This is a genomic window from Rhizobium leguminosarum (assembly GCF_004123835.1).
GTDB classification, from domain to species: domain Bacteria; phylum Pseudomonadota; class Alphaproteobacteria; order Rhizobiales; family Rhizobiaceae; genus Rhizobium; species Rhizobium leguminosarum_M.
The window spans coordinates 1-57,671 of sequence record NZ_MZMU01000018.1 but is presented as its reverse complement, the minus strand read 5'-3'; the positions used below and the strand labels follow the sequence as shown (position 1 = coordinate 57,671).

At 60.6% G+C, this 57,671-nt stretch carries 45 protein-coding genes and 1 pseudogene (1 of these 46 running past the window's edge); 24 read left to right on the top strand and 22 right to left on the bottom strand.

What is annotated here, in order from left to right; genetic code table 11:
- From tssI to B5P46_RS24980, 10 genes are all read left to right on the top strand, one after another.
- Positions 1-1,878, top strand: partial view of a type VI secretion system tip protein TssI/VgrG gene (tssI, locus tag B5P46_RS25025; RefSeq protein WP_129421084.1) — the 3' portion only. It extends 255 nt beyond the left edge of the window; only the last 1,878 of its 2,133 coding nucleotides appear in the window; the start codon falls outside the window, past its left edge; its stop codon occupies positions 1,876-1,878.
- 9 nt (positions 1,879-1,887) lie between these two features.
- The gene (locus B5P46_RS25020; protein ID WP_129421083.1) at positions 1,888-2,235 is read left to right on the top strand and encodes a hypothetical protein; all 348 of its coding nucleotides are present in this window, start codon (positions 1,888-1,890) and stop codon (positions 2,233-2,235) included.
- Between the two features lie 2 nt (positions 2,236-2,237).
- Positions 2,238-3,605: a hypothetical protein gene (locus B5P46_RS25015; protein WP_129421082.1), complete on the top strand. Its 1,368-nt coding sequence runs from the start codon at positions 2,238-2,240 to the stop codon at positions 3,603-3,605.
- A gap of 38 nt (positions 3,606-3,643) precedes the next feature.
- Positions 3,644-4,555: a hypothetical protein gene (locus B5P46_RS25010; RefSeq protein WP_129421081.1), complete on the top strand. Its 912-nt coding sequence runs from the start codon at positions 3,644-3,646 to the stop codon at positions 4,553-4,555.
- Positions 4,556-4,685: 130 nt separating this feature from the next.
- Entirely contained in the window at positions 4,686-4,937 is a 252-nt protein-coding gene (locus B5P46_RS25005; protein WP_129421080.1) for a hypothetical protein, read from the top strand.
- 11 nt (positions 4,938-4,948) lie between these two features.
- Complete coding sequence (locus tag B5P46_RS25000) at positions 4,949-5,965, top strand: DUF2169 family type VI secretion system accessory protein (protein WP_129421079.1); 1,017 nt, start codon at positions 4,949-4,951, stop codon at positions 5,963-5,965.
- A complete protein-coding gene (locus tag B5P46_RS24995) occupies positions 5,962-7,011 on the top strand; it encodes a hypothetical protein (RefSeq protein ID WP_129421078.1) in 1,050 nt (349 codons plus the stop codon). Before B5P46_RS25000 ends, B5P46_RS24995 begins: the two co-directional genes overlap by 4 nt.
- Complete coding sequence (locus B5P46_RS24990; protein ID WP_129421077.1) at positions 7,008-7,979, top strand: PAAR-like domain-containing protein; 972 nt, start codon at positions 7,008-7,010, stop codon at positions 7,977-7,979. The genes B5P46_RS24995 and B5P46_RS24990 overlap by 4 nt, the downstream gene beginning before the upstream one ends.
- Positions 7,980-7,989: 10 nt before the next feature.
- Positions 7,990-8,979 carry a type VI immunity family protein gene (locus B5P46_RS34715; RefSeq protein WP_206735399.1) on the top strand — a complete coding sequence of 330 codons (990 nt, stop codon included), beginning with the start codon at positions 7,990-7,992 and terminating at the stop codon, positions 8,977-8,979.
- Entirely contained in the window at positions 8,972-10,009 is a 1,038-nt protein-coding gene (locus tag B5P46_RS24980) for a type VI immunity family protein (RefSeq protein ID WP_129421076.1), read from the top strand. The genes B5P46_RS34715 and B5P46_RS24980 overlap by 8 nt, the downstream gene beginning before the upstream one ends.
- Positions 10,010-10,311: 302 nt before the next feature.
- Here B5P46_RS24980 and B5P46_RS35120 read toward each other — a convergent pair whose 3' ends face one another.
- A complete protein-coding gene (locus tag B5P46_RS35120; protein WP_245456262.1) occupies positions 10,312-10,935 on the bottom strand; it encodes a hypothetical protein in 624 nt (207 codons plus the stop codon).
- Between the two features lie 170 nt (positions 10,936-11,105).
- On the opposite strand from B5P46_RS35120, the gene B5P46_RS35115 reads away from it, so the two are divergent.
- On the top strand, positions 11,106-11,612 hold the full coding sequence (locus B5P46_RS35115) for a hypothetical protein (RefSeq protein WP_245456260.1): 507 nt from the start codon (positions 11,106-11,108) through the stop codon (positions 11,610-11,612).
- Positions 11,613-11,743: 131 nt separating this feature from the next.
- Here the strand turns inward: B5P46_RS35115 and B5P46_RS24970 are convergent, their stop codons facing one another.
- The 8 genes from B5P46_RS24970 to B5P46_RS24935 form a co-directional block, all read right to left on the bottom strand.
- Complete coding sequence (locus B5P46_RS24970; RefSeq protein ID WP_129421075.1) at positions 11,744-13,189, bottom strand: aldehyde dehydrogenase; 1,446 nt, start codon at positions 13,187-13,189, stop codon at positions 11,744-11,746.
- Between the two features lie 23 nt (positions 13,190-13,212).
- Entirely contained in the window at positions 13,213-13,998 is a 786-nt protein-coding gene (locus B5P46_RS24965) for a coniferyl-alcohol dehydrogenase (RefSeq protein WP_129421074.1), read from the bottom strand.
- A gap of 40 nt (positions 13,999-14,038) precedes the next feature.
- Entirely contained in the window at positions 14,039-15,088 is a 1,050-nt protein-coding gene (locus tag B5P46_RS24960) for a branched-chain amino acid ABC transporter permease (protein WP_129421073.1), read from the bottom strand.
- Positions 15,085-15,993, bottom strand: coding sequence for a branched-chain amino acid ABC transporter permease (locus B5P46_RS24955; protein WP_129421072.1), 909 nt, complete (start codon positions 15,991-15,993; stop codon positions 15,085-15,087). The genes B5P46_RS24960 and B5P46_RS24955 overlap by 4 nt, the downstream gene beginning before the upstream one ends.
- Positions 15,990-16,718 carry an ABC transporter ATP-binding protein gene (locus tag B5P46_RS24950; RefSeq protein ID WP_129421071.1) on the bottom strand — a complete coding sequence of 243 codons (729 nt, stop codon included), beginning with the start codon at positions 16,716-16,718 and terminating at the stop codon, positions 15,990-15,992. Before B5P46_RS24950 ends, B5P46_RS24955 begins: the two co-directional genes overlap by 4 nt.
- Positions 16,715-17,470 carry an ABC transporter ATP-binding protein gene (locus B5P46_RS24945; RefSeq protein ID WP_206735398.1) on the bottom strand — a complete coding sequence of 252 codons (756 nt, stop codon included), beginning with the start codon at positions 17,468-17,470 and terminating at the stop codon, positions 16,715-16,717. The genes B5P46_RS24950 and B5P46_RS24945 overlap by 4 nt, the downstream gene beginning before the upstream one ends.
- A 4-nt stretch (positions 17,471-17,474) precedes the next feature.
- Positions 17,475-18,794: an ABC transporter substrate-binding protein gene (locus tag B5P46_RS24940; protein WP_129421069.1), complete on the bottom strand. Its 1,320-nt coding sequence runs from the start codon at positions 18,792-18,794 to the stop codon at positions 17,475-17,477.
- Positions 18,795-18,863: 69 nt separating this feature from the next.
- Positions 18,864-20,327: an aldehyde dehydrogenase gene (locus tag B5P46_RS24935; RefSeq protein ID WP_129421068.1), complete on the bottom strand. Its 1,464-nt coding sequence runs from the start codon at positions 20,325-20,327 to the stop codon at positions 18,864-18,866.
- 237 nt (positions 20,328-20,564) lie between these two features.
- Here B5P46_RS24935 and B5P46_RS24930 point away from each other — a divergent pair, with 237 nt between their 5' ends.
- Positions 20,565-21,464, top strand: coding sequence for a helix-turn-helix transcriptional regulator (locus B5P46_RS24930; protein WP_129421067.1), 900 nt, complete (start codon positions 20,565-20,567; stop codon positions 21,462-21,464).
- A 410-nt stretch (positions 21,465-21,874) separates the two neighbouring features.
- On the opposite strand, the gene B5P46_RS24925 is transcribed toward B5P46_RS24930, so the two are convergent.
- Positions 21,875-24,451 (bottom strand): DEAD/DEAH box helicase family protein, encoded by a 2,577-nt coding sequence (locus B5P46_RS24925; protein WP_129421066.1) that lies wholly within the window; start codon positions 24,449-24,451, stop codon positions 21,875-21,877.
- Positions 24,448-26,589, bottom strand: coding sequence for a site-specific DNA-methyltransferase (locus B5P46_RS24920; protein WP_129421065.1), 2,142 nt, complete (start codon positions 26,587-26,589; stop codon positions 24,448-24,450). The genes B5P46_RS24925 and B5P46_RS24920 overlap by 4 nt, the downstream gene beginning before the upstream one ends.
- Positions 26,590-26,872: 283 nt before the next feature.
- Here B5P46_RS24920 and B5P46_RS24915 point away from each other — a divergent pair, with 283 nt between their 5' ends.
- The gene (locus B5P46_RS24915) at positions 26,873-28,291 is read left to right on the top strand and encodes a PIN-like domain-containing protein (protein WP_129421064.1); all 1,419 of its coding nucleotides are present in this window, start codon (positions 26,873-26,875) and stop codon (positions 28,289-28,291) included.
- 378 nt (positions 28,292-28,669) lie between these two features.
- On the opposite strand, the gene B5P46_RS24910 is transcribed toward B5P46_RS24915, so the two are convergent.
- The 4 genes from B5P46_RS24910 to B5P46_RS24895 form a co-directional block, all read right to left on the bottom strand.
- The gene (locus B5P46_RS24910) at positions 28,670-30,076 is read right to left on the bottom strand and encodes an adenylate/guanylate cyclase domain-containing protein (RefSeq protein ID WP_129421063.1); all 1,407 of its coding nucleotides are present in this window, start codon (positions 30,074-30,076) and stop codon (positions 28,670-28,672) included.
- Between the two features lie 348 nt (positions 30,077-30,424).
- Positions 30,425-31,534 (bottom strand): sulfite oxidase, encoded by a 1,110-nt coding sequence (locus B5P46_RS24905; protein WP_129421062.1) that lies wholly within the window; start codon positions 31,532-31,534, stop codon positions 30,425-30,427.
- Positions 31,535-32,120: 586 nt separating this feature from the next.
- Positions 32,121-35,144: an AAA family ATPase gene (locus B5P46_RS24900; protein ID WP_281023591.1), complete on the bottom strand. Its 3,024-nt coding sequence runs from the start codon at positions 35,142-35,144 to the stop codon at positions 32,121-32,123.
- Positions 35,128-35,364, bottom strand: a complete 237-nt coding sequence (locus B5P46_RS24895) for a hypothetical protein (RefSeq protein ID WP_129421060.1) — start codon at positions 35,362-35,364, stop codon at positions 35,128-35,130. The genes B5P46_RS24900 and B5P46_RS24895 overlap by 17 nt, the downstream gene beginning before the upstream one ends.
- Positions 35,365-35,951: 587 nt before the next feature.
- Here B5P46_RS24895 and B5P46_RS24890 point away from each other — a divergent pair.
- Positions 35,952-36,420, top strand: a pseudogene (locus tag B5P46_RS24890) (NUDIX hydrolase).
- Positions 36,421-36,520: 100 nt separating this feature from the next.
- On the opposite strand, the gene B5P46_RS24885 reads toward B5P46_RS24890, so the two are convergent.
- Complete coding sequence (locus B5P46_RS24885) at positions 36,521-37,006, bottom strand: MarR family winged helix-turn-helix transcriptional regulator (RefSeq protein ID WP_129421059.1); 486 nt, start codon at positions 37,004-37,006, stop codon at positions 36,521-36,523.
- Positions 37,007-37,204: 198 nt separating this feature from the next.
- Between B5P46_RS24885 and B5P46_RS24880 the strand changes: the two genes are divergently transcribed.
- The 7 genes from B5P46_RS24880 (at position 37,205) to B5P46_RS24850 (ending at position 47,270) form a co-directional block, all read left to right on the top strand.
- Positions 37,205-38,791 carry an AMP-binding protein gene (locus B5P46_RS24880; protein WP_129421058.1) on the top strand — a complete coding sequence of 529 codons (1,587 nt, stop codon included), beginning with the start codon at positions 37,205-37,207 and terminating at the stop codon, positions 38,789-38,791.
- Positions 38,792-38,832: 41 nt separating this feature from the next.
- Entirely contained in the window at positions 38,833-39,657 is an 825-nt protein-coding gene (locus B5P46_RS24875; RefSeq protein WP_129421057.1) for a p-hydroxycinnamoyl CoA hydratase/lyase, read from the top strand.
- A gap of 38 nt (positions 39,658-39,695) precedes the next feature.
- On the top strand, positions 39,696-40,802 hold the full coding sequence (locus B5P46_RS24870; protein WP_129421056.1) for an NAD(P)-dependent alcohol dehydrogenase: 1,107 nt from the start codon (positions 39,696-39,698) through the stop codon (positions 40,800-40,802).
- Between the two features lie 21 nt (positions 40,803-40,823).
- Positions 40,824-42,263: a coniferyl aldehyde dehydrogenase gene (locus B5P46_RS24865; protein WP_129421055.1), complete on the top strand. Its 1,440-nt coding sequence runs from the start codon at positions 40,824-40,826 to the stop codon at positions 42,261-42,263.
- Between the two features lie 425 nt (positions 42,264-42,688).
- Positions 42,689-44,617 carry a diguanylate cyclase gene (locus B5P46_RS24860; RefSeq protein WP_129421054.1) on the top strand — a complete coding sequence of 643 codons (1,929 nt, stop codon included), beginning with the start codon at positions 42,689-42,691 and terminating at the stop codon, positions 44,615-44,617.
- 77 nt (positions 44,618-44,694) lie between these two features.
- Complete coding sequence (locus B5P46_RS24855) at positions 44,695-46,989, top strand: FdhF/YdeP family oxidoreductase (RefSeq protein ID WP_129421053.1); 2,295 nt, start codon at positions 44,695-44,697, stop codon at positions 46,987-46,989.
- Complete coding sequence (locus tag B5P46_RS24850) at positions 46,986-47,270, top strand: hypothetical protein (RefSeq protein WP_129421052.1); 285 nt, start codon at positions 46,986-46,988, stop codon at positions 47,268-47,270. Before B5P46_RS24855 ends, B5P46_RS24850 begins: the two co-directional genes overlap by 4 nt.
- Positions 47,271-47,280: 10 nt before the next feature.
- Here B5P46_RS24850 and B5P46_RS24845 read toward each other — a convergent pair whose 3' ends face one another.
- The 6 genes from B5P46_RS24845 to B5P46_RS24810 form a co-directional block, all read right to left on the bottom strand.
- Entirely contained in the window at positions 47,281-48,279 is a 999-nt protein-coding gene (locus tag B5P46_RS24845) for an AraC family transcriptional regulator (RefSeq protein WP_129421051.1), read from the bottom strand.
- Between the two features lie 1,257 nt (positions 48,280-49,536).
- A complete protein-coding gene (locus tag B5P46_RS24830; RefSeq protein WP_129421049.1) occupies positions 49,537-50,616 on the bottom strand; it encodes a quaternary amine ABC transporter ATP-binding protein in 1,080 nt (359 codons plus the stop codon).
- Positions 50,609-51,496: an ABC transporter permease gene (locus B5P46_RS24825; RefSeq protein WP_003551014.1), complete on the bottom strand. Its 888-nt coding sequence runs from the start codon at positions 51,494-51,496 to the stop codon at positions 50,609-50,611. Before B5P46_RS24825 ends, B5P46_RS24830 begins: the two co-directional genes overlap by 8 nt.
- Before the next feature lie 208 nt (positions 51,497-51,704).
- Positions 51,705-52,706: an ABC transporter substrate-binding protein gene (locus B5P46_RS24820; protein ID WP_027664581.1), complete on the bottom strand. Its 1,002-nt coding sequence runs from the start codon at positions 52,704-52,706 to the stop codon at positions 51,705-51,707.
- A 67-nt stretch (positions 52,707-52,773) separates the two neighbouring features.
- Complete coding sequence (locus B5P46_RS24815; RefSeq protein ID WP_129421048.1) at positions 52,774-53,568, bottom strand: pyrroline-5-carboxylate reductase family protein; 795 nt, start codon at positions 53,566-53,568, stop codon at positions 52,774-52,776.
- Between the two features lie 11 nt (positions 53,569-53,579).
- On the bottom strand, positions 53,580-54,209 hold the full coding sequence (locus B5P46_RS24810; RefSeq protein WP_029871401.1) for a TetR/AcrR family transcriptional regulator: 630 nt from the start codon (positions 54,207-54,209) through the stop codon (positions 53,580-53,582).
- Between the two features lie 147 nt (positions 54,210-54,356).
- Here B5P46_RS24810 and B5P46_RS24805 point away from each other — a divergent pair, with 147 nt between their 5' ends.
- The 3 genes from B5P46_RS24805 to B5P46_RS24795 form a co-directional block, all read left to right on the top strand.
- Positions 54,357-56,393, top strand: coding sequence for an NADH:flavin oxidoreductase (locus B5P46_RS24805; RefSeq protein ID WP_129421047.1), 2,037 nt, complete (start codon positions 54,357-54,359; stop codon positions 56,391-56,393).
- A gap of 48 nt (positions 56,394-56,441) precedes the next feature.
- Positions 56,442-57,044, top strand: coding sequence for a dimethylsulfoniopropionate lyase (locus tag B5P46_RS24800; RefSeq protein ID WP_129421046.1), 603 nt, complete (start codon positions 56,442-56,444; stop codon positions 57,042-57,044).
- Positions 57,045-57,073: 29 nt separating this feature from the next.
- A partial coding sequence (locus B5P46_RS24795) for an electron transfer flavoprotein subunit beta/FixA family protein (protein WP_164986548.1) occupies positions 57,074-57,671 on the top strand: 598 nt, incomplete at its 3' end.

The window sequence follows — 57,671 nt, the reverse complement described above, 5'->3', positions numbered from 1 at the left end:
AACGGCCTGGTGACCGAACTCAACGAGGGGCCGCCCATCACCCGCGGCCTGCGGTCTTATTCCATGGTGCTCAGGCCGCAGATGTGGCTGCTGTCGCGCCGTTCCGACTGCCGCATCTGGATGGATAAGACCTCGGTCGATATCGTCGAGGCGCTGTTTTCCGAGCACGGCATCCCGGCGCCGGATACCTCAGGCGTGGTCACGCCACCACCGCCGCAGCATTATTCGGTGCAGTGGAACGAAACGGACCTTGCCTATCTCACCCGCCGCTTCGAGGAAGACGGCTTGTTCTACTGGTTCTCCCATGAGGACGGCAAACACAAGCTGCATGTGGCCGACGGCGCCAGATCCTGGCTCGGCCCGTCGCCCTCGGCGCAGGGTGAGGGGCGGGTTCGCCTGGCACAGGGCTCGTCCGACCGCAACCATATCAACGAGTGGAGCCGGCGCTATTCCTATGTGCCGGGCCAGCGCGCGGGCGCCGACTGGAATTTCGAAACGCCGCGCATGGTGCCAGGCACCATGACCCCGTCGCTGGTGCAGATGCCGGAAGCGACCAAGCGCGAGCTTTACGAATATCCGGCGCGCATTTCTTCCGTCGCCGAGGCGGAGCGGGCGGAAAAACTCAGGATGCAGGCCTCCGAAGCAGATCACGACCGCGTATTCGGCGGTTCCACATCCCGCATCCTGGAGGTAGGGCGCCGCTTCACCCCCTATGAAGTCGCCCATCCAGATCACGCCTATGAGGAACATGTGGTGGTCAAGGCGGTGCATACCGTCGTCGATCGTTCCTACGAAACCAACAGCAACGAGCCGGAATACACGAACACATTCGAGGCGGTGCCGTCGCGGGTGGCGATGACGCCGCATCGCGACACGAAACGGCCGCGGATCGAGGGCACTCAGGTGGCGATCGTCGCCGGCCCTTCCGGCGAGGAGATCCATCCCGACCAGTACGGGCGTATCAAACTGTGGTTCCCCTGGGATCGCAAGGCCAAGAAGGACGGTTCCGACACCTGCTGGGTGCGCGTGGCGCAGAGCTGGGCAGGTTCGACCTGGGGCGGGCAGATCATTCCGCGCATCGGCATGGAGGTGATGGTCGCCTTCGTCGACGGCGACCCCGACCGGCCGCTGGTGACAGGCGTGGTGCCCAATCCCGCCAATGCGGTGCCTTATACGCTGCCGGCGAATAAGACCAAGAGTACATTCCGAACCCAAACCCATAAGGGCACCGGTTTCAACGAGATGAGCTTCGAGGACGAGAACGGTCGGGAAGAAATCTACATGCATGCGCAGCGGGATCACCGCATCCATGTGGAGAATTCCCGTTCCAAGCGCATCGACAACAACCAGGCAGAATCGATAGGGCACAACAAGACGATCGAGGTGGGAAACAACCATCATGAGGTGATCGGCGGCAACATGACGCTGATGGTCGGCCCGAACATTCTTCAAAAAGGCGTCACCGCCGCCCTCGGCGTGCTGCGCAGCTCGGTGGGAGACCTTCTGACCAGCAAACTCGGCGCCTTCACGGATAAGCTCGGTTCCCTGTCCGAAGCCACAATGGGCGACGGAAACATGATCGTCGGCGTGGGCAAGAACAAATCCGAGACGGTCATGATCTCGTCGTCCGAGGTCGTCGGCGGTGCAAAAACTATCATGGTCGGCGGCGGCTATCAGCTGACGGTCGGCGGCATCGAGAACAAGTCGGTCCTCATGGGCGCCTATGAGGAGGTCGGGCAGAACAAGACAATCGTGGTGGGAAAGCAGTTCGAAATCGTCTGCGGAAAGTCGCGCATAACTCTTAAGGAAGAAGGCATTATCGAGATCGAATCCGAAAAGAGTATCGTCCTTAAGTCCGGCCGCATCGATATCAATTGAGGTGAAGACATGCGCCTTTACGAAGACGGCGAATTCGTCGAGCGAGAGGACGACAGAAAGTCTGTCAGAGATATCTATCGCGAGAAGTTCTTCGCGTCTCTCTCTGTCGATCGATCTGACGATCCCTTCAGCGTCGAGGCGGGCTCGAAAAGTTCGCTCCCGGACGTGTTGGAACTGGCGCAAAAGGCGATCGCTCTCCATGGCGGGGACGCTTCCGCCCTCCGAATGTCAGTGGATACACTCTCCAACCTCGCATTGACGTCGGGGGCAAGCTCCTTAGGGAACATACTCGACTACCAGGACACGACCGTCACATCTTTCGCCGCATCGCATTTCCTCTATAGCTGGCGGCCTTGACGATGGCGGCACCGCATCTTGCGCCGGACGTACGGCCGAACAGCGAATATACCGCCGACAACCAGTGCGTGGCGCATGCCATGGATGTTGCTGGCCAATATGCCGCGCAGGTCCATTTCCTCGGCGTGATCGCCGGCGTTTATGGCGCAGAGCAGCAGCGCGAGGCGGTCGAAAAGATCAAGGCCGCAGTATCCGATCTCATCAAGGAGACGTCGGGTGTCCTGAACAAGATCAACAATATGGCTAATGACGCCGCTCTGGGCTGGGGCGGCGGGCTTCTCGACAACTATTTCGCCGTCGGCGAATGGTTCGAACGCAATTTAATGTTCGATGGGGACGCAATGGCCGACGAAACGGCCAAACTGCGCGCCGAACACCTGAGCGAAGCGAAGCGGGCCGAAGCGCGGAAACGCTTTCTGCGCGACTGGAACACCTTGAAGGACCAGATCGTCGGTTACGCCAAGAAGACCTATGATGAAATCAAGCAGCTTTGCCTGAACGGCCAATGGAAGGTCGCTCTTTGCAAGTTCGGCATCGACCTGGCATTCGCGGTTCTTGAAAGTGCCGTTATCGCTGCCGTCGCCGCCGTTACTGCGGGTGCCGGCGCGGTCGCCGCGCGGGTCGGACTGACGGCCATCAAGCGTGGTGAAAAATTCGCTGTTTCGCTCATCCGAAAGGATCGTCCCGGCAAGGCCTTCGAACTCGGCGATGTCAAAAATTCCGACTTGAGTGAAGCGGAGCGGCGCATTTTGGGATCGGATAACCAAGGATCGACCGTTCCCGACCCAAAACAGGGTCCAGCCGAGGTTGCCGACGATGCGGCCGCCAAGAAGGCGAAACAGCAGCAAAGCGGCAAGGAAGCTAGGACCAACGGCCAGGATGGAGAAAATTTCTACAAGGACACGCGTGGCGGCCGTGCGCTGCAGAACGATTCCGGAAACGGCATCGACAATATCAAGGACGATCCGCTGACGTTCAACGAAATCAAGACGTCGACCCGCGGCGATTATAGTATGTATGGCGAGGAGCTCCTGGGCGGGGAGCATTTCGTCAAGTCACGCCTCGATGCCATGAGACGTGGGGCAAAACCTTATCAGAATATGAGCAAGGAGGACCGAACTTATGCCGGTTCCCTGCTGAAGCGGTTGAATGCGGGCGAGTCGGCGACCTATAACAAGGTCAAGCTCAAGAAAACCGATGACGGCCGGATCGTAGAGGACGGTGTCGAACCCTGGAAAAGAGACGACAAGGCGTTCAAGGCATGGCGTGATAAGAAGGAAAAGAAAAGAACCAGACGGGCTGAGCGTCGCGCCGCAGAAAAGGCGGCGGAAACGCCACCATCAACGGGGCCTCCCGCCTCGATACAATAGACATGTTTTGACAGCAAAATTTTGTAAGAGATTGAAAAATGCCATCGGTCGAGCAGACGATTAAAGCAAATCTGAATCAAGAGAAGCGCGACATCCGGGACTGGGTCGCGGATTCCTTCAACAAGGAAATTCTCTACGACGAACCGCTTTCTGAAACGATCGAGCCATTCGTTCGTGACGGGAAGAGCGAAAAGAAGCTGGTTCCGGATGCGCTCGGTTCCATCGCAAGCTGGCATATGCGGATGGCGATGGACAAGAGCCTCAACGAAGCCCTCTATCCTGCCGACGAAATTGCGAGGTCCGGCATTTACCGGTTCTGGCACTACGAATGTGCGCATGCGGTCATGGAATCGGACGATCCGGCCGGCTACAAATTTCCAATGCGGCCGTTCACTGACGTTTCCACCATGCTGGCGCTTGGTTGGCTGAGCCATGCAAACCGCCTGGCCGAGACGATTTTCGACCGGTGGGACGCACAGACCGACGGTAACGGCGCCGTCGGGTGGAAAAGTCTGCCGCAATATCTGCCATGGCTTTCAGTCAAACTCTACAAGGCGTGGCGGGAGAGCGACGAGACCTACGATCTGGAGCCGGATGACGGAGAATTGGGTGAATTTTCCCCATTGCTCGAAACGCTCTTCGATCCGCGACCCCGTATATTCGGCGAGGCATTGGCAAAAGCTGCGGACTTCCATGCATCGGGATGCGGGACGGATGACTACGACGTCGTCAACGAAGAAGAATTGTGGTTCTTCCCAGTCGAACTGCTAGCCGCATGCCGGCTCCGCCAGCAACGTGGCCTCGATCTGCCGCCGCTGGATTATCCCCTGTTCAACGCCACGCCGCTTTGCCGCTTCCAAAATGCGCTGCCGGTTCCGTTCGACGAAACCTTGGCAAAACTGCTGCGGGCTTACGCCGCCGCGACCAACAAGTTCGATCTGAAAGTCTGAACGGGCCGGTGGTATGCGATGCCGAAAACAATGCGGAATTCGATGGACATGCCGACCTGCTGATCAGCCGGTCCATTCTAAGCCGATTGCACTACACATTCCTTCAACTTGACAAGCAGGATATCACAGCATGAACGAGATACCCGACAGGATGAGGTTCGCATCGCGCCAGATATCTGGTGATGCCGATGCGTGGACGAAGCTGATGGCCCTGGTGGCGTTGATCGAGATCGATCAGGCGACGGGGGAAATGACGATCAGGAACGGCAAGTCATCGCTGACACTGCGGTCGGACGGCCGGGTGACCGTGCAAGGGGTTAATATTTCCCAAGTAGCTGAACGCAATATCAGTCTCGAAGCAGCCACGATTGATCTGAACTGAGGCGGCGGTCCATGTGGGAGATTGACAACCGCACGCCATTCGCGGCGATGGGTTACTTCGTTCGCGACAAGGGCGGCCTCGAGCACTGGGTCATGGCCGTACGCGCCCGGTTTGCTATAATCGAAAACGGGTTCAGCCGGATTTCCGAGAACCAGGGCGATATTCGCTTAAGCCCAGAATATGCCGACGACCGGGCGGAAGAACTCATAAGCGAGTCAGATTTCTCTCCGTTTCGACCGCGTGTCGATTTCCTCGTGGATGGCGAGATTACCGCGCCGGAGGAACGATCGGTCAACAAGGTTCACGTGGGCTTTGAACTCGCCGGCTATACCAAGCGTGCCGTGGCATTCGGTGCGCGACGGCTTCGCATGCAGGGCGACGCCTTGAAGCTCGACGGTTATGAGATGTTCAGTCCTTGCCGCTTGAGCTGGCGCAACAGCCTCGGCGGCCCCGACCTGATTGATCCGGATGGGCCGGCGCATTTGGCAAACCCGATCGGCAAGGGCTGGACCGCGAAATGGCCGCGACTTCTCTCCGGCTCCGAGATTGAATTGCCGCTGGTTGAGAACCCGGACAAGCCGATCGGCGAGGGTGCGCTTCCGGATCCCGTCGGCTTCGGTTCGCTTCAGCCGGTCTGGATGCCGCGCGCCGGCCATGCTGGAACGTATGACGATGACTGGCGGAAATACGAGGCGCCCTTGCTGCCTGCGGATTTCTCTGCCGATTTTTTTCAGGCCGCCCCCGAGGATCAGATCTTCGATCTGAAGGGAGGGGAGACGGTGCGTATGTTCGGCCTCCATCCGAGCGGGGAGTACCAGTTCCGCCTGCCGCAGGTCATCATCGAGAGTACCACCTGGATGGGGCGTGACAGGATCGAGGCCCGTCCGCGGCTGATCTCCGTTTCCGTGAATGGCACGGAAAAGACGCTCGAAATGGTTTGGAACGTTGCGATCCCCTGCGAGGCAGGCGACATGGCGGTTTCCAAATCACGGATTCACGTCAAGCAGATGGCCGGGGTGTTTTCATGACGGCTGGCGCCGGCATTGTCGGCATCGGTTTGAACTGCCCGCTCGGGCAGGGGCTGGAGGCCGCAGGTCGCTCCTACCACGCGCGCCAGCGCAATTTTCTGAAGTCACCCAAGGGGCCTGTTGGGCCGGATGGAAATCCTATCATCCTGTCCTGCGTGATGCCGTTCGACAAGATACGGAATTATGAACTGCGGCTTCAAAGGTTGTTTGCCGGAGCCGTCGAAGACTTCGTCTCACATTCTCCCATCGCTGGCCCCATGGCTCTTCGGCTTGTGCTCCCGGCTTGGCTGGTGTCGCACAAACTGAGCAGCCAGTTGCGAAACTGGATCCGGGATAGCTACCCGTCGCTGTTTCAGGACATCGAATTTCTCGCGGACGGCAACACCATTGCACTCTATGAAGTCGCAAAAGCATGGCAGCAAGTCGGAGCCGGAGAAGTGGCGAGCCTGGTCGTTGGGGCATTGGACAGCCACATGGATGCCGAATTGCTGGATCTTCTAATCATGGATGGCCGGCTCCATCACCGGGAAAACCCGCATGGGCTGATACCGGGCGAAGCTGCGGTATTGTTCATGCTAGGGGCGCCTGAACCGGAAGAACCCGGTTGTGCATTAGGGACGATCAAAGCCGTCTTCACCGGTTATGAGCGGGAGAGCCTTTCCTCGCCACAAGGCGTTATCGGGCGAGGAATGGCAAAGCCTCTGCGGCAGGCTTTCGAAACCTACATACCAGACCGCTTTCTTGCCGATCTCAATGGCGAACGCTGGAGATCGGAGGATATCGGTTTTGCCTTGTCCGGCGCACGTGTGCCGGATGCGCTTCTGGCCGATATCGAAACGCCGATCGGCCAGACGGGTGATTGCGGGGCGGCAAACAGCCTTATCATGGCCGCCATTGCACTGGCGCCGACGCATGAGAAGAGCCCGTCGGACGATGCGTTAAATGCGGCAGTCGGGACTATCTCGATCGTTTCAACCGCCCTGCGGCAGGGGCCGCGGCTGGTCGCGGTGATGGAGGCCTTCAACGGGCAAGGAGAAGCGGCATGAGAGAAACGATTTCGATCAACGGTCTCACTTTATGCCACAAGCACTCGGACGGCTGGGTGCGATCCACCCTGCCGGATGTATGCAAAAGCCCGGCCAAGCCGGTGCCCTATACGAACATCGCCTATGCGCGCGATCTCGCAAAAGGCACCCGCACCGTGTTTTCTCACGGTGGAGCCATGAACGGGATCAAAGGCTCGGAATTCTATCGCTCCTTCGGCGATGAACCGGGTGTGGGCGGCGGCGTGATCTCCGGCGTCAATCTTCACCGCGCCACTTGGCTGTCGTGGTCGCCCAACGTGTTCATGGAAGGCCGCAACGTCACCCGCCTGACGGACCGCATGCTGCTGAACAAAGGCAACACGATCTCGGCCGGTGGATATTTTACGGGTGCGCTTACGGGGACTGATAAGACTACTGCCGATCTGCTTTGCAATATCGCTTGTAGTTGCAAGGCTGAAAAGCAGGTCTGCGTTGACACGGCAATCAAGGGGATGCCCAAGACCCCTCAAGCGGGTCTTTATTCGGAGATCAGTTTCGATCCGGCGGGAAACATGCTTACCCATCCAGATGGAACACCCATGACAAGGATGGGGGTTCCCGGCTCACGCCTCGATATCATCAAGGTCGCCGGTGGCCAGCCAGTCGAATTCATTGAGATGAAGTTCGTGGGTGACCGATTTCGTGGAAACCAGCGGCAACGCTACGACAGGATCGCGGCCTCGCGTGGAAAGTCGCTTCAGATAATTACGGTGGAAAAAGATTGCCACTGTGACGATAATCAGCAGCAAACTCAACCTGTAACAGCTCCCCAGGAGGAAGGTATGAGTAACTGGCAAAAGGCTGGTGTTGCGCTCGGCGTAACAGCGGCAGGTATCGGCGCTGTCGCTTGCGCGATTCTGGAGCCATGCGGCGCGGTCGCGCTAGGAGCCTTGGGACTCGGAACAGCAACAACGCTTGCAACGCAGTGAGGGTATTTCCTTGAGTGACGCAATGCATTTAACCAAGGAACTCGCCGCTCAGATCGACGGCTTCTCATTTGCCAATGGCCATGGTTTTGTGGAGACACGCATCGGTTTTGCGGTGGAGCTGTTCTTTCTGGGCGGAAGTGAAAGCCGAACCAGACTGATACTCTGCGACATGCTCCGTCAATATCATGCGCTGTTTACGGATACGTTGTCGCATTTTCTCAAGCTGAATACGAGCCGCCTGACGAAAATCACAGGCAGCGATTACCTGGACTATTATGAAAATATCGCGCGGGAGCTGAGTTCATCCGAACCCATGGACGCAATGGTGTTCGGATATCCTGGCAAGAAAGTTGTCGATGAGCCGACGCCCTTAAGCATTTCTTTCAAGTGTGCCGGCCCCGATCCCATGAGCCCGCTTGGAAGGTCGATGATCTGCGCCTATTTTCCGGCGTCCTTTGTGGCAGAACGCGGCTACGGTATTTTGCTCGATCTTACGAAGCGGTGGGCGTCATCGGTCGAGCTACTTCATGGCAGCGCGGGCTATAGTCTTTTGTTCGAGCATGGGGTTTTTGCCGGAAGCAATACTGTCGCAGAGACCGTTCTGCCCCCGCTCAAACGTTTCCCTGGATTGGATTTTTCCGATCCGCTTCATTTCGAAGTAGAATCGGATCTCGGCGATGGCCGTCAGATCAAGTCGATCAACTGGCTGACCGTCATCAACGAAGAGATTGTCGGGAAGCTGGGAGGGCAGGGCGCCCTTGCTGAAGAACTCGGGGAGACTTGCCCGATCCACGGGATCGACGGCGGCCTGATTATACAGGCAGGCAGCGAGCCGCAACTGGGCGATGTCAACCGCGGTCTGGTTCTCGACGATTATCGCCGCGTCGCGAAAGTCCTGAAGCCCGTTCGTTTCGAGGATTATCGGCGAGGCCTTTTTGTCCTACCGGAACCATACGACAAGATCGAAGAAACGCGGAGGTGGCTTCGAAGGTTTGACTAGCTGGGTCAATGCGCGCGACTGGAGTTTTCTCGACGGAGTGGGGATCGCGTCCGAGCGCGGTGTTCCGATGTTGCGCTTCGGGCACTATATCGATTTCGCGCTACAGAAGGCCACGAGCCTCGAAATCCGTGAGAAGATGACGGATGTCATACTTGAGTACAAACAGATATTCGATGACAAGCTGACGCATTATATTCCGCATGACGGTCGCCGGCTGCATTCGCTGAGCAAGATCGACTACGACAGCTACATTCGGGAACGTGCGCGCACTCCTGACAACGTGAAAAACGATGATGGTTTCGAGGCTTCGTTGTTTGGTTATCCCGAAGGCGGCGATCTCGACGATCCGACCATCTATTACGCCGAAGCGATTGGCGAAACCGAAATGCGGGAATTTTCCCGCATCGGCATCTACCTGCCAGCCAGTTGGGCCGAAAAAGTCGGCTATGACCAATATCGTTCGCTCGTTCAAGGTTGGTGCGAGAAATTGAAACCTGCATACGGTGCGGCTGGTCTGTCGATCCTGTTCAACGAAGGACGCCAAGGGCTCGCCGACCGCCTACTTGCCTTTCCGATTGCCAAGAGGTTTCCGGGCCTCGACGTGCCCGAGCAGTCGCGCTGGTACGTTCGCATGAACCGCTTGCGGAAAAAGGCGATACGGACGGTCAATTGGTTGACATTCATCGATAATGGTTTGGTAAACGACCTGGGCGGACAATCAAGGCTTGCCGATGAGCTGGGTGCTTCGTGCCCGATCTACTCTTATGATGGCGGCGTCATGATCCAAGCAGGCGATAGACCAGAATTGGGCGACATCAATCGAGGAATGGTACCAAAAGCATATCAGCGCGTTGCCCGGATCTTGAAACCCATACGTTTCGACGATCATCAGCGCCCTCTGATCGATGCGCCCCACCTTTGGATGCTCTTGAAGAATCGATCAAGTGGGTTAGACGGTTTGATTGATCCCTGTTTTACGGGTGGCGCGACTCAGCTGATATGGACCCCAAAACCACCTTGGGCATCGTAATCGGCAGTGTGAATGCACCTACGACAAGCCGGACGAGAAGGGAAAGCCGACGTTCAAAACGCCTCCTGCTTGCACATGGTGAATTGCAAGTGGGGCAGATATACGCTGAGGAGTTCGGGGTATTTGTCGATTTGGAGAAGCCGCATATGTTCATGTGTACGAAAGCAATGAAATTGGCACTCGAAGTAAAGGAAGCTGAGTCTTTCCTTCCACGAGCTTCCTGTTGCTATTGAATCAACGCGACCACCGATAGAGTCCGGTCGGAATGATGCCAAGCAGTACATCAATCGTCCGATCTGCCTTCATGAATTGAAACGCGATGAAGCCGGTCGCAACGGTTTTCCGATCTCCTGATCCTTAAGGCGGAGTTGCGCCGTCAGCGGTAGGCAACCGACGGCTTTACGACGAGGGATTAGGGACACGCCATGACAGACACCGACGCAAAGCTGTTGCAGACATTCATCGCCGACGAGAACGAAGCCTTTGCCGATCGGCGCCAGGGGAAATTTTGGCCTGCCAATCATCATCGTATCGGGCCTCTGGCGACCAAAGTTTCCGGGCTGATTGATCCGAACGAGCAAATCGATTTCTATTTCCATTTCATGCGGGTTGCCGGCGGCGCACCCTTGGTCGGAGACAGGGAAATGCCGGTGCTGCTCGAGGCCTATCGGCGGATGCTGCCGTTTCTCGATCTTGGCGGCGTCATCTCGATGTCGCGGCGGCACAAGCTGCTGTTCGTGTTCGGTTTTGACGATACCGGCGCCTTGCCGAGCGGCGAGACGATTTCGGCCAAGGCGCTGAAGGCGCGGCTCAAGCTCATCGCGCAGGTCGGCAATTATACGACGATGCCCGCCCAGCGCGACAAGAAGGCAAAGTTTGTTCCCTTTGCCGATGAGGCGGTGCGCATTCTTGAGGTTTTCCGGCATCTGGGTTATCGGCACGACCGACGTTATGGCGAAGACCTCTACGATGTCACCAATCTCAGCTTCTGGGGCATGGTGTTTATCTGCCTGCTCAACAAGGCGACCCGCGGCGAGCTTGTTGCCGATATGATTGAGGGCAAATATGATCTAATGCGGCGCTCGAGCAGCGGGCGATGTTGCACCGCTATATCGAGACAGTCCTGCCGGATATCGAGCCTGACGAGGAGCGTTTCCGCTCGCTGGCGCGGCAGCTCAAGGACATCGAGCTTGCGCGCCGCAATGCCACCGAATCCGTCGCCCTGGCGCAAAAGCTGGGCCTGCCATTTGGCGACGACGAGGACTGGGAAATCCATATTGCGATACCGCTGCGCGGCACCGAAGGTCATCCGTTGATCGCCAGGAACGTCGTGCGATTGCAGATACGGCCGAACCCGGACTGGCAGTGGGAACTGAACGCGCGCACCATCGAGCGCGGAGAGTTCTCGGAAAGCGAGAAAAAGGCCTACCGGAACGATCTCGGTTTCCCTGTGCTTGGGCGCGGAAATCTTCATGCCTTTCCGACATGGCTGAGACAGGTGCGCGAGAAAAACGGCCTGGATTTCGACATCGACGCCGCCGACATTCGTGTGGGCCGCAAGCGAGCGGCAGCCAAGCTTATCGCCCAATGGCTGGAGAGCTGAACTCGGATCGATCGCAGTGGCGGGCGCCGCCCACGCCATATCGAAGCGCTGAAGCATCTTCCTAAGCGCGGTGCATAGGCCGTGCCACGACCGCAATGGCGTCGTGGCACGGTGATGACTGTCAAAGCTGCTCAGAAGGGATAGTGCTGGGCGGAATCCTCGACCGTGATCCAGCGCAGGTCGGTGAATTCGGCGATTGCCGCCTTGCCGCCGAAGCGGCCGTAGCCGCTGCCCTTGACGCCGCCGAAGGGCATTTGCGCCTCATCGTGCACGGTGGGGCCATTGATGTGGCAGATGCCGGATTCGATCCGCGCCGCAACCGCCATTGCCCGCTGGACATTCCGGCTGAAGACGGCGGAGGACAGGCCGTATTCGCTGTCGTTGGCGATGCGGATTGCTTCTTCCTCGCCGGAGACGCGAATGATCGGCTTGACCGGGCCGAAGGATTCTTCCGCATAGACGCGCATCTCGGGCGTGACGTGATCGAGCAGCGTCGCCTCGACCACGGTGCCGGAGCGCTTGCCGCCGGCCACGAGCTTTGCACCCTTGGCGGTCGCATCGGCGATCAGCTCATCCATTTTCTTCGCTGCGTCGAGGCTGATCAGCGAACCGAGAACAACGTGGCCACGCGGATCGCCGGCCGGCAGCTGGCTGGCGCGGGCGGCCAGTTTGGCGACGAACTGATCGGCGATCGTCTCGTCGACGATGATGCGTTCCGTCGACATGCAGATCTGGCCCTGATTCATGAAGGCGCCGAAAATGGCAGCGTTGACGGCACCGTCGATATCGGCATCGTCGAGAATAACAAGCGGCGCCTTGCCGCCGAGTTCAAGGAGGGCGGGTTTGAGATGCCTGCCGCAGGTCTCGGCGATGATCTTGCCGACCTTGGTCGATCCGGTGAAATTCACGCGCTTGACGGCCGGATGGGAAATCAGCGCCGCGACGATGTCAGGCGCATCCTCCGGCGCGTTGGTGATGACATTGACGACACCGGCGGGCAGGCCGGCTTCAGTCAGCGCGGTGGCGATCAGCCGGTGCGTGCCGGGGCATTGTTCCGAGGCCTTGAGGACGACGGTATTGCCGCAGGCGATCGGCATGGCGATGGCGCGGGTGGCGAGGATGACCGGCGCGTTCCAGGGGGCAATCGCCAGGCAGACGCCCACAGCTTGGCGAACGCCCATGGCGAGCGTGCCGGGTTTGTCGGAAGGGATGATTTCGCCTGATATCTGCGTCGTCATGGCGCCTGCCTCGCGCAGGATATTGGCGGCGAACATGACATTGAAGCCGGCCCAGGGCGCGGTAGCGCCCGTTTCCTCGATCATCAACTGGGTAAACTCGCCCACCTTGGAATCCATGATGTCGGCGGCCTTCATCAGGATCGCGCGGCGCTGGCCGGGGCCGGTCTTCGACCAGGCGCCGAAGGCGGCGGCGGCGGCATTAACGGCCGCGGCGGCATCTTCCAGGCTTGCCGCGGCGGCGCGGCTTGCGAGCTTCTCGGTGAAGGGATCGATGCGATCATAGGTCCGGCCGCCGGAGGCTGCGCGGTCTGCACCGTTGATGAGGAGGGAAATATTCATCGGAGGTCTCCTTGGGACAAGAACTAGAAGCCGAGGACTTCGGCGTTGAGGGAAGCTTCGAGGCCGCCGTCGACGGCAAGATTGGCGCCGTTGATCCAGCGCGCGCCATCCGAGCAGAGAAAGAGCACGGCGGGCGCAATATCGGCGGAGGTGCCGGCGCGGCCGACGCGGGTGATGTCGCTGTCGACCCTGGCGTCGCCGAGAACGGCGCGGAACTGCTTGAGGATCGGCGTTTCCACCGGCCCGGGGCTGACCGCGTTCATCCGGATGCCGCGGTTTTTGAACAATGGCTGGTGGGCGGCGCGCATGGTCCAGAGCAGCAGCAGCTCCTTGGAGAGCGGGTAGCCTTCCTCGTCCTTGAGACCGTGTTCGGCGACGACCGCCGCCACTTCGGGAAAGCCTTCGATGGCGGTCAAGGATTTTGCCCGCTCGAGATTGGCGCGCCAGCCGTAGCCGGCGATCGAGGCGACGTTGACGATGGCGCCGCCTTCACGCAGGCGGGGTGCCACGGCTTCGGACAGGGCGCGAAGCCCGTAGAAATTGACGGCGAGCGTCGAGACGACGCCGGTGTTGCCGGAAAGGCCGGCGACATTGGCGAGCGCATCGAGGCGCGCCGGAAGCTGCGCGACGATCTCGGCAACGCCTGATGCCGTGGACAGATCGCCCTTGATGAAGGCGACACTTCCCCCCACCGGCTCGCGCACATCGACGCCGATGACCTCGGCACCCATCTGGCCGGCCAATTCCGCCGTGCGGGCGCCGATGCCGGAAGCCACGCCGGTCACCAGGATTGTTTTACCAAAAAGCATGAACCTCACCTTTCGCGATAGAATCCGGATGCAAGCCGGCTCATTCTTCCCATTTGATTTTATGCGGACCGGGCAATTTCAACCGATAGCCGACCGGCAGAAGTTGAAAATCGAAGCGGCGCTCGATTTCGCCCCAAAGGCCGCGCGGCAGGTAGAGCGAGAAGATCACGGCGGTGGCGCCGAGGCCGATCAGGTACCAGACGCCGGCTGAACCGAAGAAGGTCTCGATCACGAAGAACAGGATGGCGCCGAGGATCGCGCCTTCGAACTTGCCGATCCCGCCGACCAGCACCATGAAGATCATATAGGCCGTCCATTGGACACTGAAATAGGTCTTCGGCTGAAAGGTCGTGGCGGTCGCCAGCCACAGGCCTCCGGCGACGGCGATGCCGAAGGCGGCGAGCACGAAGAGCAGCCTCTTCGTTGCGATCACCCGCACGCCGACCGAGGTCGCCGCCTCCTCATTGTCGCGGATCGCCTGCATCGCAGCGCCTGCGCGGCTGCGCATGAGCATGAAGAGAGCGCCGAGCAGTGCGGCCATGGCCGTCAAGGCGAGCCAGTAGATCGTCGCCCGCCGCGTGCCGCTGTCATAGACGTTGAGCGAGATCAGCGAGGTTCCCGTTTCCCCCTGGATCAGGCCGTCGAGGTTGACGAGCAGATGGGCGAGTGTGGCTACGACCCACATGCCGATCGCGAACTCGCCACCCTTCAGGCGCAGCATGAACAGCGAAAGCGGGATCGACAGCGCGCCGGTCACGACCGCGGCGGCAAAGAGCGCGACGAAGGGATTGAGCCCCGCATCCGCAAGCCGGATGGTGAAATAAGCGCCGAGGCCGAAGAACACCTGCTGACCGACCGAGACGAGCCCACCGAAACCGGCAAGCGCGTTCCACATGGCGGCAAGGATCACGTAGATGAACAGGACCGTCATCCGGTCGATCGCGCCGGCGCCGAGGACAGTGGGGGCAAACATCAGCAGGACGAGTACCGCGGCCATGGAGTTAAGCGCCACTCGCGACGATGCCGTCCAGCGCTCTATCGATATTCCGTTGGAGGCGAAGGTCGTGTTGGGGGCCGCGTTGGGGCTCATGTCGGGCTCCGGAGGCGGGCGCGCAGGGAGGCGCCAAATTTGTCGAGAACCGGCATGCCGAACCCGGACAGCCGAATGAAAAGCACCAGCAGGAACACGGCATGGCCGCCGATCAGGAAGCCTTGCGGATGCAACTGCGCACCGAGCGATTGGGCAAGACCGAGAACGATACCGCCGGCAAGGGTGCCCCATAGCGATCCCGCTCCGCCGATGACGGCCGCCTCGAAGGCGAAGAGAAGCTGCGGGCCGCCGGCATAGGGGCTGAAGGTCGCCCGCATCCCGAGAAAAGCACCGGCGATGCCGACCGTGACCATGGTGATCGCAGTGGCGACGGCGTTTACCCTGCGGGCATCGATCCCGACCAGTCCTGCCGTATCGGGATCTTCAGCCGTGGCGCGGATGGCGCGGCCGAGGGCAAAGCGGCTCAGGAAGAACTGCAGCCCGCCGAGAATAAGGACTGCCGTCACCATCATCAGGACGGCTAGCTTGCCGACGAAGATGTGGCCCGGCAGTTGCCAGGATGCATAGGACAGGTTGCCGATGAAGGGCGCAAGCGACCGGGTGTCGGCGCCGAACTGCTCGAACAGCAGGTTGTCGATGACGATCGACAGGCCGAAGGTCGTCAGGATCGGCAGCAGCGTGCCGCCGCGGGCGCTGCGTTCCAGAATGAAGCGCTGCAACAGCCAGCCGGCCGCCGCCATGACCGGCAGCACGATCAGCAGACCGGCGAAGGGTGGAATGCCGGCTTTGGCGGCCAGCAGCCACAACCCGTAGGCGGCTGCGACCGCCAGGCTGCCATGCGCGAGATTGATGATCCGCATGACCGAGAACATGAAGGACAGTCCGCAGGCGATAACCGCGTAGTAGCCGCCGAGCAGAATGCCCTGGAGCAGGGTATTGATCACGATACGCTCCTTTCGCCGGCTGCCCTGTGCAATCCGAAATAGGCCTGGGTGACGTGCTCGCGCGTGACGGCCGCCGCCGGCCTGTCGAGGACGATGCGCCCCTCGAGCATGCAGATGACACGGCTTGCCACGCTCATGGCGCGGGCGAGATCCTGCTCGACGAGCACGATGGTCGTTCCCGAGGTGAGCAGCGCCTGCAACTGGGCGTAGACGCGATCGACGACCAGAGGCGAAAGCCCGAGCGAGACCTCGTCCAGGAGAAGAATATCGGGATTGCTCATCAGCGCCCGGCCGATGGCGGTCGCCTGCTGTTCTCCGCCCGAGAGATGTCCTGTCTTGGCGTGACGGCGGGGCTTCAGGTTCGGAAAGGCGTCGAGGACGCGATCGATGCTCCACTCGCCCTTGCGGCCGGAGCTCTTTCCGAGAAGCAGGTTTTCCTCCACCGTCATCTGCGAAAACAGGCGCCGGCCTTCCGGCACCAGGGCGATGCCCTTGGCGATCCGCTTGTGGGAGGGGACGGCGGCCAGATCTTCGTCGTTGAGAAGGACGCGGCCGGAGGATGGCAAATGGGCGCCGGCGATCGATCGCAGCAGCGTCGTCTTGCCGGCGCCATTTGCGCCGACCAGCGCCAGCACCTCGCCCTTGGCAAGATCGAAACTGACGCCGCGCACCGCCTGGAGCAGGCCGTGGCGGACGTCTAGGTCGCGGATGGAGAGAAGGCTCATGTGGGTGTCCCTCCGAGATAGGCCTTGACCACCTCCGCATCGCTCATGACCATTTTCGGTTCGCCATCGGCGATGATCCTGCCGGCGTCCATGCAGATCACCCGCTCCGCCACCTGCAGGAGGATATGAACGATATGCTCGATCCAGACGATGCCGATGCCGCGGCGGCGCAGTTCCAGGATGGTCTCCACCAGTTCGCTTGCCTCGCCATCGGTCAGGCCGCCGCCGATCTCGTCGAGCAGCATCAGCCTTGGCTGCGTGGCAAGCGCACGGGCAAGCTCCAGGCGTTTGCGGTCCAGCAGGCCGAGCGTGTCGGCGGGGCGGTTGGCCACGCCAAGCATGCCGCAGAGTGAAAGTGAATCGACCACGCGCTCATAGGCCTCGTCGCGGCTTGCGGCATTGCCGTGCGATGCGGCGACGAAGACATTTTCGAAGGTCGTCATGCCGCCGAAGGGTTTGGGAATCTGATGGGTCCGGACGAGCCCGGAGCGGCAGCGTTCCGCCGCCGTCCGGCGCGTGACGTCGACGCCGTCGAAGGTGATGCTTCCCTCATTCGGCGGGAAGGCGCCGGCGAGCACGCTGAGCAGGGTCGTCTTGCCAGCGCCGTTCGGCCCGACAATGCCGATCGCCTCGCCATCGCCCATGGAAAAATCCAGATTCTCCAGCACCACCAGCGCGCCGAACCGCTTGTGGATCCCCTTGGCCGAGAGAAAGGCTCCCCCCGGCCGTCTTAGCGCTTCCTGTCGCTGCACTTGGTTATCCATTGTATACGGTGAGCTTGGCGCCGACCGGGACATTGGGGTCGGTGGCGTTTTCGGTGACGACATAGTCGAGCGCGAATTTCGAGCCCTCCGGCGCTTTCACCCATTGCGTGCCGATGATCGGTCCGGGGGAGACGTTGGCGACCGGGCCGCTGGTGAAGTCGACCTTGCCGGCGATCGTGGTGGTCTTCAGAGTGCTGATCGCCTTGGCGACCGCCTCCTTGCTCTTGACGTCGGTGCTGGCCTTCAGCGCATCGAAGCCGGCGTCGAGAAGCGCAAGGCTGGCGCCGAGCTGCTGCGTCCACTGCTTGCCGCTGGCCGTCTCATAACCATCGGCGAGTTCGGTTCCGGAAACGCCTGTGAGCGTGGACTTGTAGGGGAAGGCCTTGTGCCAGTAGGCGGCGCTGCCGATGTTCAGGCCGAGATCGCCGAGCGCCTCGATGTCGGAGGGAAACAGGCCTGTCTTGGCGATCTGGCAGATCTTGATCTGCTGGGTGAGGCCCTGCTGTGCGGCCTGACGCCAGAAGGCGGCGAAGTCAGGCGGTATCGGGAACGAATTAAAGATCTCCACGCCCTCCTGCCTGAAGAGAGCGATCTGCGCGGTAAAGTCGGTGGTTCCGGTTTCATAGGCTCCGGGATCGACGATGGTGAAGCCCGCCTTGGAAAGCGCCGGCGCCAGATGGGTGCGGATCGCATTGCCGTCAGCGTCGTTGGGATACATGACGCCGACCTTCTTGTTGGTCTCGATCAGGTTCCACTGCGAAACATAGGCCTTGTGGAACTCTTCGACGCCGAAGCCGAAATGATAGGTCCACTTGAACGGCGAGGGTGCGCCCGGCTTGGCGCCGCGGCCGAAATACCAGGCTTCCCAGGGCATGACCGTCGAGAGGCAGGGAATGCCGGCTGCTTCGCAGGCATCGGCCACCGGATTGATGGTTTCGGGCGTCGAGACGGCGAGCATCAGGTCGATCGCCTGGTTGTTGATCAGGTCCTTCGCCAACTGGCCGGCGCGCGAGGGATCGGACTGGGTGTCCTGGTCGAGAATATCAACCTTCCAGGTCTTGCCGCCCGCCTGCAGGCCGTTCGCCAGCGCCTTGCGCGCCAGTTCGAGCACATAGCCGTCCGTTTCGCCGAAGCCGCCGAGAGGGCCGGTGCGCGGGCTGATGAAGCCGACCTTTAGCGTATCGCCGCTCTGAGCGAAGGCGGTGCGGCCGGAAAGCGCCAGAGCCGCACCACCCGCCACGGTCGATGCGATGAAGGACCGGCGGCTCAGCGACGCTGCGTTGAATTTACCGTTGCGGAAAATGCCGTTCATGAATTCATTCCTCCCTCTTGATGCGGGCCTCCCAGCCCGTTCCCAGTGTTCATGTCGGCCGATCTCAATTCAGATCGGGTAGTGCCGTTTTCCCGAGGCCATGGTGATCCATCTGAGCTCGGTGAATTCATCGATCGCGGCCGTGCCGCCGAAGCGGCCGTAGCCGCTTGATTTGACGCCGCCGAACGGCATTTGCGGCTCGTCGGAAACGGTCGCTTCGTTGATGTGGCAGATGCCGGATTCAAGCCGCATGGCGACGGCAAGTGCGGCATTGACGTCGGCGCTGAAAACGGCGGCCGACAGCCCGTATTCGTTGTCGTTGGCAACCGTGACGGCCTCATCGACGCTGCCGACCCGGATGATCGCCGCGACCGGTCCAAAGCTTTCCTCGCGGTAGATACGCATGGCAGGCGTCACGTGATCGATAACGGTCGCGTCCATCAGCGTGCCGTTGGCCTGGCCGCCGCAGACGAGCACCGCGCCCTTCTGCAGGGCATCATCGACGAGCGACCTGACGCGCCTGATGGCTTCGGCGTTGATCAGCGTGCCGAGCGGCGTGTTGCCGTCCTTGGGATTGCCGGCGACGAGGGTTGCCGCTTTCGTCCGGAATTTGCCGACGAAGCCGTCGGCGATCTCGTCCATGAGGATGATCCGCTCGGTCGACATGCAGATCTGGCCCTGGTTCATGAACGCGCCGAAGGCGGCAGCACGCACGGCCTCATCGATATCGGCGTCGGCAAGGACGATGAACGGCGCCTTGCCGCCGAGTTCGAGCAGGCAGCGCTTGAGATGCCTTGCCGCGGATTCGGCAATGATCCTGCCGACACGGGTGGAGCCGGTGAAATTGATGCGGCGCACCGCCGGATGGGCGATCAGCGCATCGACGACGGCGGCGGCATCGCTCGGCGCATTGGAAACGACATTCACGACGCCGCGCGGAAAGCCGGCGTCACGAAGGACGTCGCCGATCAGACCATGGGTTTTCGGGCAGAGTTCGGACGCCTTCAGGATGATCGTGTTGCCGCAGGCAAGCGGCATGGCAACGGCGCGGGTGCCGAGGATAATAGGTGCATTCCAGGGGGCAATGCCGACGCAGACGCCTGCCGGCTGTCGGACCGCCATGGCGAGGCTTCCCGGAATGCCGGAAGGAATGAGTTCGCCTGATATTTGCGTGGTCATCGCCGCCGCCTCGCGAAGAATATCCGCGCCAAGCCCGCAATTGATCGCCGCCCATTGCGCGGTGGCGCCGGTTTCGCCGGTCATGGCGGCGATGAGTTCGGGCGTGCGGGCCTCGAGGATATCGGCTGCGGCATTCAGGAGCCTGCGCCGTTCACCCGGACCGGTTTGCGACCAGTCCGGAAAAGCCGCCGCGGCCGCATTGGCTGCCCTTGTCATGTCGGCAACGGATCCTGCCGAGGCGATCGTTGCGACATCGCCGGTCAACGGATCGATGCGTTCGAAGGTGGCCCCTTCGGAAGCATTCATCGCCTCGTTGTTGATCATCAGCTTTGCCGAAAACACTGGTCCACCCATTCGTCCCGCATTGGCGCCACGTGATGACGCTTGCATTGTCGCCATGGGAGAAAACGAGTGGACGCGGCGCCACGAGGGCGGCCTGACCATTCCTGCATCTGTTGAAGAGCCTCCTCCCAAAGGCTGGTGAAGAAGAGGTTACGCCGATCTGGCGCGGATGGAATGCGATTTATTGGGTTAATATTGTAATTATCCGGCGTTTGCCGCATTGTTTGTCATGGGAGCGGAGGAGAAGCGTTGGCGACGGACGGCGGGATTCATCATTATGCCAGGGGCGAGTGGCACGCTCCGTCGTTGTCGCACCGGCGCATCCGTTTTCAAAAAGGTCTCTATGCCGATTTCCACCATTTCCTTCTGCTCGGCGAGGGGAGTGGGGAGCTTCACTTCGACAATGGCGAACATCGGCCGCTGCACGGACCGCTGCTTGCCTTCCTGCCGCCGCAGGCGCGGTGCGACCTGTCGATATCAGCCGGAACCGCGGCTCATCTGGTTGGCGCTTCGCCGCAAATCATGGTCGATGCGATCGGTGACAAGGTGGAATCCTATTCGCTGCGCATCTTCACCGAACAACGCAAGCTGGTCGAGGCATTGGATCCTTTGACGGTCACTGAAATCAGCCCGCTGATCTCGGGCTTCGTGCGGGAGCTGGGCGATCCCTCCCGCTCCTCCTGGATGGTCGCATCCGCCTATATCAGGCTCATCCTGATGGCGCTGTGGCGCGGTTCCGATAGCGAGAGGAGCGAGCAGCGCGGGCAGGGCGAAGTGGGATCGATCCTGCAGAGATATCGGCAACTGGTCGAGGCCGGTTTCCGCCAGCACCGGCCGATCAGCGACTATGCCGCGGAGCTGGGCGTCACGGCCGACCGGCTGCATTCCACCTGCCAAAGGGCACTCGGCCGCTCGCCGATCCAGCTCCTGCACGAGCGCGTGGTACAGGAGGCAAAGCTGAGATTGGAACGATCCGCCCGCAATATCCAGGAAATCTCCGACAGCCTCGGCTTTCGCGACCCGACCTATTTCAGCCATTTCTTCAAACGCAAGACTGGCCTCTCGCCCGCCGGCTACCGCGAAATCGCCCGCGCCTCGGCCGGTTCGGAAAACAGCATGCTGTCCTCAGGCTATGCGGATTGGCCTTAGGTTCAGGGCATTGATCAAAGTAATAGCTTGCCAATCTTGGGTCACACTTCATGCTGCCGGAATCCCAAGCCGCAGTAGGACTGCAATGCGCCAGGAGCAGTCGTTGCCCCGGCGTGAAGGAATGACCGCTACGGGGCCGGTTGCCGACTGTCGGCTCCTGGTTCCGCATTGGCGAAAGCCGCCATACACAATCGAGCCCTCGATTGTTGATCCAGCAAATTTTCTTCAACTGAAAGAGGCGATGCGGCTTTTGGCAGGACCTGGACAACCCGATCCGTCTGGGTCTTTTCCAGCACTTCCTTTCTGGCGGTCTTACACGCCCAATGCCGTCGTCCTTTAGATCCGAAAGAAGGCTGAACGCCCTGTGCCGGCTGCCAATAAGGCACTCAGCGACGTCATTTAGTCGGGCATTAGTAGGCGCGTGCCAGCATGCTCTGGTAGAGCTCAGCCGCGCTCTCAGCTTTTTCAATAGCGTTGCGGACGATTCTGTCGGTGAGATCGAGAACTTTTAATTCTTCACCGATTTTAGCGACGGTTTCGATCCGCCGAAACGCGCCAGCATGCGTTTCCGCATACTGGGCCAAGCCGCGTATCTTGGGCAGTGCATCGCTAAGTTGGGTACCATGCGGGTCGACGAGATCCGCCACCACCGTTCCATCGCCTAGTCTCGACAGAAACAAGAAGTCGGGGCGGAGGATCTTATAGCCGCCGCTCGACTCATAAGCGATGCCAAGAGCTTCTGGCGTCGCTCTCGCTGGGTTGCGATACCAAGCTTCGAAACCAACGCGGGCACTCTCACGATCAAGCACGGCTTGCTCCCAGCCATTAAGCTCGGCGGGGAACAGGCCTTCGGCGTCGCACATGAGATGGCCCCGATATCTCGGCAGCGGAATCTCCTCCCCATTTTGCTCGCGCGCCATTGACGCGACGAGCCACTCGCGCGGATGACCGAGATCCTGTGCCTCGGGTTCCGCGCTCATTGCGCGGATTTGGCGATACTCCTCCTGACGCTCGTCCCCGAGCGATTTCATCGCGATCCGGTAGTGGTCCAACCACCGCCGCGTAAGTCGCTCGGCCTCGATTTCCAGATACTCGCGCACCCCCTCCACTGAGGCGAGGGCCGCAATTTCGACATGTGCAGCGATCAGCGCCTCTTCTGGGTCACTTCCTGGCATGTTGCGCGCAACATGCTCAGCATATGTGCGAGCAAGATCAGGGCTAAAAATCCGCGCGGCGCGCCTATAAGCATCGTCGATCACTGCCATATCGGCACTTTCGACGAAGGCATTAAACCGCGTCTCTTGCGCGTGGAGGTCCGCCGTAAGTGCGACGCCCTCGACCGTAAGGACCGACTGCCTCGCTGCTTCCAACTGACTAGCGTAGCGCACGCGTGCCGCGTCGAGCGCCGCATGCATTTCGCGGTGCGCTTCCTTACCGGCATCAGCAAGGATTCCATCTGTCGCCAATTCGTGCGCTAATGCGGTGAGGCGTTTAACGGGCCGCGGCGCGCGGTGGGGAAGCGACTGCGATGGCAGCGAAAGGAATCGAGCCCAAGCATCGGCCGCAACCGATGGGTTGGGCATCATCTCGGCAGGATTGATAAAGACACGACGGCCAGAAAGCGGCTTCTCCCCGTCGCCCCCACCCGCCATCAGTGCATCGGCAACCGCCTTCACCGCAGCCCTATCGAAGAATGGAAGCAGGCAGTGAACGGAATTCAGCTTGTCGTTACCCGGGATGCGCCGCGCGAGCGGAGTGCGCACCATGCGACCGAGGAGCTGGGTAATATGGGTTGGATCCTGCGCCGCGCGGAATGACACCATCACCTCTGCACGTGGACAATCCCAGCCGGTGCTGATAGCATCTTTGGCTATCAGCACGCGAACCCAAGCGGAATCCTGAACCCTCTCTGGCGAGATATACGGCACCAAGTGACGCCCGAATGTCTGCGTCACGTGCTCACCGAACACGTGAGCGATCGCATCCTGAGACAAGCCAGGCCAGCGCTCGTAGATCATGTCCAAAGCTCGGCCGATCTCGTTAGGGTCGGGTGTGTTCCTGACCTGAAGGACGAGCAGAGGCTGGACGATGGGACTGCCAGGCTGTTGCGCCGCATAGTCAGCCCATGCCTGACTCGATTCGACGATCTTGTCCGTTGCCCGCCGTACCAACACCGTCTCGAAATGCCCAGCCTCGTCGGGAATATCGAGAACGATCGTATCTTTCAGTAGGCCAGATTCCTGCACCTTTGAAGGATCGACCGCGACGCCGGGCAAAATGCTCCGCTCCCGCGCTTCGCGCATCGCGACGTTGAACCGCTCGACCGTAGCCGAGATGCCCCACACGATCGGCATCGGCGGCATCGAGCCTCCTCCGTTGATTAGTCGGCGAACGATGGTCGATCGGTCCTGCAGGTTGCGGCCTTCGCCCATCCCGCGGTGCGCCTCGTCGAGCACCAGATAAAGTGTCAGCGCCGGATCCTCCATCGTGTTCCGGATGGTGTCCCAGATCGTATAGGAGCGCGCGTCCGGCCGTATGTGAGGCAAGCTCGGCTCCGCCTCATCCTCCGGTTCGTGACCACGGACAAGCAAGCTATTTCGCGACAGCTTATGGGTATTGAGGAAGTATACCTTCCTCGGCGTGAGCTTCTCGCGGTTAAAGCTATTCTCGACGACGTGCAGGTCGGTCCAGTTGAGACGATCAGACGCCTCCCCCAACCGGAAGCGCGTCTGTTCGTTCAGCGAAGGATCGTCGCTGAACCAGATAACCACAGCGCCCGGATCGGCATCGAACTCAAATGTATCGTCACCGTGAAAGAGAGCTTCGAAGACCGCAGCAGCCATGATGGTCTTGCCCGCGCCCGTAGGTGCAGTCAGCGAAAAGGCCTGAACCTCATTTTCCTCGCGCCAACGGCGCCGAGCTCGGCTAAGCCGCTCCAGAACTTCGGAGACGGCGTCTTCCTGGTAATCCTTCAGCGTGAACTTCATTCGGTGCCCCCGCTGACGAACCGGAAATTGGACAGATAAGACTCGTAAAGACGCACCGCCTCGATCCCATTCGGAAGCTGGCGCGACACCGATTGGTAGCGCCTGTCGTCATTTGTCACGATAAAAGCGTGCGTGGCGTTTTCGGCTTCCCTCATCGCTGCGCAAAACTCCGATGCTCTGTCTAGATCGACAAGTAGACCGTACGCCTGGACGATCATCCAGCCGTCAGCCGGGACCTCATTAATACGATCGCCAAAGGCGCCGGCGCGAAGCCAGAGCAACGGGGCAACACGCTGAAACGCGAGGTTGTGGCTGACTGCGATCGGCGTTTCATAAGTGAGGGTAAAAAATTCCGCATTCTCGGCGAAGCCTTCGGCCATCGGGAATTCATCATTAAACCGGTAGTCACCGGGGACGGCCGTGCCATCAGCACGTTTCCCAGTGATTGCGGCGGCAATACGAGGCTTGGTGATGTAGTCGCATATCCCAAGTCGCTCCCACTCCTCATCGCCCGGTCGCAAGCCGCTACGCCGCAACGCTGTCTGCTCCTCGGCGCTAACCTCATTGTTGGTGACGCAGATTGCGCGTCTCGACCCACCATCTTGGCGGTTGAGGCGCATGACTGCGTGTGCGGTCGTTCCTGACCCGGCAAAGAAGTCAAGAATCACTGCATCGGGAATATCAGTTATGAAGAAACGAAGGATATCTTCAACCGCGTAGAGCGACTTAGGGTAGGGAAAGCGCCGACCGACCAGGAGGTTGCTCAAGACACTCGTTCCTCCAATCTCCGCATTATGTGACGCGAGGTTCCAGACGCGCTTTGGTGGTGGGGCATCATCATCGGTCGCCACGGTGCCGATAACCGAGCCATCACGAGCCTTGCCGGTTATTTGAATCGCTCCCGCCGTGATCGCTGAGATCGTGCCGCCGGCAAGATATTGGACTGTCCCGCTAAGCGTTGTGCGGTTCCAGCGATTCACACGAACGTATCCCCTCGCCCAATTGCGCTTAAGGACCTCAGGCGTTAGGCCCCAGAGCATCTCTGTCCCGTCCGGCTTTAGCGGCCACAGCGCGACGCTGCCTGGAGGAAGGGCGATAGTTTCACGGTCGATACCGTCCGGGACCGGGTTGCCGACCGCTTGGAGGCGTCCAGTCGCCTCGTCGACGAAGATTGGATAGAATTGGTTAGGCCGAGCTCCCCGCGTGCTGCTCGGTTCGCGCCGGCGCAGACCTAACCATTCGAGTGCTTGCTGGTCGCCGGCGTCGCCCTTAATGGGGTCAAGCATGTTGCGCACCCAAGGGATGAGTTTTGCCTCGCCTAGCGTTACGACAAAGATGTGTTCTTCAACCCGTGAAAATTTGCCGACCCTCACCGCACCCTTCGCGCTGATGACGCTTGTCACCATCTGGATATCTGCTTCCGGGAAGACCTGCTCGATGAGCAGCGCGAGGCGGTGGACCTCCTTTTCGTCGATGCTGACCAAGATCACGCTGCGTTCTGGCCGCATCAACTCACGCGCGATGCGGAGCCGCCGCTCCATCATGGCAAGCCATTTACTATGTCGATACTGATCCTCAGCCTCGACGTAATCATTGTTGTATTTCCAGTCCCGCGCGCCCGAATTGTAGGGGGGGTCGATGTAAATCGCATCGATCCGCCCGCGATTACTGAACGTCAGCGCCTGAAGCGCGTGAAAATTTTCACCATTGATAACGACATGGGTCGGGCGGGTGTCAGAGCGTTTCACCGCGCCGGTGCTGACAAGCCCCGGATAGATGATGTCGCGAAACTCAGCCATCACAACGAGATCGCCTAGGTCGACAGTTCGCCTGGCCGCCTCCTCCGCGCTAGAGCTCAATCGCTCGACGTCGGCGGTTTGATTAATGCGATCGATATCGCGGACGGTCCAGAGATCACGTGCACCCGGCCCAGCGGAACCTCGCGGCGCACAAATACGAACCTTATCGCCTTTGCGCACTGGGCGCCCTGGAAGCTCGACAGCTTCCGGCCGATGACGCTCGAAATTCAGTCCGAAGGCGCGACGCGATGCAAGAGCACGAAACTCGCGCTCGAGATCTTGACCAAGCTGCGGATCGCTTAGTTTAACCTGGCTCAGTAGCTCCGTCAGCCGTGACAAGCGATCCCCCCGAAAAATTGTTGTCGCGTTTCCCTCTCGCCGATGTTGAATGACATTGCCAGCAGAGCCTGACAAGCAATCACGCAACCTGGCGACTCGTCGAGGCACATGGAGAGCTTTAAAAGAGATTCGCGTATCAGGCGCTACTCCTAGCGACAAATCGCTTCAATTGCAGCATTTATCAGCTTCGAGTCGAGAACATTCAGTACGGATTCGCCGCCGGGCGAAGATGTCTTTACAGTTGAGGATAGGCGGACTGATCCGCGCTGGAGCAACGCACAAAATGAGCAAAAACAAGGGGGAAGCGGCGTTGGAGGCAGCGGCAGTGCTGGAAGTCGAAAAACGCCAGACGGCCCCGCCGTCCAGGCGCGATGATCGGGCGGTGGCGGCAAACCCATTCCTGCTCGAAGACATATTCCCGGACCCAATCGATCTCCTGCGCTCCAGCTTGGTCGCTGGCGTTGCCGATTCTGACGTCCTGGTCGCGATCGATACAAATGCACTGTTGCTGCCTTACGCCATCGGAAAGGACGACCTTGGCGCACTTGCGGCAACTTATAAGAAGCTTGCCGAAGAAGGGCGGCTGTTTCTACCTGCACGATCTGCCCGCGAGTTTATCAAGCACAGGGATCGCAAGATCGCCGAGCTTCTGAAGACGATCGCGGATCTCTCTTCCAGAATTTCGGTCGAAGGGGTCGTCTCTCCAATTCTAGAAGGTCTGGACGGGTACGACGAGCTGAAAAAGGCCGGACAGGATCTTGCCGATGGACGCAAAGCCTATCTAAAGGCGCTGGGCCGTATTCGCACTGGCGTGACTGCGTGGCGTGGTAACGACCCTGTCACCACCCTTTACGCGGAGGTATTCGCCGCGGGCAACGTCATCGAACACGAGGAAGAACGAGAAGCGCTTCAGACAGAATGGACGGACCGATTAGCGAACAAGATACCTCCGGGCTACAAAGACGGGGGCAAGTCGGACACCGGCATTGGCGATTTTCTTATCTGGAAAGCGCTGCTACGAATCGGCAGAGAAAAGCAGAAGGACTTGGTATTCGTCACTGGCGAGGAGAAGGCGGACTGGTTCGTGCGCTCGGGTGGCGAGCCCGTCTTCACCCGCCCCGAACTGCTGATCGAGTATCGTAGGGCATCAGGCGGGAACAATCTTCATCTCTCCAGCCTCGCCGAGCTGCTGCGGCAGTTCGGCACGGCGGACGAAATTGTGGAGGAGGTTCGGTCAGCCGAAGCGTCAGCGAACTCTGCGGTACGGATGCAAGCTTCCGCGGCCTCAAAAGTTCGGCGGACGGGCCCATCGGGTCTGGCGTTGGCATCAGGTGAGATCGACTTCGATTATTCGCGCGACGATGGACAGATTAGTGTGCCGTCGCCTTTGGGCAGCATTGATCTGCGCTTTTCCAAAGCAAGCGATACAAAGGTGCACCTGTATCGTACGCCTACGCTAATCGCGATTGTGCGGTTGACGGGCGTTGTTCGGGACGATCTCCTCGACATGGGGGAGTTCGACGGCAGCTCACACACTTACACGATTGCCCTAGGCGAAGCCTTTGCCGCGTTGAACAAGACGGGTGAGGTCTTGGTTGGAAGGGTCCTAGCGATTTCCGACGACAGCCGCGGCGCATCTGCCGATCGAGTGCGATTTGAGTATCGAATTTTCCAATCCGGCGTGCCAATGAGCGCGCCCTGACAGCGCTTCTTCTCAGCCTGGATTGAGGCGGCAACACCTGCGCTGCGGAAGCGATATGCGGTCGAGTAACAGCGCCTTCCTGTCGAGCCGTAAGTTTAGACAATGCGGTACATCCAGATCCGCATAGATTTGGAAGAACTCGCTATTCGCAACAATGGAGCTCGCGTGAGAATACCTAGCTCGTTTTGGCTTGGCTACACTGGCGTCATTGCAGACTGAAAATATGCGAATCGTCCGCTCGAGGGATGCTGCCTAGCCTTCCTAAACAGCCGGAATAAAGGCGCAAAGCTGCCGAATACTGATTGCCCAATGAAAGTCCGCTTCCAGCCGTTTGCGGAAATTGCTCAAGTTCACTTGACGTCGAAGAGAAGATTAACCTCACGACAGCGCAAAAATCCTGACCTCTCTCCCGATCCCCTGAAGCTCCGCCATTCGGGAGGCCGATGTGATGCCGCTGTCGCGGAGGATCTCTGAAACTTGGGCATCCTCAACGATCGCCTCCGTCGTCATGATCACATTGGGATCGGCAAGGCCCTGGACGCGGGAGGCGATATTGACGGTCTGGCCGAAATAGTCCTGCCGGTCGTTCAGGTTGACGGCGAGGCATGGTCCCTCATGGATGCCGATCTTCAGCAGAAGATCATCGCTACCGTGTTCGGCATTTAACCGAAGCATCGCCTCCCGCATCTTGAGTGCCGCCGCCACCGCGCGGTCCGGGCTCGGGAAGGTGGCCATCACGGCATCGCCAATGGTCTTGACGACCGCTCCGGCCTCTGTGGCGACGATTTCGTGAAGAACCCGGAAATGCGCTCGCACCAGATCGAAAGCGGCAAGATCTCCGACGCGCTCGTAAAGCGCGGTCGAGCCCCTTAAATCGGTGAAGAGGAAAGTCAGGCTGGTGATCTTGAGGCGCTGGTCGACGTCGAGCGTGTCGGTCCGATAGATGTCGCGGAAGCTCTGGTTCGTCAGCAGGCGCTTGGCTGTCAGGAAAGGCCGCCTGCGGCCCAAGAGGTCGTGCAGCTCGTCTCCTGCGATGCAGACATTCGGCACCACCCTGCGATCGGTGTGGTTCTCAAGCGTCAGCCGCAGTGAGCCCGGGCGCAGGGTCAGCGTTTCGTTCAGCGCATGCGTTCGGCTGATGATCATCGAGAGGGTTTGACGTTCGTCGGTGGGCTCGCCCTGCACGTCGATGAACTGCGCCGAGTGTGTCACCGGATCGAAGATGATGACGAACTGCGCCGGCAGTTGCAGGGAAACGAAGGCCTTCTCGCCCGGAGCCAACTCGATCATCTCCAGCTGGATGCGCGAAAACCTTGCTTCGAGATCGTCAGGCAGGTCGACCCCGGAGCTAAAGAAGATCTGGCGGTAGTACTCGAGCGGCGGCAACCGATCGGGATCGTGACCGGCAATCCTGCGCACGCGCGGGCTGACCGTAAACGTGACCTCGACCATCTCGTCGAGGGTCGGCTCGTATCCGGCCGCGCAGAGCGCGCAATGGTACGTCTCGTGGACGACGGTTTTGAGGGTTGCTCCGCTGTCGAGGACGCCGCCGCATCCCGGGCAAAGGACATTCCAGGTCATCTCGAACGCGCCTATGCGGGCTGCATGGAGAAACGCGGCGATGGTTTTCTCTTCATCGAGATGGTGCTTATCGGCGAAAGCGAGCGCATTGATGCGATTGAGCTCGCGATCCGAGCCATGCGTGACGACGTTTTCGATGCACTCGACCGTCCGCGGGTCAGCCGCCTGTCGCAGGGAGGCAAAAAGTACGTCCACTTCGCTCATGAGACAAGTCTCCGTGTGCAGAACCCACGGCGGACGACGCCAGGATGTGGATCATAACACGGGGGTTACCCAATAGAAATCTATAGGCGTGGACGCTGCCTGCTGCCCAAGCGACTTGGACTGTTCATTTGTAGAGCGCCGCAGCCAACGATCCCCGACCGCTTCGTCGCAACATGGTCAATGACAAACCCGTGAGTGCTTTCGAGCCAATGACGGACATCAGTGCTTCCGGTTTGCGCCCTCATAATGGTCATCGAGCCACCCGTCGCTGTTGCTGCAAAGCGGACATGACGCAGGGACAACGCGGGTCGCTGTTGCGCCAAGCCGCCATTCCGCCCCATGCGGTGATTAGATCACGAATTCCTCCTGGTACGTCTGTGGCTCGGGAACGACCGTAACCTCCACCGGAATGATCCAATTGGCCGCGTAGCTCTCGCAGTCGGAATGCTGGAGGTCGGGCTGCACGCACCCCGCCCCATCGATCGCGCGACATCGCAGTATGTATCGCCCCACGTCTTCAGGGGTCCACATGTACTCCCACAAGCGCCATGCAAAGGGACGTTCTGTTTCGAGAAGCCTTCCCTCGCGCCAGCTACTGCCATCTCCGGTGCAGACCTGCACCTGCCGGATAGCAGCCTCTCCGCTCCAGGCGGCTCCGAAAATCCGGTACGGTTGGCCGACGATGAGATGCGCTCCCTGTACGGGACGCGCGATCTGCGCTTTGACCTCCATCTCCGCAAGGGGGACCAGCCTGGGTTCCCCGAGGCTGCGCTCCCAACGGAAATAGTCGCGCGCCTGCCAGTAGCCAAGGAACGGTTGCTCCACAACCGTGATATCAGTGATCCACTTGACCCAAGCCATGCCGAACCAGCCACCCACGACCGCGCGTAGCGGGTAGCCGTGATCGCGCGTCAACGGCTCCTCGTTCATCGAATAGGCAAGGATCGTGCTGTCAGCCATGGCCTTCTCGAGCGGTAAACTGCGCGCAAAAGCGATGGGGCCGGGAGAAGCCGTTTTCTTGTTCGTGTCGACGACGCCGCTGTCGGCGCCTGCGAGCAGAATCTCACGTGCGGTTCGCTTAACGCCCGCCATTTCCAAAATCTCGCGGAGAAGAACACCTGTCCAGGCGGCATTGCCGACGGCTCCGTTCTGCCACTGCAACCCCTCCCTCGGCGGCACATAGTAGACGCGCCCGTTCCCTGCGCACTCGACGACGGCGGTGAAAGTCGTGCTCCGCATCGCCTTGATGCTGTCGAGGCCAAGTTCGATCGGCCGCTCCACCGCCCCGCCAACGCGCAATCTCCAGTCTCGCGCATCGAGTTCCGGCGAGGGGAAATGGTTTCGCACGAAGAACTGCTCGGTTGGGATCAGCCAATCGGAGAGCGACGGAAACGGAAACTCGATGTTCGGTGGGGATTTCTGTCGAACTATTAGACTGGGTTGCTGTGGTGTCGGCATCGTCCTCGTCTCCCCTTTCAACAGCACAACGTCGGCTCTCGGTCGCGCGAATCCGGTACGATTACACCGCCCCTCGCAGTGCATCTGTCGCATTTCGCCTTCGGGCCGCATCCTAGAGCAATTCCAGGAAAAGTGCGAAGCGGTTTTCCGTCCGGAATTGCGTAAAAACAAAAGGATAGAGCGGTTCTGCGCTTCCGTTAAAAGCTGAACCGCTCTAGCACATACCGCACGTTCCTCGGATCGACCTCGAACGGCAGCAAAGGGGCCGACGGCGGTCTTGACCGCTTTGCGCCTCCATCTCGGTCATAGAGTCCACCCAAGGACGTCTCGAAAGCGGACAATGCAGTGGACTGGCGAGGTGGCAAGTTTGCGGCTTGATTTAGACCGCTAACGGCGGGATGACCAGTTTCCAAAAGGTGACATTAATAATGACGCAACTGGGGGCCGGTCGATTATTTCAGCGTGTGTGTTCGAAATCCCGTTGGGCCGCCAGTCCTGCTGAGCAACTATTCTCCACCTTTTTACACAGCGGCTCAGATGCCAAGGTTCTGCCGCCCTCTGCCGATGACGACGGTAAAGTGCGAAATTACCCGCGAACCCAGAGCGTTGCCTTGTTCCGCCTTGCGCGGTCCTCCGCGACCCGAAGACTCCGCGCCGCGCCTTGCCGATCTCCCCCGGCGGAGAGCAGCATGGCTCTGGAACGCGCCAATAGTGGCTCGAACTGCGCCTCGCCGAATCGCGCCACTCTTTCGTCGTGCCGGTCGAGCAGGACGGTCGCATCGTCGAGCCGCCCGACCGCGACATAGGCATCCGACAGCAACGTTGCGAAGAATGCCTGCCAGTTCTCGAAGCCGGTTATCGCCCAGAGCTGGGCGCCCTCCTCCATCTGCCGGATTCCGGCTTCGGTCTGGCCGCGCCGGACCTTTACCCAGCCCTGGCAGACGAGCGACATGGCGGCGAATTCGGGAAAGCCCTGCCGCCCGGAAAACTCGAGACTTTCCTCGCTGTAGCGCGCAGCAGTCGGCACATCGTCCCGCAATATCGCGGTGACGAAATTCGCTAGCAGCCCGAACCCGAAGGCATGTGGACGCTTCACCAGCTTCGCTATATCCAGGGCGGACCGGGCAAGACGCGCGCCCGCTTCCGTTTCGCCCATCACGGTATGGGTCAGACCGAGATAGAACCTGCCAAAGACCCCGAACTCCTTCAGGAAGCGCGTGTAGAACTCGCGATGGAGTTCCGGATCGTAGCGCTCTACTGTGGCGCTCAGATGCGCAAGAGCCTCGGCGTTGTCGCCTCGATGCCAGGCCACCAGACCTCGCATGGTATGGGCGGCGAGGAACGCGCCATCCGACGGTTCCGCCTCCAGGATATCGAATATCTCGTCGGTCGTTGCATCGGCATCGGCGAGCCTCCCGCAAGCCCAGGCGTGCAGCGCGGTGTTATAGATGACAGGGATCAGATTGTCCGGGTTGTCCTGGCCACGCAACAGCGTCAGCGCTCGCGCCTGCGCGGCACCGAAAGCCGGGCTACCCGGACCGCGGGTCACCATGAGTGTCGGGCCCTCGATGGCACGCAACCGAAGCTCGACCCGGTCGCGCTCAGGCCCTTCGGGCACCGATTCAATCGCAGCGAGGCCTTGCGTGATATGTGCGAGCGCTTCGGCGGCGCTGCCCTCGCCGGCGGCCGCCATTGCCGCCGCAAGGCGCCACTCGGCGGATTCGGCGTTTCGGCCGGCCTCCAGCAGATGCTTCGCCAGCACCTCGGCCGACAAGCGGCGGCCGTCTTCCTCCGAGAGCATCGCGTCGACCACGGCCCCGTGCAGACGTCTCCGCTCGGCGGTGCTCAGCGACGCATAGACGGCATCCTGCACCAGCGCGTGCTTGAAGCTGGCGGCGCGACTGCTTCCCATGCCGGCGTCGCGATGCGCGATGTCCGCCGTCTCCAGCGCGTCGAGAGCCTTGTCGAAGGCGTCCTTGCCGAGTTCCGACAGGCTTCTGACCAGTCGCAGGTCGAAGACGCGGCCGACGGCCGCCCCGATGCGGGCTACCTTCTGCGCGTGCGGGTTGAGCCGGTCCAGCTTGTTCTGCACAAGCCCGCCCAGCGTCAAAGGTATGCTTCTTAACTCCGTCTCTCCCGTTCCCTGGCGCGCGCCAAAACTTTCCGCGAGCATCAGGGCGTATTCCTCGATGAAGAGAGGGACGCCGTCCGATTTTTCGACAATGGCCTGTAGCGCCTTGCCGTCCAACCCGGCGGCTCGGCCCGCCGCCTTCGCCAGTTCGACGGCCTCGGCGTCGCTCAGGCGGTCCAGCTGCACGACTTCGCCAAACGTGTTCAGCCGGTCGGCGAATGGTCCCTCCGGCCTGGTGGTCGCGAGCACGACGGCAGCATGGTCGGGCGCATTCCTTACCAGGTTTTCCAGGAACTCGGCCGACGTGGGATCTATCCAATGCACGTCCTCGAAAACCAGGAAAAGCGGGCGGCCCGGCATCGCCGTACTGAACACTTTTCGCGATAGTATCTGGAAGGCCAAGCGGCGTTTGAGCAGGATGCCGATGTCGGCGTTGGCTTCCTGCCCCGGGCCACTCGACGCCACCACGTCCATCAGTACTGCCGTCTGCTCCTCGTTCGCCTGCCAAGCCGACTGGAACAGTCTGCGAAGCTTGTCGCGGCGAGTTTCCGGCGGATCGTCGGCGTTCACGCCGGAGACCCAGTCGAGGTAGTCCTTCACCGGGTGAAGCGCGGAGAACTGGTGTATGGGCGAACATTGCAACGACAGGTAACGGACGCTCTCCTGCGCTTCGTCGTGTCGCAACGTATCGATGAGCCTCGATTTGCCGATGCCGGGCTCGCCGACCAAAACGGCGGCGCCGCCGCCCCCGTCCGACGCCTGCGCCATCATTTTGCGCAGCAGCGCAAGCTCTTCGGCCCGCCCGACCAGCGGCGTGCGCCGCTCGCCACGCAGCGCTTCGAAGCGGCTGAGCCCTTTGCGCCGCCGCGGCTTAATGCGGTAGACGGCTTCCGGCCGCTCGAAGCCCTTCAGCGATTGCTGCCCAAGATCTTCGAATTCGAAGGCCTTTCCCACCAGCTTTCGCGTGGCGCCGCAGACGATCGCAGTGTTTTCCAAAGCGAGCGCCTGCAGCCGCGCCGCCTTGTTCAGGCAGGCGCCGACCACGTTCTCGCCGTAGTGATCGCCCGGCTTCTCGTGGATGAGGACTCGACCGGTGGCGATGCCGATCCGCGCGGCAAGCGTGAAACCCGCCGATTTGCCGCTCATCTGCTTAAGGTTCTGAAGGATCGTCCATGCCGCCTGTACGGCGCGGAGAGGATCGTCCTCCATTCCCCGTGGATACCCGAAATAGCTGATGACACCGTCGCCGAGATAATTGGCGACAATGCCGCCTTGCGCCCGCGTCGCCTCCGTGCAGAGGTTGTGATAGACGCGCAGGAGATCGCTGAAGGCTTCGGGGCCCTGCTCCTCGAGCAGCGTGGTTGATCCCACAAGGTCGGCGAACATCACCGTCAGCTGGCGATTTTGAGACGGAGCGCTCCATTCCTGCCCCGACGAACCGTCAAGCCGGCCGGATGGCCCCCTAGTGAACGTCGACATGGTCTTGGACGTAGATGTCGTTGCCGGCCGCGGCATCGGCGGTTTCCGGATAGTCGTAGTTCAGGCTCCGGTACGTGCCCTGCCGCTGGCTCTGATCGCGATAGAGGCCGTTGTTCGAGGCGAATGGATCGGCGGCGAATGCCGGCGACGTGAGGGCCACCACGAGCGGCGGGACGGACACTGCAATTTGAATGTGAAGCCGACGAAGTCCCTGCCACATGCGAGCCGCGCCCGATCCTGCTAGATTTCCGGACCTCAGTTTAGCACGGAACATTGAATCCACTAGAAGCTATGTCGAGCCGAAACAGCGTTTGAATCTTAAAGCGCGCTAAGACCGTCGATTCTGAACGAAACGAGCGCTAGTGACTCAGCCGAAAAATCGACAACGTCGACAGTCCGATTGCGCTGCCTGACGTGGATTTCGCGGCGCGTGCCTATCTGTTGGCCCAAAGGATCTTGGAATAAGTGCCGAGTGTTCGCCTTGGTTCGATTGTGAGTTCCTGGCGTCGACGTGGACCGGCGAATACACTTTCGCGGAACTTCTTCGCCACTCCAGTGGCCGCACACTTCCGCTTGACCCTGTTGTGATGAAATATGCCCACGTCAATGGGTGACGATGGATTGGAACATTGCGACCGCTTTCGAAGATGCGGCACCAGAAGCGGACCAACGGGAACCGGCCCGGAGCAGGCTTTCATTGGGCAATCAGTGCTTCCGGTTTGCGCCGGAAGCGGACGTTGTGCGCGTTGCGGAATTTCCTGTTATGCCAACCGACGACGCAAAGGATCATTTTGGAGGAGAGGGCGAATGGCCGAAATTCCAATCCGTTGTTTTGCTGTATCGGTCGTCGTCATCCGCAAAAGAACGTCTGGATATGAGGTGCTGCTTTTACGCCGAAATCACACGTTGGTTGGTGAGTGGTGCCAGTGGCCGGCGGGATCGAGGACGGCGAGAAGGCCTGGGAAACCGCGTTGCGAGAGGTCTGTGAAGAGACAGGCCTGATCTGCGACTTTCTCTATTCCGCAGATATCTGCGAGCAATTTTATGAGGCTGATCGCAATGCCATCAGCATGCTGCCCGTCTCGTCGGCGTTGTGAATGCCGAGCAGACAGTTTCTATCAACGATGAGCACAGCGAATTTCAGTGGGTGTCATTTGCAGAGGCCATGGTGCCGTTCGCTGGGCAGCGCCATGTTCTTAAACACGTCGAGGCGGAATTCGTGAATCGGGAGCCCATTGGGCATCTTCTCATCCATGAGATGTCGCGGGAAATTTAAGTTTCTTCGAAGCCTATGACTGGGTTGAGCCGGGAGCGCTCATGATGCTTCTCTGCTGCAAGTGGGTCTGAACCCAGGCCCGCCGGGAAAAGCGACGGGTTCAGTTCCCCTTGTAGATCCGCTTCAGCGCAGCCAGCAGCGCATCCATCTCATCGCGCGAAAACAGGTCGATGAAACGCTGCTCGTGCGTGTCGATCAGCTTGCGCGCCTGTGCGAGCATGGCGCGTCCCGCCTCGGTCAGATGAAGTTCTTGGCGGCGGCGGTCCGCCTGGGAAGGCCGGCGCTCGATCAGGTCGCGGGCTGCCAGCCGGTTGACGAGAGCCATCATGGTCGCGCGATCGGTGCCGAGCGTATTGGCCAGGTCGATCTGCGATGCGCCGGTATTGACCGCAAGCAGCTCCATCACCGCGAGCTGTTTCTGCGTCAGCGCCAGCTCCTCCATGGTGTCGGCGAAGTCGCGATAGATCGCGACATGCGCCATGCGCAGATGAAAACCCAGGAGATCACCGAGCCGGCCGACGTCGAGCGGCGGTGTTACGGGTGCCTCTTCGCCCTCGACATCGTCCTGCGGTGCTTGCTTGGTCATTGTTCGTCTCGCCTGGTTCAGGCGCCATAACCATCAAAATCAGCAGGTTAGTCAATATCGCCGATCTCAATTTCTCCCGCGCCCGTCCGAATGAGCGGATTGCCGCAAACGGCCCTTGCATCTCCGAGAAAAGATATTAGTATGTGTTGCATACAAATTTGGTGCCTGTTGTGGGAGCGACGGGCATGGGAGGAAATAATGGCGCATTCCTTTTCCGGGGTAGCTTCGTCGGCAGATTGCGGACTGGTGACGGATGATCCGATCCTTTACCGTGCTCGCGTCGCACCGGACCGTCCGGCTCTGTTCGAGATCGCTACCGGCCGGCAACTCACCTATGCCGAACTCGATGCGCGGATCGCCTGCTGTACCGGCCTCCTGAGCGATGTGCTCGGAGCGCGCCGCGACGGGGCCTGTGTCGCCATGCTGGCACGCAACTCCATGGATTCGATCGTGGTCGCCTTTGCCTGCCAGCGTGCCGGCGCCATCTACGTGCCGCTCAACTGGCGCCTTAACGCCGCCGAGCTTCGGCCGATCCTTGCCGATTGCGCGCCGGCTCTGCTCGTTCACGACGAGGAGTTCGCGGCAACCGTCGCCAGCCTTGTGAGCGCCGATCCTGAGATGGGGGTGATATCGACGGCCGACGGTCCGGCCGGGCTGGCAGCACGGATCGAGGCAAGTCTTCCGGCTGCTCCGGTGCCTGCCGATGCCGATGGCCCCTGCGTCCTTCTCTACACCTCGGGCACGACGGGACAGCCGAAAGGCGTCGTCATCACCCGCCGCAACGCCTTTTTCGCCGCCATCAATTTTTCCGTCGTCGGAGAGATCGGGCCGGGATCCGTCGCCCTGTGCGACCTGCCATTCTTCCACACGATCGGGCTGATCGCAGTGGCGCGCACCACATTGATGCTGGGCGGCACGCTTGTCGTTTCTGACCGCTTCACGCCGGCGCGAACGCTCGCAGCCCTTGCCGACCGGCAGCGTGCCATCACCCATTATTTCGCTGTGCCGCAGATCGCGCTCGCCTTGCGCAATGACCCTGCCTATAGCGCCGCCGCGCTCGCCGGCCTGCATGCGCTCTTCGTCGGCGGCGCGCCGCTGACGCAGGCGCTGATCGAAAGCTATCTCGACGACGGTGTTGCGCTGGTCAACGGTTATGGCATGAGCGAGGCCGGAACGGTTCTGCACGTGCCGATCGATCGGCGCGCCGTACAGGACAATCCCGGCAGCGTCGGTCTTCCCGCACCCTTGCTCGACATTCGCATCGTCGATGAGGACGGCCGCGAGGTTGATGACGGCGAGATCGGCGAACTCTGGCTGCGCGGGCCGGCCGTGACGCCTGGCTACTGGAACAAGCCTCAGGAAACCGCTGCCGCCTTCACCGACGGCTGGTACCGCACCGGCGATCTCGGCCGGCGCGAAGCGAACGGCTTCTATCGCATCGTCGACCGGCTGAAGGACATGTATATCAGCGGCGGCGAGAATGTTTACCCCGCCGAGGTCGAAGCAGCGCTCGCAAGCCATCCCGATATCCTCGACGCCGCGGTCGTCGGCATTCCCGATATCCGATGGGGCGAATGCGGCCTCGCCTATGTCGTGCTGCGGCCGGGTGCCGTGGCAACGGGCGATGAGATCGCCGGCCATTGCGCGGCAAGGCTCGCCGCCTTCAAGCGCCCGGCCCGCATCCTCTTCGTCGAGGCCATTCCCCGCACTGCCTCCGGCAAGGTGCAGAAACATGTCCTGCGCCAGTTCCATTCCGACGAAACCCTTCAACGACAGGCCTTGTGACGCGGCCCCGGCATTCACGCCGAAACCCATGGAGTAACCTCATGACTGACATGCAATCGCCGGTTCTGGTCGAATTCGATAGTGGCATCGCTTTCGTGACCCTCAACCGCCCGGAAAAGCGCAATGCGATGAATCCGGCCCTGAATGCCCGGATGCTCGAAGTGCTCGACGAACTCGAGGGCGACGAGCGCTGCGGCGTCCTCGTCCTGCGCGGCGCCGGGCAATCCTGGTCGGCCGGCATGGATCTGAAGGAATATTTCCGCGACAATGACGACAAGCCGCGTGACGTCACGCTGAAGGCACGGCGCCAGTCCGGCAACTGGTGGGGCCGGCTGATGTATTTCGAAAAGCCGACGATCGCCATGGTCAACGGCTGGTGCTTCGGCGGCGCCTTTACGCCGCTGGTGTCCTGCGATCTCGCCATCGCCGCCGAGGAAGCAAATTTCGGCCTCTCCGAGATCAACTGGGGCATTCTGCCGGGCGGCAACGTCACCCGTGCGGTCGCCGAAGTGATGCGCCATCGCGACGCTCTCTACTACATCATGACCGGCGAACTGTTCGGCGGGCGCAAGGCTGCCGAAATGGGTCTCGTCAACGAGGCGGTGCCGCTGGCCGAGCTTGAAACCCGGGTCCGCAAGATCTGCGCCAGCTTGCTCGAAAAGAACCCGGTGACGCTGAAGGCCGCCAAGGACACCTACAAGCGGGTGCGCAACCTGCCATGGGATCTCGCCGACGATTACATCTACGCCAAGCTGGAGCAGATGCTGTTTCTCGACAAGACCAAGGGGCGCGACGAGGGGCTGAAACAGTTCCTCGACGACAAGACCTATCAGCCGGGGCTCGGCGCCTACAAGCGCGGCCGCTGATAGCCGTTTACCAGCCGATCATCGGGAGGAGGAAAGCAATGAAGATCCATGCTGCGGTGGCGCGTGCGCCCCATACGCCGTTTTCGCTGGAAAGGCTCGATCTGGAGGAGCCGCGCGAAGGTGAAATCCTGGTTCGCGTCGTGGCGACAGGGGTTTGCCACACCGATATCGTCATGCGCGACCAGCATCTGCCGGTGCCGCAGCCGGTCGTCCTCGGCCATGAAGGCGCCGGCATCGTCGAGCGTGTCGGACCGGGCGTTGCCAAGGTCAAGCCCGGCGATCACGTGGTCATGACCTTCAATTCCTGCGGTCATTGCCCGAGCTGCAACGATCACGAGGAGACCTATTGCCACGAATTCTTCCCGCGCAACTTCTTCGGTGCGCGCGCCGATGGTTCGAGCGGGCTCTCATGCGAGGGAGAGCGGGTTCACGGTAATATTTTCGGACAATCCTCCTTCGCCAGCCACGCACTCTGCCATGAACGCAATATCGTGAAAGTGCCAGAGGATGCGGATCTGGCGCTGCTCGGGCCGCTCGCCTGCGGCATCCAGACCGGCGCCGGCGCGGTCATGAATGCGCTCAAGGTCGAACCCGGAAAAGTGCTCGCGGTTTTCGGCATGGGTTCCGTCGGTCTTGCCGCCGTGATGGCGGCGCGGGTCGTCGGCGCTTCACGGATCATCGCCGTCGACGTCAACGAGACGCGGCTGGCACTTGCAGCGGAGCTCGGCGCGACCGACATCGTCAACGGCAAGGCGAGCGACGCGGTCGCCGCGATCATGGCGCTGACCGGCGCCGGCGTCGATTATTCGATCGATGCCTCCGGCGTGCCCGCCGTCATCGACCAGTGCGTGCGTGTGCTGGCGCCGCGGGGCACCTGTGGCATCGTCGGGGCCTCGCCCCATGGCGCGACGCTGACGCTCGACCTCACCCATATCCTGTCCGGCGGGCGCCGGGTCCGCGGCATCGTCGAGGGCGATTCCAATCCCGACATTCTGATCCCGTTGTTGATCGACCTGCATCGGCAGGGCCGCTTCCCGTTCGACAGGCTGATCACCTTCTATGATTTCGCCGACATCAATCAGGCGGTGGAGGATTCGGAAAAGGGCGTCGTGCTGAAACCGGTCGTGCGTCAGCCGGCCGTCTGACACCGTTCAAGGGAGGAAACAATGAACACCGTCACCCCAATCGCCACCGATACCAGCCCCGATGCGATGAAGGCGCTGCTTGACCGGCAAAGGGCGTCTTTCCTGAGGGAAGGACCGCCGAGCATCGAGACCCGCATCGATCGCATCGACCGCGTCATCGCCCTTCTCGTCGATCATAAGGATGCGATCGCCGCGGCTCTATCGGAGGATTTCGGCAGCCGCAGCGTCGAGGCGAGCCTGCTTCTCGATGTCTTTACCTGCGTCGGTTCACTCAAATATGCCAAGGCCCATCTTGCCGAATGGCTGAAGCCCGAGCAGCACGAGGCATTGTTCCCGGATGCGGTGGCCGAAGTGGTTTATCAGCCGAAGGGGGTTGTCGGAATCCTGAGCCCGTGGAATTTCCCCTATCAGCTCGCCCTTGCGCCGCTTGCCGGCATTCTCGCCGCCGGCAACCGCGCGATGATCAAACCGTCTGAGGTAACGCCGGCTTCGGCCGCCTTGATGGCGGAGCTCATTGCCGGCGTCTTCGACGAAACGGAAATCGCCGTCGTTCAGGGCGGACCGGCCACGGGCACGGCCTTTACATCACTTGCCTTCGACCACCTGATCTTCACCGGCGGAACTGCGATCGCCCATCACGTCATGCGCGCGGCGGCGGAAAACCTGACGCCGCTGACGCTCGAGCTCGGCGGAAAATCACCCGTCGTCGTCGGCCGCTCGGCCGACCTCGCCGACGCGGCGCGCCGCATCATGACCGTCAAGACGCTGAACGCCGGCCAGATCTGCCTGGCGCCGGACCATGTCTATGTGCCCGAGGAAAGCGTCGAGGCCTTTGCCGGCCACGCGGTCGCGGCGGTCGGCGCAATGTATCCGGCGCTGAAGGAAAATCCTGATTACACGTCGATCGTCAATGCCCGCCATCTCGCCCGCGTCCAGAGCCTGATCGACGATGCCCGGGCCAAGGGCGCTGGGATTGTCGAGATCAACCCGGCGGCGGAGAACTTCTCCCAGCAATCGGCCCATCGCCTGCCCCCGACCATGATCCTCAACCCGACGGAAGAGATGCGCGTGCTGCAGGAGGAAATCTTCGGGCCGGTGCTGCCGGTCATTGCCTATCGCGATATCGCCGACGTCATCGATCGTATCAATGCGAGGCCGCGCCCGCTCGCTCTCTATTATTTCAGCCAGGATCAGCAAGAGGAGGCCCGCGTCCTCGACAATACGACCTCCGGCGGGGTGACGGTCAACGACTGCATGAGCCACGTCACGGCGGAAGGCCTGCCCTTCGGCGGCGTCGGCCATTCGGGCATGGGAGCCTATCACGGCAAATTCGGCTTCCTCGCCTTCTCGCATCCGCGCGCCGTCTATCACCAGAGCAAGATGGTGGAAGCGGAATACATGATGCGGCCGCCTTATGGCGAGGCGATGCGTGGCTTTCTGGCGGCGGCGATCTGCAAGTAGTCGAAGACGCGTTGGACGATGCCGTCGGCAGACGCGATTGCTGGCGGTATCGGATGGCTGCTCACGAATGGCCCGATTGCGCAGGCTTATCCGCATAACGCTATATTGTGTCATTGGGCTCCATGTCCCGACGCAGAGGATGCCATTGTTAAACATGCCTTATGCATCGGCTGCTAGCCGTTGAACCGCTGGGTGTGGCGGACATGATGTCTCCCGCCGTCCTGGAGCATGACCTTTCAATTCCGGTTTCGCGTATTTCTGATGTCGTCAAATCTGGCAGCGGGCCTCTCTGCCCATACCTCATCGTCGCGGCGGACGCCGTTTTCCTGTCGTCGCATTGCTGCCGGCCGGCCTGCAGACGCACCTGCTGACGAATATAGCCTGACGGGTCTGCGGCTTAACGAAGCTCAAACCAGTGTTGCCCTATGATTGGTTCGGTACATGTATTGGAAGGTGGATCCAACGCAGTGAATGGCATCTGGACGCAATTCGGTGGCAACCTGTCATTCGTGTGCCTGGCGATTTCGCTCTGGGCGCATTTCTCGATCCAATTTCAGAGCCGTTCGGTCACACAGGAAAAAATCGCCTTCGGAATCATAGCCGGCGGTGCCTCCATCGGGTCCATATTGCTGGCCGTCGAAGTCAATCCCGGCATTTATATCGACATCCGCTTCTCGCCGCTTGCTTTGGCGGGCATGTTCGGCGGACCTATCGCGGCGGCCTTCGCGGCGTCGCTGGCGATGGTCTTCCGCTTTACTGTCGGCGGCGCCGCAATGATCGATGGTCTGATCGCAATTGCTGTCGCGACCGGTATCGGCCTGGCTGCCAATGTCTGGATTCGGAAGAGATCTCCCGAGCTCATGGACGTTGCGCTGCTGAGCCTCGCGCTCGGCGGCGCACTTATTGTCTTGATGGCGGTGCTTCCCACCCTGGTGCACGCCCGCGTACTGGCCATCATCGGCCTGCCGATGACGGTATTGAACTGCCTGGCGACGGTGCTGTGTGGTTTCGTTCTATTGAAGACGCAGCAATGGGATCTGGAGCGAAGCATCTTGGTGACCGCGTTTTCGCAGTCGCCCGACTATCTCTACGTGAAGGACCGAAACAGCCGGTTCATCACCGTCAATGAAAATATGATCCGCCTTTTTCGTTTCAGAACCACGGCGGAGATGACCGGATTGTCGGATTTCAATCTTATATCGCGGCCGCGCGCCGAAGAATTTTATTATCTCGAACAGCAGGTCATGGACACCGGGGTGCCCCTGATCGACTCCGTCGAGCGTATCGAAGACAGATACCTGCTCGCCTCCAAGGTGCCGCTGAAGGATAGGCAGGGACGGGTGATCGGCCTTGCCGGCGTCACGCGTGACGTGACGGAGCGGACTGCCCTGGAGCGGGAATTGCGCAAGAGCAAGAACCTGCTGTCACATGCGATGGCCGGCATGTCCGATGGCATCGCCATGTATGACAGCAAGGGTTTTCTCGTTTTTTGCAACGACCAGTATCGCGCCGCCTTTCCGCTATCCGGAGACGCCCGCGTGGTTGGCGCTCATATCAGCGACATCCTTCGCCGCGTTGCCGAAACCGGCGAGCGCACGGGTATCCCGGACGCTGACCGCGAAGAGTGGATCAGGTCCGTCAGCGCTACGTTGCACAGCAACAAGGACGAAGAGGTTCAGCTTCACAACGGCGACTGGCGCAGCATCCGGACAAGGTTAGCGGAAGACGGCACAGCGATGGCCGTTGTCTCCGACATCACGGCGACCAAGCAGGCGGAAATCGCCCTCAGGCTGTCGGCGGAGCAGTTGAAGAATCTCGCCGAGACCGATGGGCTCACCGGCATCGTCAATCGCCGGGCTTTCGACGAAGCTTTCGCACGTGAGACCGCAGGCAGCGCCAGGAAAAACACGTCGTTCAGCCTTCTGATGGTCGATATCGACCGCTTCAAGGCCTATAACGACACCTATGGTCATCCCGCCGGAGACCAATGCCTGCGTGTCGTCAGCAAGTGCCTGCGCCAGTCGGTGAGCCGGCCGGCAGATATCGTTGCACGCTACGGCGGAGAGGAATTTGTGGTTCTGCTCCCCGCTACCAGTGCAAAAGGGGCAATGATCGTTGCCGAGCAATTCGCGCGTCTCCTAAGCCAGGAGAATATCGTTCATTCCGGCAGCGAATTCGGACGGGTGACGGCCAGCATCGGCATATCCTGCGCGACGGGAGCCACCCTGAGGATCGACCCGAGCCGCCTTCTGACCGAGGCCGATGCCGCGCTCTACGACGCCAAGACGCAAGGCCGCAATCGCATCCTCGCACATTCGCCTGAAGAACGGCATGCCATGAAGGACGTCGGCTAAATTCTTGATAGGTATTTCCTATCAAGCCATCGCTCGTGCGCCCTTGATGTTTTCCCCGCTTCGGCAATACAGGGCGCATGGACACAAAATTCATTGGTAAGAAATCGGCGGCAGCCGGCGGCTGGGGCGCTTTGAAGAGCTGCGGCAAGCGGTTGCTGCAAAGCGGCATGCCGATTTCAGGGGCGCGGACGATGCTGAAGGCGAACCAGCCGGATGGATTCGATTGCCCGGGCTGCGCCTGGGGCGATCCGGAGCACGGATCATCGTTCGAGTTCTGCGAGAACGGCGTGAAAGCCGTCGCCTGGGAGGCAACGGAGAAGCGGGCCACGCCCGCCTTCTTCGCGGAAAAGACTGTATCGCAGCTTCGCCGGCTGACGGACTATGAACTGGAACTCAATGGCCGCCTCACGCATCCGATGCGCTACGATGCGGCGAGCGACCGTTACCTGCCGGTCGCGTGGGAGGATGCTTTTGCCGAGATCGGCAGCATTCTGACAGGCCTTGATAATCCCAACCGCGCGGAATTCTACACGTCGGGCCGGGCGAGCAACGAGGCTGCCTTCCTGTACCAGCTGTTCGTGCGCGTCTACGGCACCAACAATTTTCCCGATTGCTCCAACATGTGCCATGAGGCGAGCGGCATCGCCATGCGTCAGGCGGTCGGTGTCGGCAAGGGCACCGTGCTGCTGGAGGATTTCGAAGAGGCCGACGCGATCTTCGTGATCGGGCAGAACCCGGGCACCAATCATCCGAGGATGCTCGGCGACTTGCGCCGGGCGGCGATCCGCGGCGCGCGCGTCGTCGTCTTCAATCCCATCCGCGAACGCGGCCTGGAGCGCTTCTCCGACCCGCAAGACAAGGTCGAGATGCTGCGCGGCGGTTCGACCGATATCGCCAGCCTTTATCTGCAGCCGCAGCTCGGCGGCGACATGGCCGCGGTGCGCGGGATGGCAAAGGCCGTGCTGGCTGCGGAAGACGCCGCCGTCGCCGCCGGTCTGCCCTCCGTTCTCGACTATGCTTTCCTCGCCGAACATTGCGCGGGCTTTGCGGAATACAGGAAAGCGGTCGAGGCGACCAGCTGGGCGGAGATCGAGGACCAGTCGGGACTGAGCCGGCAGGAGATCGAACGGGCGACCGATGTCTATATCAGCGCCGAGCGGGTGATCTGCACTTGGGCGATGGGCGTGACCCAGCATCTGCATTCGGTGGCGACGATCCGCGAAATCGCCAATTTCATGTTCCTGCGCGGCAATATCGGCCGGCCGGGTGCCGGCTTTTGCCCGGTTCGCGGCCATTCCAACGTGCAGGGCGACCGCACCGTCGGCATCAACGAAAAGCCATCGGACGATTTCCTCGATGCACTGGAGAAGCATTTCCGCTTCACCGTTCCCCGCCAACATGGCCACAATGTCCTTGCCGCGATCGGAGCAATGCTCGATGGTTCGGCCGAGGCCTTCATCGGCCTTGGCGGCAATTTCGCGCGCGCCACGCCCGACAGCGCACTCGTCGAAAAGGCGCTGCGGCGGCTGAAGCTGACGGTGCACATCGCGACCAAACCCAATCATTCGCATCTCATGCCCGGCGAGACGGCCTTCATCTTGCCGTGCCTCGGACGCACCGAGATGGATCTGAACGCGGCAGGCAACTCCCAGCTCATAAGCGTCGAGGATTCGATGAGCATGGTGCACGGATCTGCCGGCATCAATCGTCCGGCCTCGCCACATCTCCTCTCGGAAGTCGCCATTATTGCCGGCATTGCGCAGGCGACGGTCGGCTCCGCCGTGGTCGACTGGTCAGAGCTTGCCGACGACCACGACCTCATCCGCGATCATATCGAGGCGACCATTCCAGGCTTCGAAAACTACAATAAGCGCCTGCGCAAGCCGCGCGGTTTCCACCTGCGCAACACGGCCGCCCACAGGGAGTGGGATACGCCGGCAGGCAAGGCGTCATTTTCTTGCGAAGCGCTTCCGGAGGAGACGGTGCATCAACGGGCGCGAAAGGGTGAGGGGCGTTTCGCTCTGCAGACCTTCCGGTCGCACGATCAATACAATACGACGGTTTACGGTCTCGATGACCGATACCGCGGCGTCTACGGGGAGCGGAAGGTCATCTTCATTCATCCAGCCGACCTGACGGCGATGAATGCCGAGGCCGGTGACCGGGTCGACGTGGTGGGCGAGCATGATGACGGTATCGAGCGCATCGCCGAGAATTTCCGCTTTGTGCCCTATGACATTCCGCGAGGAAGCATAGCGGGTTACTATCCCGAACTGAACGTGCTCGTGCCGCTTGGCAGCGCGGGCAGGGAAAGCGATACGCCCACCTCGAAATCCATCATGGTGTCCTTCCGCCGGCGAAAAACCGCGTGAGCGAAGAAGCCTCCGACGCCGATCGTTTTCTTGCCCTCGTCGCCGCGGCGCAAGGCAGGGATATCAGGCTGACATCCATCCAAGCCGGTCTCCTTGTCGCCGCGGAATTGGGGATTGCGGGTGACAGCCGCGCCTTTGCGCGCAAGCTGGGGATTGCGCATTCTCTCGTGCTCAGGGAACTCAACGTCCTGGCGGAACGCGAAGGGGTGCTGCAGATCGTCAAGCGCGATCCAAGGACGATGAGAGTGCATTACACATTGCCGCCGAGGGACGAGACCTAAACCCCTTGCGTTATCGCCGGATCACGCGCTTCCTGGTGTCGGAAGGGTATTCTCCGTATGTGTTTTTATAGACTGCGGAAAACCGGCCGAAATGAAAGAAGCCCCATTTGAGGCAGATGGCCTTCATTGTGTCCTTGCTCTCGGGATCGAGCAGATCCTGGCGCGCGGCGCGCAGCCGAAGCGTTAGCAGATAGGCGGCGGGAGAGGTCCCCCTGAAGGCACGAAACCCGGTTTCGAGTGCCCGGCTGGAGACGCCGGCCGCTTCGGCCACCTTCGTCATTGTGATCGGTTGATCGATATTGGCGTGCATGAATTCGATCGCTCTGCGGACATGCCGGGGGGCAATCAGGGCAGGGCCATTCTCCAGGAAATGCGATAGCCGGTGCGGCACCAGGCGCACGACCAGATCGGCCAGCGCCTGCGTCATATGCGCCATGGCAATCGGCGACTGCAGCAAGGGGCCATCGTCGCGCATCCCCGAGATGATGGTTTCCGTGAGATTGCCGATCAACCGGCCTTCCGGCTTGGACAGATCCAGTTCAGGCAGCAGGTCGAGGGAGCCGCTGAACGGCATCTCGAAAGTCTGGCCGATCGTCTGCAGGATGACGGGCCAGTTGATCAGCAACTCGTCGATGACGTTCGATTGCCCATGCATGATGACGCTGTCGGGCTCGAAATTGTTATAAAGAAGCAATTTTCCTTGTCCGGCCTCGGCGATGCGGGACCCATAGGTGACCCCCATGCCGCCGCTGCGCGGCACGACAATCGACAGATACTCCGACGTATCGACGGTCGGCTCGATATTGAACTGAAACTCCGCCTCGTGATAACCCGTCAGCAGGACGGCCTTGTCACAGACGGAGAAATCCAGCCCCCAATGGAAGTCCTTGGCGCGGCCGACGGGCTCGGCATCAAATGCGCCAAAAGCGCCGCCCAGCGTTTCGACCATGTTGTCGAAGGACGAACCACTAAATCGAAATGAAAATGGGGGAGGGCTATTTTCAGTCATGCTGCTCCCATTGTTCGATCTGGCTGTTTCGGCATGCTCTTTTCCACTGCTCGCAGGTGCCAGCGCGACGCGCGGCCGACCCGAATGTCGGATTTGTGCGCGTACCTCTGCCAGCCTTGCCGGTCGTCATGGATGGTCGTCCCCTGCCGCGGCACTTCATCAGAGACCGCAGACGGGATGGATGAGCGGGGCTTGGATGTATATTAGACGATTGTTGGATAAAGTGCAGCAGCTTGCAGCGGAGCAGGTGGATCTCCGCGTGATATCGGCATCGAGACCAGCGGCGTGCGTCAGCTGATGCAGGCCGAACTCGGGCGTGGCAGGCGTCAAAAAGACCAACCCGTTGAATGCATTATCGATCGTTCCCATCCAGCGCAGATTTGTCGCCCAGACGACAGGAGCTGACAGAACCCGCCGGCATAGGCAAGACGTCACGTTGCCGGTTATGGTGATAACCCGCTGATAAAACGATTACGCTAAAGGAGTGATTTACAGCTGTATCCGCCACGCCACAGATTTACCCGCGGCGATCTTGCCGGATGCACATCATCTGGAAGCTTATAGAGAACGCCCCGTTCGAGGGCCGCGCAGTCGCCTGCCGAAGGTTCTTAGTGGACCGCTTAAAGATGCCTTCGGCAGGCTGACAGGCATGCAGGCATACGCACGGGATGGAGTGCGTATGTATGATCCCTTCCATCCTTTTGGGGGTGATGGGATGGACGGGCTTGGCTTTGGGACCGCGAACCATCATGGTCACGGTCGGGTTTCATCTTACTGTTCCTTAGCTGTGGAGCAATTGTCGGGTCCCGATATTGTCGGCCAACCGGCTTTTCGTGACGCAGTCTGGACTGATCTTGCGCAAAATGTATATGAACCAGCGCCGCTGAAGCCGCCTGTTCCGCGCAATGAACTGCGCAAAGTGGACAGAGATCTTTAGTTTCTCATTTGGCACGAACGATGGGACGCCGGCATGATGCCGCCGCGTGCGATGCGTTCGGTTCTTTGAGCTGAGCAATGATTTCTCACTGAAGGCACAAGCGACGGAATCGTTTCCAACACGCCGATGTCGACGTCGAGACTCTCTGTTTCCGCGACGCTCGCCGCGCCCGCGCAGGCCGATCGGCGAAAACAAACGCGGGAAGAGTTTTGACATCGTGATCCCCAGGCGTCAGGCGGCCGACTTCCCAGTTCCGGAGATGGCGACGTACCTGATATCTGTGTCGGCAACGAAACGGAAAGACGGCCGCATTGAGAGCTTCAAAGTGCGACCGAGAGGGCGCTGTCGCGTCGGGGAGCCACCTCCTGCGAGTTCACCATCGCGCCCGCGAGCTGGCGGAAGGTGACAAGCCCCAAGGCTTCCCCGGATGGTGAAACCACCCTGGCATCGTCGTGCGCCGCCGATGCCAGGATCCGGACGGCATCTTCGACGGTCGTGCCGGATGCGATCGTCAATCCGCCTGGCACCGCACCGGAATGCAAGGATGTCATGACGGCATCGACCTGGATGACCCGGCCTCGATTGACCTCCTTGACGAAGTTGGCGATGTAGGCGTCGGCCGGACGCAGAACGATGTCCTGGCTGGTGCCCTGCTGGATGACTTCGCCATCGCGCAGGATCGCAATCTGGTCGCCCAGCCGAAGGGCTTCGTCGAGGTCATGGGTGATGAAGACGATGGTTTTCTTGATCTCCTTCTGAATGTCGAGAAGGACCGTCTGCATATCGGTGCGGATCAGAGGGTCGAGCGCCGAATAGGCCTCGTCCATCAGCAGAACCGGCGCATCGTTCGAGAGGGCTCGCGCCAGCCCGACACGCTGCTGCATGCCGCCCGATAGCTGGTTGGGATATTTGCTCTCGAAGCCCTTCAGGCCGACCCGCTCCAGCCAGCCCATGGCGACGTCGACGGCTTTCGAGCGCTCCATGCCCTGCACTTCGCGGCCGAAGATAGTATTGTCGAGAACATTCCTGTGCGGCAGAAGCGCGAACTTCTGAAACACCATTGCTGTCTGGTGCCGGCGAAATGTCCGCAATTCGGTCTCGTTCATTTTCACCACATCGACGCCGTCGACCAGCACTTCGCCGGCGGTTGGATCGATCAGACGGTTGATGTGGCGGATGAGCGTCGACTTGCCCGAACCCGAAAGGCCCATGATGACCTGGATGCGGCCCGAGGGTATCTCGACATTGATATCTTTCAGGCCGAGCACGTGGCCGTGCTTTTCGTTGAGCTCGGTCTTCGACAATCCCTTTTTGACGGCATCGACATGAGCGCCAGGATTGGGACCGAAGATCTTGTAGAGATGGCGGATCTTGATGCCGCCGAAACGTTGATCAGCCATGGACGATCTCCCGATGCTTCTGGAGCCGCTTGCCATACGCCTGGCTGACCCGGTCGAAGATGATGGCGATGCCGACGATGGCAAGGCCGTTGAAAATACCCAGGGTGAAGTACTGGTTGGCGATCGCCTTCAGAACCGGCTGGCCAAGGCCCTGGACGCCGATCATCGAGGCGACGACCACCATGGCGAGCGCCATCATGATGGTCTGGTTGATACCGGCCATGATGGTGGGAAGCGCCAGCGGCAGCTGGACCTTGAACAGCTTCTGCGAACTCGACGTTCCGAACGCATCGGCTGCCTCGAGCACGTCCTTGTCGACCAGGCGGATCCCGAGGTCGGTCAGCCTTATCATCGGCGGGATGGCGTAGATGACGACGGCAATCAGTCCCGGCACCTTGCCGATGCCGAGCAGCATGACGACAGGGATCAGATAGACGAAGCTCGGCATCGTCTGCATGACGTCGAGGATCGGATTGATAACGCGCTGCAGCCGGTCGGAACGCGCCATCAATATCCCCATCGGAATGCCGATGGCGATGGAGAGCACGGTACAGACGAAGATCATCGAGACCGTCCGCATCGTATCGTCCCACATGTCGAAATAGCCGATCAGCAGCAGTGTAACGAGACAGCCGAGGACGATCTTCAGGCTGCGACTGGCAAACCATGCGATGACAAGGATGATTGCCGTAATGATCGGCCACGGCGTCTGCGTCATGAAGCGGTCGGCGGCGATCAGGAAATGCTGCAGCGGGGAGAAGAGGCTTTCGATCGCGTCGCCATAGGTGCGGGTAAATGCGCGAAAACCGTCATCGATCGCCTTCTTCAGATTGCGAAGGGCGTCGTCATCCATATGCGGGAATTTATAAAACCATTCCATTCGGTTCCCCTTTTTCTTCAAAGAGCCGTGGCAGTCTTTTTGATTTTATCGGCAGCGAGAGGCGGTGCGCATTAAGCGCACCGCAGTAGTCGGCGTTAGAGCATGATGCCGAAAAGTGTGAGCGGTTTTCGGACGACATCATGCTCTCACTATTTAACTTAGAACAGGATTCAGATTTTAGGCCGAACGGGCCTAAAATCATCCTGTTCTAGAGAGCAGCTTCGATCTTGGTGGCTGCCTCAGGCGAGACCCACTTGCTCCACAGGTCTTTGTTTTCTTTGAGGAAGTGCTTGGCACCGTCCTCGCCGGTCGCCTGGTTGTCGGTCATCCAGGCCATGAGCTTGTTGACCGTGTCGTTGCTCCAGGAGCGCTTCGTCAGGTAGTCCATGACTTCAGGGCCGACCTTTTCCGAGAAAGGTTTTGCAACGAGGGTGACGATCTTGTCGACCGGCCATGCATTCGGCTTCGGATCAGGGCAATCGGCGACGGTATTGCAGCGCTTCCATTCGGCGGCGTCGTTCGGCACGCCGGCTTCCAGCTTGACCATCTCATACTTGCCGAGCAGCGCGGTCGGCGCCCAGTAATAGCCGGCCCAGCCTTCCTTGCGTTCGTAGGCCTTGGAGATCGAACCATCGAGGCCGGCAGCCGAGCCGGTATCGACGAGGGTGAAGCCAGCCTTGTCGGCTTCGAAGGCCTTGTAGAGCTGCGTGGTCACCACGGTGCCGCCCCAGCCCTGCGGCCCGTTGTAGATGGCGCCCTTCTTCGGGTCCTCGGGAGCGGGGAAGAGTTCCGGATGCTTCAGCACGTCGCCGATGGTCTTGATATCAGGATGGGCATCGGCCAGATATTTGGGAATCCACCAGCCCTGCACGCCGCCATCGGGCAGCGGAGAGCCGACCTGGACGATCCGGCCTTCTTCCGTTCCCTTTTTGACGACATCGGGCAGCAGGTCGATCCAGGCTTCCGGCGCGATATCCGGCTGGCCCTTTTCGGCCATCGAGGTAATCGTCGGGACCGTATCGCCGACGGTGATTTCGGCCTCACAGCCATAACCTTCGTTCAGGATGAACTTGTCGAGGTTGGAGAGAACCTCTGCACTCTGCCAGTTCATGCTGGCGATGGTGACAGTGCCGCATTCGGCGGCGCTGGCGAAAGACGCCCCGCCGATCAGGCCGAACGTCAGACATGTCGATGCGAATAGTTTTTTCATTCTCGTTCCCTCTGTTTAGCGGCCGGTTTTGCTGAGCGGGGCGCCGCAGGACCCACTCCAACGGTTGTCAGGAAGCGTCTCCCATACTCACCGATTTCTTGAATGCAGCCGATAGTCCCTTCGCGACCGAAGCGTCGAACCCCGCAACGCGCATACTTTCGATGGCCGCCGCAGTGGTGCCGCGATAGCCGACAAAGGCTTGAACGACGTCGTCAGGACATTCGTCGCGGCGCTCCAGCAGGCGGCCGGCGCCTGTGATCACCGTGTTGACGGCGCGGCGCGCAATCTCCGCCGGCAGGCCATTTGCGACGGCGTCGCGCATCATGGCGGCGGCGAGCAACGCCGGGAAGGCCGGTCCTGACCCGGAAAGACCCGTGAGGTAATCGATGTCGCTTTCCCTTGCGACCTCGTCCTCAGATCCGCATGCCTGAAAAATCGCGCGGACGAGGGCCCGGTCGTCTTCGGTGACATCGTTCGCGCCAATCCACGGCGTATAGGACTTGGCCACGTCGGCGGCGGCATTGGGCAAAGCGCGGACAACGCGCCCGGTGTTGTGGCGCTCGGAAAGTGCGTCCAGGCGGATGCCCGCCATGACTGAGATGACGAGCTTGCCGCCGGCATCGACATCAAGAGCATGCCAGTCATCAGGGCGGACGGAGAGAAGGATCACGTCCGAGTGGTCGGCAAGCGCCCGATTGTCGGTGGTCAGGAAAGAATTCGGGAAACGGCGCGGCTGCTCGCTGCGATAGGAGAGGGAGAGATTTCGAGGTTCGACCAGGCGGGCATCAAGGATCGAGCCGGCGATTGCTCCACCAAGCCAGCCGCCGCCGCCAATGATACCGATCCTCAAGGAAGCGCTCATCCCGGCCTTCCCTAACCGGGCCTATAGCCATGCCGAGAGAAGAAGCGATCGAGCTCCCTCTGCTGCGGCACTTCGCCGGTGTAGATCGCGATATATTCTGGAATCCGTTTCATGCGGACGGCGAGTTCCTCCTTAGCTTGCATAGAGATATATCCGATCTGCACGAGGTAAGTTGTTCGCGCTCGGACATCTGATGTCGCTTCTGGTAGCCCGAACCGGATAAACATCCGCTTGAGAGCTTCCAGGCGAAGCTGATCGGCTTGCCGGACCTCGGCGAGAATCTCGTCGGACTGCAGCGCCCAGCTGCGCACGGCGAATTCGAACCTGGCGTCGAACAGATCATTGTTGAGCCAGCAATCGAAGACGTTGAGCATCGCCTCGGCGAGCGATTCCGCGTAGGCTTCGGACTGCTTGACGATGTTGCCGGTGTTTTTGTCGCGCCAGCGCGCCACGAGCCCGGCCAGAAGTTCCTCCCGGTCCTTGAAGAACCAGTAGAAGCTCGTGCGCGAGAGGTTGAGCTTCTTCGCCAGGGGCAGAATCTTCACCGAATCCACGCCGGAATCCAGCAGAGAGTGGTATGCTGCTTCCAGCCATCCCTCCTGTGATCCGCGCCAGCCTGTGTCATTCAGAGCCTGATCCATGGATTATCTCCTATCAAATTGTGAAGCTGCGTACAAGAAAAATGTACATCGGTGTCGAAATCAACGACCAGGTTGTTTTCCAAGTTGACACATATGTACATTGTGCTTAGCGTCTCCTCTGACGTTTTTAATCCGGAACCACGGCCCATGTCGAACGATCCCCTTCTTCAGCCCTATCAGCTCAAGCATCTGACTCTGCGCAACCGTATCATCGTGACCTCCCACGAACCGGCCTATCCGGAAGACGGCATGCCGAAGGAGAGGTATCGCGCCTATACGGTGGAGCGGGCAAAGGGCGGTGTGGCCTTGACGATGACGGCAGGCTCGGCCGCGGTTTCCAGGGACAGCCCGCCGGTCTTCAACAACCTGCTCGCCTACAAGGACGAGATCGTGCCCTGGATCAGGCAAATGACCGATGCCGTGCATGAAGAGGGTGCGGCGATCATGATCCAGCTCACCCATCTCGGCCGTCGCACACGCTGGGACAAGGGTGATTGGCTGCCGGTGGTGGCGCCATCGCATCAGCGCGAGGCGTCGCACCGCTCCTTCCCGAAGAAGATGGAAGATTGGGACATCGAGCGCATCATCAAGGATTTCGCAGACGCTGCCGAGCGCATGAAGGCAGGTGGCATGGACGGCGTCGAGCTGGAAGCCTATGGCCACCTGATCGACCAGTTCACGTCTCCGCTCACCAACGAGCTCGACGGTCCCTATGGCGGCTCGCTCGACAACCGTTTGCGCTTCTGTCTCGATGTCTTCAAGGCGATCCGGCAAAGGGTGGGGAACGACTTCATTCTGGGCGTGCGCTATACCGCCGACGAATGTCTTCCCGGCGGTACCGGCAAGGGCGACGGCATCGAAATCTCCAAGCGCCTGAAAGCAAGCGGCCTCATCGATTACTTGAACGTCATCCGCGGTCACATCGATACCGATGCGGGTCTCACCGACGTGATCCCGATCCAGGGCATGGCGAATTCGCCGCATCTCGATTTCGCCGGCGAAATTCGCGCCGCAACCAATTTCCCGACCTTCCATGCAGCGAAAATCCCTGACGTTGCCACCGCGCGCCACGCGATCGCCTCCGGCAAGGTCGACATGGTCGGCATGACCCGCGCCCACATGACCGACCCGCACATCGTCCGCAAGATCATCGAAAAGCGGGAAGACGATATTCGTCCCTGCGTCGGCGCCAATTACTGTCTCGATCGCATCTACCAGGGCGGGGCAGCCTTCTGTATCCACAATGCCGCCACCGGCCGCGAACTGACCATGCCGCATATCGTGGCAAAGGCAGACACCAAGAAAAAGGTCGTCATCGTCGGCGCCGGCCCGGCCGGTCTGGAAGCGGCGCGCGTCGCCGGAGAACGCGGCCACCAGGTCGTCGTTTTCGAAGCGGCCAACAATCCCGGCGGGCAGATCCGCCTCACCGCCCAGAGCGAGCGCCGCAGGGAGATGATCAGCATCATCGACTGGCGCATGAGCCAGTGCGAGAAATACGACGTCACCTTCCACTTCAACAGCTGGGCGGAAGCCGATACCATCGAGGCCGAGAACCCCGATGTCGTCATCATCGCGACCGGCGGCTTGCCGCATACCGAGGTTCTCGCCAGCGGCAACGACCTGGTGGTCTCCTCATGGGACATTATCTCCGGCGACGTGAAGCCTGGAACCAACGTGCTGATCTTCGACGATGCCGGCGACCATGCCGGCCTTCAGGCGGCCGAATTTCTCGCCAAGGCAGGCGCCAAGGTCGAGATCATGACGCCGGACCGGTCCTTCGCGCCCGAGGTCATGGCCATGAACCTGGTGCCCTATATGCGGTCGCTGCAGAAGCACGACGTGACCTTCACCGTCACCTATCGTCTCGAAGCCGTCGAAAAGAGCGGCAACCAGCTCGTCGCCCATGTCGGCAGCGATTACGGCGGGATTGCCAGGCAGCACAGCTTCGACCAGATCGTCGTCAATCATGGGACCATTCCGCTCGATGAGCTCTATTTCGAGCTGAAACCCAGCTCGAGCAATCTCGGCGAGATGTCGCATGACCAGCTTCTTTCCGGAGAACCTCAGTCCGTGATCCGCAATCCTGATGGCAAGTTCCAGCTGTTCCGGATCGGCGATGCGGTCGCCGCACGCAACACGCATGCCGCCGTCTATGACGGGCTGCGCATCGCGAAAGATATCTGATCGCAAGAGCGGACCGCTTGCCGGCCGATCGTCTCCGGAGGTGATGACATGAGTTTACGCAATGAAAGCCTGCAGTTTTTCGTGGATGCGGCTTTCGTGGCTTTCGACCAGTTCGCCAAGGCCCCGGAAGCCCGCCGCTCGGTCGGTCAGATTTTTGCGGCGCTGGAGCGCCCGGGTATTGTGCGCGCAGGGCAGGGAAGCCGATTGCCCGTGTGCGCTCAGCTTGATGTGGCGCTCTCGATCGATACGTCCTATCCTTCGCTGACGCGTTTGATCGAGGGGTTCAAAGGCATCGAGCCAATGCTTGAATGGCGTCGGCGCAGCAAGTATGACCACACGGCCAGCGGCAATTTTGTCGATGGGCATGCCAACGCCATGATTATCGGCCCGGGAGGATTGGAGGAGCGGAGCGACCTGTGGATCGGCGTGACGTTGATGGCGCCTCACGTGCGCTATCCCGATCACGACCATGCGCCCGAGGAAGTCTATCTCGTGCTTTCCGAGGGAGAGTTCCAGCAGGGGGAAGGTGACTGGTTTTCGCCAGGTATCGGCGGATCCTTCTACAATGTCCCAGGCATCAAACATGCCATGAGGTCGCTCGACACGCCGTTCTTCGCCTTCTGGCTATTGCTTGCCGAACGACCGCACTGACGCAGTCTAGAAATAAAGGGGGTTTGCCCATGAAGATACTCGTCCCAGTCAAACGGGTTGTCGACTACAACGTGAAGATCCGGGTAAAGCCGGATGGCACGGGTGTCGAGCTTGCCAATGTGAAGATGTCGATGAACCCGTTCGACGAGATCTCGGTGGAAGAGGCGCTGCGGCTGAAGGACGCCGGCAAGTGCGAGGAAGTGGTGGTCGTTTCGATCGGCCCGGCCAAGGCCGAGGAGACGCTGAGGACCGCCCTTGCCATGGGCGCCGACCGGGCGATCCTGGTCGAGACCGACGATCAGATCGAGCCGCTCACTGTGGCGAAGATCTTGAAGGCTGTGGCCGATGCCGAACAGCCGGGGCTGATCATCGTCGGCAAGCAGGCGATCGACGACGACAGCAATCAGACCGGCCAGATGCTGGCGGCGCTGCTTGGGACTGCCCAGGCGACCTTCGCCTCGAAGATCGAGATCGGGGATGGCAAGGCTCAGGTGACCCGCGAAGTCGATGGCGGCCTGCAGACGATCGAGATCAAGCTGCCGGCGGTCGTCACCACCGATCTGCGTCTGAACGAACCGCGCTATGCCTCGCTGCCGAACATCATGAAGGCGAAGAAGAAGCCGCTCG

Excerpts from the sequence above, each read along its gene's own strand:
- B5P46_RS24855 (WP_129421053.1), top strand. The coding sequence starts at position 44,695 with ATGGACACAAAATTCATTGGTAAGAAATCGGCGGCAGCCGGCGGCTGG.
- B5P46_RS24810 (WP_029871401.1), bottom strand. The coding sequence starts at position 54,209 with ATGGATCAGGCTCTGAATGACACAGGCTGGCGCGGATCACAGGAGGGA.
- B5P46_RS25010 (WP_129421081.1), top strand. The coding sequence starts at position 3,644 with ATGCCATCGGTCGAGCAGACGATTAAAGCAAATCTGAATCAAGAGAAG.
- B5P46_RS24905 (WP_129421062.1), bottom strand. The coding sequence starts at position 31,534 with ATGCCGACACCACAGCAACCCAGTCTAATAGTTCGACAGAAATCCCCA.
- B5P46_RS24830 (WP_129421049.1), bottom strand. The coding sequence starts at position 50,616 with ATGGCTGATCAACGTTTCGGCGGCATCAAGATCCGCCATCTCTACAAG.
- B5P46_RS24845 (WP_129421051.1), bottom strand. The coding sequence starts at position 48,279 with ATGACTGAAAATAGCCCTCCCCCATTTTCATTTCGATTTAGTGGTTCG.
- B5P46_RS24860 (WP_129421054.1), top strand. The coding sequence starts at position 42,689 with ATGATTGGTTCGGTACATGTATTGGAAGGTGGATCCAACGCAGTGAAT.
- B5P46_RS25000 (WP_129421079.1), top strand. The coding sequence starts at position 4,949 with ATGTGGGAGATTGACAACCGCACGCCATTCGCGGCGATGGGTTACTTC.
- B5P46_RS24950 (WP_129421071.1), bottom strand. The coding sequence starts at position 16,718 with ATGAGCCTTCTCTCCATCCGCGACCTAGACGTCCGCCACGGCCTGCTC.
- B5P46_RS24915 (WP_129421064.1), top strand. The coding sequence starts at position 26,873 with ATGAGCAAAAACAAGGGGGAAGCGGCGTTGGAGGCAGCGGCAGTGCTG.
- B5P46_RS24820 (WP_027664581.1), bottom strand. The coding sequence starts at position 52,706 with ATGAAAAAACTATTCGCATCGACATGTCTGACGTTCGGCCTGATCGGC.
- B5P46_RS24990 (WP_129421077.1), top strand. The coding sequence starts at position 7,008 with ATGAGAGAAACGATTTCGATCAACGGTCTCACTTTATGCCACAAGCAC.
- B5P46_RS35120 (WP_245456262.1), bottom strand. The coding sequence starts at position 10,935 with ATGCCGGAAAACCTCAAGAATGCGCACCGCCTCATCGGCAAAGGGAAC.
- B5P46_RS24960 (WP_129421073.1), bottom strand. The coding sequence starts at position 15,088 with ATGAGCCCCAACGCGGCCCCCAACACGACCTTCGCCTCCAACGGAATA.
- B5P46_RS24900 (WP_281023591.1), bottom strand. The coding sequence starts at position 35,144 with ATGTCGACGTTCACTAGGGGGCCATCCGGCCGGCTTGACGGTTCGTCG.
- B5P46_RS24805 (WP_129421047.1), top strand. The coding sequence starts at position 54,357 with ATGTCGAACGATCCCCTTCTTCAGCCCTATCAGCTCAAGCATCTGACT.
- B5P46_RS25015 (WP_129421082.1), top strand. The coding sequence starts at position 2,238 with ATGGCGGCACCGCATCTTGCGCCGGACGTACGGCCGAACAGCGAATAT.
- B5P46_RS24965 (WP_129421074.1), bottom strand. The coding sequence starts at position 13,998 with ATGCTTTTTGGTAAAACAATCCTGGTGACCGGCGTGGCTTCCGGCATC.
- B5P46_RS24870 (WP_129421056.1), top strand. The coding sequence starts at position 39,696 with ATGAAGATCCATGCTGCGGTGGCGCGTGCGCCCCATACGCCGTTTTCG.
- B5P46_RS24825 (WP_003551014.1), bottom strand. The coding sequence starts at position 51,496 with ATGGAATGGTTTTATAAATTCCCGCATATGGATGACGACGCCCTTCGC.
- B5P46_RS24910 (WP_129421063.1), bottom strand. The coding sequence starts at position 30,076 with ATGAGCGAAGTGGACGTACTTTTTGCCTCCCTGCGACAGGCGGCTGAC.
- B5P46_RS24880 (WP_129421058.1), top strand. The coding sequence starts at position 37,205 with ATGGCGCATTCCTTTTCCGGGGTAGCTTCGTCGGCAGATTGCGGACTG.
- B5P46_RS24925 (WP_129421066.1), bottom strand. The coding sequence starts at position 24,451 with ATGAAGTTCACGCTGAAGGATTACCAGGAAGACGCCGTCTCCGAAGTT.
- B5P46_RS24970 (WP_129421075.1), bottom strand. The coding sequence starts at position 13,189 with ATGAATATTTCCCTCCTCATCAACGGTGCAGACCGCGCAGCCTCCGGC.
- B5P46_RS35115 (WP_245456260.1), top strand. The coding sequence starts at position 11,106 with ATGTTGCACCGCTATATCGAGACAGTCCTGCCGGATATCGAGCCTGAC.
- B5P46_RS25005 (WP_129421080.1), top strand. The coding sequence starts at position 4,686 with ATGAACGAGATACCCGACAGGATGAGGTTCGCATCGCGCCAGATATCT.
- B5P46_RS24935 (WP_129421068.1), bottom strand. The coding sequence starts at position 20,327 with ATGGGTGGACCAGTGTTTTCGGCAAAGCTGATGATCAACAACGAGGCG.
- B5P46_RS24885 (WP_129421059.1), bottom strand. The coding sequence starts at position 37,006 with ATGACCAAGCAAGCACCGCAGGACGATGTCGAGGGCGAAGAGGCACCC.
- B5P46_RS25020 (WP_129421083.1), top strand. The coding sequence starts at position 1,888 with ATGCGCCTTTACGAAGACGGCGAATTCGTCGAGCGAGAGGACGACAGA.
- B5P46_RS24995 (WP_129421078.1), top strand. The coding sequence starts at position 5,962 with ATGACGGCTGGCGCCGGCATTGTCGGCATCGGTTTGAACTGCCCGCTC.
- B5P46_RS24815 (WP_129421048.1), bottom strand. The coding sequence starts at position 53,568 with ATGAGCGCTTCCTTGAGGATCGGTATCATTGGCGGCGGCGGCTGGCTT.
- B5P46_RS24875 (WP_129421057.1), top strand. The coding sequence starts at position 38,833 with ATGACTGACATGCAATCGCCGGTTCTGGTCGAATTCGATAGTGGCATC.
- B5P46_RS24800 (WP_129421046.1), top strand. The coding sequence starts at position 56,442 with ATGAGTTTACGCAATGAAAGCCTGCAGTTTTTCGTGGATGCGGCTTTC.
- B5P46_RS24895 (WP_129421060.1), bottom strand. The coding sequence starts at position 35,364 with ATGTGGCAGGGACTTCGTCGGCTTCACATTCAAATTGCAGTGTCCGTC.
- B5P46_RS24940 (WP_129421069.1), bottom strand. The coding sequence starts at position 18,794 with ATGAACGGCATTTTCCGCAACGGTAAATTCAACGCAGCGTCGCTGAGC.
- B5P46_RS24865 (WP_129421055.1), top strand. The coding sequence starts at position 40,824 with ATGAACACCGTCACCCCAATCGCCACCGATACCAGCCCCGATGCGATG.